The 57,671-nt window shown below is 35.0% G+C and carries 50 protein-coding genes, 1 pseudogene and 4 riboswitches (1 of these 55 running past the window's edge); of the genes and pseudogenes, 36 read left to right on the plus strand and 15 right to left on the minus strand.

All coding sequences use genetic code 11. The features are described from left to right. Positions 1 to 1,483, minus strand: a 1,483-nt coding sequence (ahpF, locus tag BAQ49_RS23260; protein WP_071747233.1) for an alkyl hydroperoxide reductase subunit F, incomplete at its 3' end; no start/stop codon positions are given. Positions 1,484 to 1,497: 14 nt separating this feature from the next. Beyond that, entirely contained in the window at positions 1,498 to 2,061 is a 564-nt protein-coding gene (gene ahpC / locus BAQ49_RS23265; protein WP_000924420.1) for an alkyl hydroperoxide reductase subunit C, read from the minus strand. Positions 2,062 to 2,652: 591 nt separating this feature from the next. Between ahpC and mtnK the strand changes: the two genes are divergently transcribed. The 3 genes from mtnK to BAQ49_RS23280 are packed head-to-tail and all read left to right on the plus strand — an operon-like array spanning position 2,653 to position 5,625. Further along, the gene (gene mtnK, locus BAQ49_RS23270) at positions 2,653 to 3,879 is read left to right on the plus strand and encodes an S-methyl-5-thioribose kinase (protein WP_071747234.1); all 1,227 of its coding nucleotides are present in this window, start codon (positions 2,653 to 2,655) and stop codon (positions 3,877 to 3,879) included. 12 nt (positions 3,880 to 3,891) lie between these two features. After that, positions 3,892 to 4,932 (plus strand): S-methyl-5-thioribose-1-phosphate isomerase, encoded by a 1,041-nt coding sequence (mtnA, locus tag BAQ49_RS23275; protein WP_071747235.1) that lies wholly within the window; start codon positions 3,892 to 3,894, stop codon positions 4,930 to 4,932. Positions 4,933 to 4,983: 51 nt separating this feature from the next. Further along, the gene (locus BAQ49_RS23280) at positions 4,984 to 5,625 is read left to right on the plus strand and encodes an L-fuculose-phosphate aldolase (RefSeq protein WP_071747236.1); all 642 of its coding nucleotides are present in this window, start codon (positions 4,984 to 4,986) and stop codon (positions 5,623 to 5,625) included. Positions 5,626 to 5,665: 40 nt separating this feature from the next. On the opposite strand, the gene BAQ49_RS23285 is transcribed toward BAQ49_RS23280, so the two are convergent. Genes BAQ49_RS23285 through BAQ49_RS23295 form a run of 3 tightly spaced genes read right to left on the minus strand, consistent with a single transcriptional unit; the run spans position 5,666 to position 8,676 of the window. Next, a complete protein-coding gene (locus tag BAQ49_RS23285) occupies positions 5,666 to 6,673 on the minus strand; it encodes a FecCD family ABC transporter permease (RefSeq protein ID WP_071747237.1) in 1,008 nt (335 codons plus the stop codon). Continuing rightward, a complete protein-coding gene (locus tag BAQ49_RS23290) occupies positions 6,670 to 7,710 on the minus strand; it encodes a FecCD family ABC transporter permease (RefSeq protein ID WP_071747238.1) in 1,041 nt (346 codons plus the stop codon). Before BAQ49_RS23290 ends, BAQ49_RS23285 begins: the two co-directional genes overlap by 4 nt. A gap of 48 nt (positions 7,711 to 7,758) precedes the next feature. Further along, the gene (locus BAQ49_RS23295; protein WP_071747239.1) at positions 7,759 to 8,676 is read right to left on the minus strand and encodes an iron-hydroxamate ABC transporter substrate-binding protein; all 918 of its coding nucleotides are present in this window, start codon (positions 8,674 to 8,676) and stop codon (positions 7,759 to 7,761) included. Between the two features lie 331 nt (positions 8,677 to 9,007). Between BAQ49_RS23295 and BAQ49_RS23300 the strand changes: the two genes are divergently transcribed. After that, on the plus strand, positions 9,008 to 10,057 hold the full coding sequence (locus tag BAQ49_RS23300) for an NAD(P)/FAD-dependent oxidoreductase (protein ID WP_071747240.1): 1,050 nt from the start codon (positions 9,008 to 9,010) through the stop codon (positions 10,055 to 10,057). 175 nt (positions 10,058 to 10,232) lie between these two features. On the opposite strand, the gene BAQ49_RS23310 is transcribed toward BAQ49_RS23300, so the two are convergent. After that, a complete protein-coding gene (locus tag BAQ49_RS23310; protein WP_071747242.1) occupies positions 10,233 to 10,601 on the minus strand; it encodes a hypothetical protein in 369 nt (122 codons plus the stop codon). 183 nt (positions 10,602 to 10,784) lie between these two features. On the opposite strand from BAQ49_RS23310, the gene BAQ49_RS23315 reads away from it, so the two are divergent. From BAQ49_RS23315 to BAQ49_RS23345, 7 genes are all read left to right on the plus strand, one after another. Beyond that, complete coding sequence (locus BAQ49_RS23315; RefSeq protein ID WP_080018159.1) at positions 10,785 to 11,024, plus strand: helix-turn-helix domain-containing protein; 240 nt, start codon at positions 10,785 to 10,787, stop codon at positions 11,022 to 11,024. Between the two features lie 249 nt (positions 11,025 to 11,273). Beyond that, positions 11,274 to 11,795: an LSm family protein gene (locus tag BAQ49_RS23320; protein WP_071747243.1), complete on the plus strand. Its 522-nt coding sequence runs from the start codon at positions 11,274 to 11,276 to the stop codon at positions 11,793 to 11,795. 15 nt (positions 11,796 to 11,810) lie between these two features. After that, a complete protein-coding gene (locus tag BAQ49_RS23325) occupies positions 11,811 to 12,260 on the plus strand; it encodes a spore coat protein (RefSeq protein ID WP_425266554.1) in 450 nt (149 codons plus the stop codon). Positions 12,261 to 12,439: 179 nt separating this feature from the next. Beyond that, positions 12,440 to 13,108 carry a YwrJ family protein gene (locus BAQ49_RS23330; protein WP_071747245.1) on the plus strand — a complete coding sequence of 223 codons (669 nt, stop codon included), beginning with the start codon at positions 12,440 to 12,442 and terminating at the stop codon, positions 13,106 to 13,108. A 243-nt stretch (positions 13,109 to 13,351) separates the two neighbouring features. Continuing rightward, positions 13,352 to 14,617: an S-adenosylmethionine decarboxylase related protein gene (locus BAQ49_RS23335; protein WP_071747246.1), complete on the plus strand. Its 1,266-nt coding sequence runs from the start codon at positions 13,352 to 13,354 to the stop codon at positions 14,615 to 14,617. 144 nt (positions 14,618 to 14,761) lie between these two features. After that, positions 14,762 to 15,988, plus strand: coding sequence for an ATP-binding protein (locus tag BAQ49_RS23340; protein WP_071747247.1), 1,227 nt, complete (start codon positions 14,762 to 14,764; stop codon positions 15,986 to 15,988). Between the two features lie 229 nt (positions 15,989 to 16,217). After that, positions 16,218 to 16,601 carry a hypothetical protein gene (locus BAQ49_RS23345; RefSeq protein WP_071747248.1) on the plus strand — a complete coding sequence of 128 codons (384 nt, stop codon included), beginning with the start codon at positions 16,218 to 16,220 and terminating at the stop codon, positions 16,599 to 16,601. Between the two features lie 24 nt (positions 16,602 to 16,625). Here BAQ49_RS23345 and BAQ49_RS23350 read toward each other — a convergent pair whose 3' ends face one another. Next, on the minus strand, positions 16,626 to 17,258 hold the full coding sequence (locus BAQ49_RS23350; RefSeq protein ID WP_071735259.1) for a cyclase family protein: 633 nt from the start codon (positions 17,256 to 17,258) through the stop codon (positions 16,626 to 16,628). A gap of 85 nt (positions 17,259 to 17,343) precedes the next feature. Continuing rightward, positions 17,344 to 17,456, minus strand: a riboswitch (SAM riboswitch). 149 nt (positions 17,457 to 17,605) lie between these two features. Here BAQ49_RS23350 and BAQ49_RS23355 point away from each other — a divergent pair. Then, entirely contained in the window at positions 17,606 to 18,715 is a 1,110-nt protein-coding gene (locus BAQ49_RS23355; RefSeq protein WP_071747249.1) for a PRK06851 family protein, read from the plus strand. A 111-nt stretch (positions 18,716 to 18,826) separates the two neighbouring features. Continuing rightward, positions 18,827 to 19,609 carry a nucleotidyltransferase domain-containing protein gene (locus BAQ49_RS23360; protein ID WP_071747250.1) on the plus strand — a complete coding sequence of 261 codons (783 nt, stop codon included), beginning with the start codon at positions 18,827 to 18,829 and terminating at the stop codon, positions 19,607 to 19,609. A gap of 113 nt (positions 19,610 to 19,722) precedes the next feature. Here BAQ49_RS23360 and BAQ49_RS23365 read toward each other — a convergent pair. Both BAQ49_RS23365 and BAQ49_RS23370 read right to left on the minus strand, forming a co-directional pair. Beyond that, positions 19,723 to 21,023: pseudogene (locus BAQ49_RS23365) on the minus strand (MFS transporter). 142 nt (positions 21,024 to 21,165) lie between these two features. Next, positions 21,166 to 22,692 (minus strand): FAD-dependent oxidoreductase, encoded by a 1,527-nt coding sequence (locus BAQ49_RS23370; RefSeq protein WP_071747251.1) that lies wholly within the window; start codon positions 22,690 to 22,692, stop codon positions 21,166 to 21,168. Between the two features lie 581 nt (positions 22,693 to 23,273). Here BAQ49_RS23370 and desB point away from each other — a divergent pair. After that, positions 23,274 to 24,359, plus strand: a complete 1,086-nt coding sequence (desB, locus tag BAQ49_RS23375) for a Delta(10) desaturase DesB (protein WP_071747252.1) — start codon at positions 23,274 to 23,276, stop codon at positions 24,357 to 24,359. Positions 24,360 to 24,411: 52 nt separating this feature from the next. Here desB and BAQ49_RS23380 read toward each other — a convergent pair whose 3' ends face one another. The 3 genes from BAQ49_RS23380 to BAQ49_RS23390 all read right to left on the minus strand — a co-directional run bounded on the left by BAQ49_RS23380 (position 24,412) and on the right by BAQ49_RS23390 (position 26,836). Continuing rightward, complete coding sequence (locus tag BAQ49_RS23380) at positions 24,412 to 25,104, minus strand: amino acid ABC transporter permease (protein WP_071747253.1); 693 nt, start codon at positions 25,102 to 25,104, stop codon at positions 24,412 to 24,414. A 93-nt stretch (positions 25,105 to 25,197) separates the two neighbouring features. After that, a complete protein-coding gene (locus BAQ49_RS23385; RefSeq protein WP_071747254.1) occupies positions 25,198 to 25,992 on the minus strand; it encodes an ABC transporter substrate-binding protein in 795 nt (264 codons plus the stop codon). Between the two features lie 121 nt (positions 25,993 to 26,113). Further along, positions 26,114 to 26,836: an amino acid ABC transporter ATP-binding protein gene (locus tag BAQ49_RS23390; RefSeq protein WP_000616929.1), complete on the minus strand. Its 723-nt coding sequence runs from the start codon at positions 26,834 to 26,836 to the stop codon at positions 26,114 to 26,116. A gap of 208 nt (positions 26,837 to 27,044) precedes the next feature. Between BAQ49_RS23390 and BAQ49_RS23395 the strand changes: the two genes are divergently transcribed. The 8 genes from BAQ49_RS23395 to BAQ49_RS23430 all read left to right on the plus strand — a co-directional run bounded on the left by BAQ49_RS23395 (position 27,045) and on the right by BAQ49_RS23430 (position 35,718). Beyond that, the gene (locus BAQ49_RS23395) at positions 27,045 to 28,337 is read left to right on the plus strand and encodes a methyl-accepting chemotaxis protein (protein ID WP_071747255.1); all 1,293 of its coding nucleotides are present in this window, start codon (positions 27,045 to 27,047) and stop codon (positions 28,335 to 28,337) included. A gap of 153 nt (positions 28,338 to 28,490) precedes the next feature. Next, positions 28,491 to 28,940: an arginine repressor gene (gene argR / locus BAQ49_RS23400; protein WP_071747256.1), complete on the plus strand. Its 450-nt coding sequence runs from the start codon at positions 28,491 to 28,493 to the stop codon at positions 28,938 to 28,940. A 269-nt stretch (positions 28,941 to 29,209) separates the two neighbouring features. Further along, positions 29,210 to 30,442: an arginine deiminase gene (gene arcA, locus BAQ49_RS23405; RefSeq protein ID WP_071747257.1), complete on the plus strand. Its 1,233-nt coding sequence runs from the start codon at positions 29,210 to 29,212 to the stop codon at positions 30,440 to 30,442. Between the two features lie 30 nt (positions 30,443 to 30,472). Further along, positions 30,473 to 31,471 carry an ornithine carbamoyltransferase gene (gene argF / locus BAQ49_RS23410; RefSeq protein WP_071747258.1) on the plus strand — a complete coding sequence of 333 codons (999 nt, stop codon included), beginning with the start codon at positions 30,473 to 30,475 and terminating at the stop codon, positions 31,469 to 31,471. A gap of 99 nt (positions 31,472 to 31,570) precedes the next feature. Next, on the plus strand, positions 31,571 to 32,986 hold the full coding sequence (gene arcD, locus BAQ49_RS23415; RefSeq protein WP_071747259.1) for an arginine-ornithine antiporter: 1,416 nt from the start codon (positions 31,571 to 31,573) through the stop codon (positions 32,984 to 32,986). A gap of 37 nt (positions 32,987 to 33,023) precedes the next feature. Beyond that, positions 33,024 to 33,986 (plus strand): carbamate kinase, encoded by a 963-nt coding sequence (gene arcC, locus BAQ49_RS23420; protein ID WP_071747260.1) that lies wholly within the window; start codon positions 33,024 to 33,026, stop codon positions 33,984 to 33,986. A gap of 201 nt (positions 33,987 to 34,187) precedes the next feature. Next, positions 34,188 to 34,877 (plus strand): Crp/Fnr family transcriptional regulator, encoded by a 690-nt coding sequence (locus BAQ49_RS23425; RefSeq protein WP_071747261.1) that lies wholly within the window; start codon positions 34,188 to 34,190, stop codon positions 34,875 to 34,877. A 157-nt stretch (positions 34,878 to 35,034) separates the two neighbouring features. Then, on the plus strand, positions 35,035 to 35,718 hold the full coding sequence (locus tag BAQ49_RS23430; protein ID WP_071747262.1) for an ABC transporter permease: 684 nt from the start codon (positions 35,035 to 35,037) through the stop codon (positions 35,716 to 35,718). 125 nt (positions 35,719 to 35,843) lie between these two features. Here the strand turns inward: BAQ49_RS23430 and BAQ49_RS23435 are convergent, their stop codons facing one another. After that, complete coding sequence (locus BAQ49_RS23435) at positions 35,844 to 37,178, minus strand: FAD-binding oxidoreductase (RefSeq protein ID WP_071747263.1); 1,335 nt, start codon at positions 37,176 to 37,178, stop codon at positions 35,844 to 35,846. A 243-nt stretch (positions 37,179 to 37,421) separates the two neighbouring features. Here BAQ49_RS23435 and BAQ49_RS23440 point away from each other — a divergent pair, with 243 nt between their 5' ends. The 4 genes from BAQ49_RS23440 (at position 37,422) to BAQ49_RS23455 (ending at position 44,853) form a co-directional block, all read left to right on the plus strand. Beyond that, positions 37,422 to 39,086, plus strand: coding sequence for a glycoside hydrolase family 13 protein (locus BAQ49_RS23440; RefSeq protein WP_071747264.1), 1,665 nt, complete (start codon positions 37,422 to 37,424; stop codon positions 39,084 to 39,086). Positions 39,087 to 39,287: 201 nt separating this feature from the next. Continuing rightward, positions 39,288 to 40,925, plus strand: a complete 1,638-nt coding sequence (locus BAQ49_RS23445) for a PTS transporter subunit IIBC (RefSeq protein WP_071747265.1) — start codon at positions 39,288 to 39,290, stop codon at positions 40,923 to 40,925. Positions 40,926 to 40,929: 4 nt separating this feature from the next. Beyond that, positions 40,930 to 41,721, plus strand: a complete 792-nt coding sequence (locus BAQ49_RS23450; RefSeq protein ID WP_071747266.1) for an endonuclease/exonuclease/phosphatase family protein — start codon at positions 40,930 to 40,932, stop codon at positions 41,719 to 41,721. Positions 41,722 to 42,027: 306 nt separating this feature from the next. After that, positions 42,028 to 44,853: a YhgE/Pip domain-containing protein gene (locus BAQ49_RS23455; protein WP_071747267.1), complete on the plus strand. Its 2,826-nt coding sequence runs from the start codon at positions 42,028 to 42,030 to the stop codon at positions 44,851 to 44,853. Between the two features lie 41 nt (positions 44,854 to 44,894). Here the strand turns inward: BAQ49_RS23455 and BAQ49_RS23460 are convergent, their stop codons facing one another. After that, positions 44,895 to 47,084, minus strand: coding sequence for a DNA topoisomerase III (locus tag BAQ49_RS23460; RefSeq protein WP_071747268.1), 2,190 nt, complete (start codon positions 47,082 to 47,084; stop codon positions 44,895 to 44,897). Positions 47,085 to 47,388: 304 nt separating this feature from the next. Then, a riboswitch (TPP riboswitch) is annotated at positions 47,389 to 47,498 on the plus strand. A 72-nt stretch (positions 47,499 to 47,570) separates the two neighbouring features. Here BAQ49_RS23460 and thiM point away from each other — a divergent pair. The 3 genes from thiM to BAQ49_RS23475 all read left to right on the plus strand — a co-directional run bounded on the left by thiM (position 47,571) and on the right by BAQ49_RS23475 (position 50,071). Next, positions 47,571 to 48,380 (plus strand): hydroxyethylthiazole kinase, encoded by an 810-nt coding sequence (gene thiM, locus BAQ49_RS23465; RefSeq protein ID WP_071747269.1) that lies wholly within the window; start codon positions 47,571 to 47,573, stop codon positions 48,378 to 48,380. 13 nt (positions 48,381 to 48,393) lie between these two features. Beyond that, on the plus strand, positions 48,394 to 49,053 hold the full coding sequence (thiE, locus tag BAQ49_RS23470) for a thiamine phosphate synthase (protein WP_071747270.1): 660 nt from the start codon (positions 48,394 to 48,396) through the stop codon (positions 49,051 to 49,053). A gap of 82 nt (positions 49,054 to 49,135) precedes the next feature. Continuing rightward, positions 49,136 to 50,071: an alpha/beta hydrolase gene (locus tag BAQ49_RS23475; RefSeq protein ID WP_071747271.1), complete on the plus strand. Its 936-nt coding sequence runs from the start codon at positions 49,136 to 49,138 to the stop codon at positions 50,069 to 50,071. A 57-nt stretch (positions 50,072 to 50,128) separates the two neighbouring features. Here BAQ49_RS23475 and BAQ49_RS23480 read toward each other — a convergent pair whose 3' ends face one another. Continuing rightward, positions 50,129 to 51,442 (minus strand): anaerobic C4-dicarboxylate transporter family protein, encoded by a 1,314-nt coding sequence (locus BAQ49_RS23480; protein ID WP_071747272.1) that lies wholly within the window; start codon positions 51,440 to 51,442, stop codon positions 50,129 to 50,131. Between the two features lie 273 nt (positions 51,443 to 51,715). Beyond that, positions 51,716 to 51,800: riboswitch (cyclic di-GMP riboswitch) on the plus strand. A 141-nt stretch (positions 51,801 to 51,941) separates the two neighbouring features. Here BAQ49_RS23480 and BAQ49_RS23485 point away from each other — a divergent pair. From BAQ49_RS23485 to BAQ49_RS23510, 7 genes are all read left to right on the plus strand, one after another. Next, positions 51,942 to 53,678 (plus strand): methyl-accepting chemotaxis protein, encoded by a 1,737-nt coding sequence (locus tag BAQ49_RS23485; RefSeq protein WP_071747273.1) that lies wholly within the window; start codon positions 51,942 to 51,944, stop codon positions 53,676 to 53,678. Positions 53,679 to 53,739: 61 nt separating this feature from the next. Next, positions 53,740 to 53,841: riboswitch (TPP riboswitch) on the plus strand. Between the two features lie 100 nt (positions 53,842 to 53,941). Beyond that, a complete protein-coding gene (locus BAQ49_RS23490; RefSeq protein WP_000082898.1) occupies positions 53,942 to 54,262 on the plus strand; it encodes an MTH1187 family thiamine-binding protein in 321 nt (106 codons plus the stop codon). Further along, positions 54,234 to 55,007 carry an ABC transporter permease gene (locus BAQ49_RS23495; RefSeq protein WP_071747274.1) on the plus strand — a complete coding sequence of 258 codons (774 nt, stop codon included), beginning with the start codon at positions 54,234 to 54,236 and terminating at the stop codon, positions 55,005 to 55,007. The genes BAQ49_RS23490 and BAQ49_RS23495 overlap by 29 nt, the downstream gene beginning before the upstream one ends. Beyond that, positions 55,004 to 56,002, plus strand: coding sequence for an ABC transporter substrate-binding protein (locus BAQ49_RS23500; protein WP_071747275.1), 999 nt, complete (start codon positions 55,004 to 55,006; stop codon positions 56,000 to 56,002). The genes BAQ49_RS23495 and BAQ49_RS23500 overlap by 4 nt, the downstream gene beginning before the upstream one ends. Next, entirely contained in the window at positions 55,999 to 56,748 is a 750-nt protein-coding gene (locus tag BAQ49_RS23505; protein ID WP_071747276.1) for an ABC transporter ATP-binding protein, read from the plus strand. Before BAQ49_RS23500 ends, BAQ49_RS23505 begins: the two co-directional genes overlap by 4 nt. 66 nt (positions 56,749 to 56,814) lie before the next feature. Next, positions 56,815 to 56,961: a hypothetical protein gene (locus tag BAQ49_RS33125; RefSeq protein WP_165616078.1), complete on the plus strand. Its 147-nt coding sequence runs from the start codon at positions 56,815 to 56,817 to the stop codon at positions 56,959 to 56,961. A gap of 401 nt (positions 56,962 to 57,362) precedes the next feature. After that, positions 57,363 to 57,671 carry the beginning of an ABC-F family ATP-binding cassette domain-containing protein gene (locus BAQ49_RS23510; RefSeq protein ID WP_071747277.1) on the plus strand. 1,224 nt of this gene lie beyond the right edge of the window, so 309 of the gene's 1,533 nt are visible here — the first part of the coding sequence; the start codon lies at positions 57,363 to 57,365; the stop codon falls past the right edge of the window.

Genomic DNA, 57,671 nt, shown 5'->3' on the forward strand with positions numbered 1-57,671 from the left:
CACCTGAACCCATAGAGATGATGATTTGTTTGTACGGATTATTTGTACAGTCACCTGCAGCAAACACTCCTGGTACGTTTGTAGCACCGTGCTTGTCTGTTACGATTTCACCGCGAACGCGTTCAACAGTTTCGCCTAACCAATCTGTGTTTGGCACAAGACCGATTTGAACGAATACACCTTGTAATTCAACGTGATGAACTTCTTCAGTTTCACGATCGATGTAAGAAATACCGTTTACTTTGTCAGTACCAGTAATTTCTTTCGTTTGAACGTTTTTCAGAACAGTTACGTTTGGTAAGCTGTTAAGACGTTCTTGTAATACAGCATCAGCTTTTAATTCTGGCATGAATTCAAGAACAGTTACATGCTTAACAATACCTGCTAAGTCGATAGCTGCTTCAATACCAGAGTTACCTCCGCCGATAACTGCTACATCTTTTCCGATGAATAATGGACCGTCACAGTGTGGGCAGTATGCTACACCTTTATTTTTGAACTCAGCTTCACCTGGTACGCCAACATTACGCCAGCGAGCACCTGTAGAAACGATTACGCTCTTACTTTTCAGAATAGCGCCGTTTTCAAGTTCCACTTCAATAAGTTCTTTTTTCTCTAAACGTTTCGCACGTTGTAGATTCATTACATCGATGTCGTATTCTTTTACGTGCTCTTCAAGGCTCGCTACTAGCTTAGGACCTTCAGTGCGTTTTACGCTGATGAAGTTCTCAATGCCCATAGTATCCATTACTTGACCACCGAAGCGCTCAGCAACGATACCAGTGCGGATGCCTTTACGTGCTGCATAAATTGCTGCACTTGCACCAGCAGGGCCGCCACCAACAACAAGAACATCGTATGGATCTTTATCAGAAAGCTCTGATGCATCTGGACCGTTACCCAATTTAGCTAAAATTTCTTCAAGTGTCATACGACCGCTTCCGAAAGATTCGCCGTTTAGGTAAACAGTTGGTACTGCCATGATGTCTTTGCTTTCTACTTCCTCTTTGAATGCAGCGCCATCAATCATAGTATGTGTAATACTAGAGTTAAGAACGCTCATTACGTTAAGAGCTTGTACAACATCAGGACAGTTATGACAACTTAGGCTGATATAAGATTCAAAATGATATTCGCTTTGAATGTTTTTGATTTGATCGATTAATTTTTGTTCAACTTTTGGAGCGCGTCCACTTACTTGTAGTAAAGCTAACACTAATGAAGTAAATTCGTGTCCTAATGGAATACCAGCGAATACGACACCAGTGTCTTCACCAGGGCGGTTTACGCTAAAGCTTGGTGTTCTCTCTAATTCAACTTTTTCTACTGTAATCTTAGATGACATAGTAGCTAATTCGTCTACTAGAGCTAACATATCTTTAGATACGTTATCGTCTCCTGCACTTACTTTAAGTAAAATATCGTTCTCCATTAACTGAAGGTATTGGGATAGTTGTGTTTTTATATCTGCATCTAGTATCATTTTGATCGAACTCCTTAGATTTTGCCTACAAGGTCAAGGCTTGGTTTAAGTGTTGCAGAACCCTCTTGCCATTTAGCTGGGCAAACTTCACCTGGGTTGTTACGTACGTATTGAGCAGCTTTAATTTTGTTAACAAGAATGCTTGCGTCACGGCCGATACCGTCAGCATTGATTTCCATAGATTGGATAACGCCGTCTGGATCGATGATGAATGTACCACGAGCAGCAAGACCTTCTTCTTCCATTAAAACGTTGAAGTTTGTAGTGATTGTGCGAGTTGGGTCACCAATCATAATGTATTCGATTTTGCCGATAGTTTCTGAGCTATCATGCCATGCTTTGTGAGTGAAGTGAGTGTCTGTAGATACAGAGTATACCTCAACGCCTAAGTCTTTTAGAGTTGCATATTGGTTTTGTAAGTCTTCAAGTTCAGTTGGACAAACGAATGTGAAGTCTGCTGGGTAGAAACAAACTACACTCCATTTTCCTTTTAAACTTTCGTCAGTAACTTGGATAAATTCTCCATTATGGTAAGCATTAGCTTTAAACGGTTTTACTTCTGTGCCGATTAATAACATATTAAAATTCCTCCTAAAGGTTGGTTTTGAGCATCGGAAATTAGTTTGCTCATAAAATATATTTTTTAATTAACTATAATAATTCTAATTCAATATTAATTATCATATAGAAGTGGTTATTTTGTCAAGAGAATAAACCAACTTTATACCAATTTAATTAATATTTATTCTCAATTAAGGCTGCTAGGGAATTAAAAGGTAATTTTCAAGTCATAAATTTTCAATGAGTGCTGGAAAGAGTAGTGTGTATGTTAGAGACATGGTGTAAGTATAAATTCTTAGGAAGGAAATATTTCTTAGAAGTTGTAGATTTGAAAAGGAACTGCTTACTTCTATTTTACAAAGAATTGTGAGATAAATAAAACAAAATGTATCGGAATCTTTGTGAACAATTATTGTCATCATAAATATATATAATAAGAAGTATATTGCAATGAGAAATAGAAACATTGACGCTCATTTCTAACAAGATATAATAAAAACGAGATATGTATTGCAACAAATAAGATATAGTATAGATTGAAAAAATTTCAGTCTATTATTTTTTTATGGCTTTTAGAAAACGTTTACATTTAGTGTGGAGGGGAAACCATGTCTAAGTTCACGAAGTATTTTTTAATGGAAGCTAAAGATGTGATTGCATATGTGCAAGAGAGATTACCTAAGTTCGAACATGCAAAGGGATTAAAGTGTAAAGAAATAGGTGATGGTAATTTAAATTATGTGTTCCGCGTTTGGGATGAACAGAAGAACATTTCTGTCATTGTAAAGCAAGCTGGGGATACAGCGCGTATTTCAGATGAGTTTAAGTTATCGACGAATCGAATTCGTATAGAATCGGATGTTTTGCGATTAGAGGGAGAGTTAGCACCTGGACTTGTACCAGATGTATATTTGTTCGATAGTGTGATGAATTGTTGTGTGATGGAAGATTTATCAAGTTATACAATATTGCGCACAGCACTCATAAATCATCAAATGTTTCCTAGGCTTGCTGATGATTTAACTACTTTTATGGTAAATACTCTTCTATTAACATCAGATGTTGTAATGAATCATAAAGAGAAGAAGGAACTTGTGAAAAATTATATAAATCCTGAGTTATGTGAGATTACAGAGGACCTCGTATATTCAGAGCCGTTTACAAATCATAATAAACGCAACGAATTGTTTCAATTAAATGAAGGATGGATTAGAGAGCATATTTATAGTGATAAAGAGCTTCGTATGGAAGTAGCAAAACTTAAGTTTTCTTTTATGACGAATGCACAAGCGCTGCTTCACGGTGATTTACATACTGGTTCTGTTTTTGTAAAAAGTGATTCTACAAAGGTTATTGATCCTGAGTTTGCTTTTTATGGACCTATGGGATATGACGTTGGGAATGTAATGGCGAATTTAATGTTTGCATGGGTGAATGCAGATGCAGTGATGCAATCTGGTATGGAGAAAAATACATATATGAACTGGTTAGAATCTACCATAATAGATGTAATTGATTTATTTAAGAAGAAGTTTTTAGATGCTTGGGATATTCATGTGACAGAGGTTATGGCGAAGGAAGAAGGCTTTAACCAAGTTTATTTACAATCTGTATTAGAGGATACAGCTGCAGTGACGGGTCTTGAGTTAATTCGCCGTATTGTTGGTCTAGCGAAGGTAAAGGATATTACTTGTATTGAGAATGATGCAGCGCGTGCTAGAATGGAGCGAATTTGTCTTCAGGCAGCGAAGAAGTTTATTTTACAAGCGAATCGATATAAAACAGGTACCAGCTTTGTAGAAACGTTAAGAAAACAAATGCATAGTGCGAAGTAAGGGGAGAAGATGATGGCAGAGCAATTAATACCAATTCAGTGGAAAGATGATGCTTTAGTGTTGTTGGATCAAACGGTATTGCCGAACGAAGTAGTCTATGAATCTTTTAAAACGGCTGAGGGTGTCTGGGATGCGATTCAAGTAATGAAAGTACGAGGAGCTCCGGCAATAGGAGTTTCAGCAGCCTATGGTGTGTATTTAGGGGTAAAGGAAGTTGCTGAAAGTTCGGCGGAAGAATTCATAGAGGAAGTAAAAAATGTATGTACATATTTAGCAACATCAAGGCCGACGGCAGTAAATTTATTTTGGGCGCTTGAAAGAATGGAAAGTGTAGCGAAAGAGAATGCTCACTTATCAATTGCGCAGTTGAAAGAGAGATTATTAGAAGAAGCAAAAGAGATTCATAGAGAAGATGAAGAAATTAACCGTCAAATTGGAGAACACGCATTAACATTATTCCGTGATGGCATGGGAGTATTAACGCATTGTAATGCAGGTGCGTTAGCAACGACTAAGTACGGTACCGCGACAGCTCCAATGTACTTAGCGAAAGAAAAAGGATGGGACCTTAAAATCTACTCTGACGAAACACGTCCAAGATTACAAGGTTCAACGTTAACAGCATTAGAACTGCAGCGAGCGGGAATTGATGTAACGGTCATTACAGATAATATGGCAGCAATGGTCATGTCACAAGGGAAAATTGATGCGGTAATCGTTGGATGTGACCGCGTAGCAGCAAATGGGGATGTAGCAAATAAAATTGGAACATTAGGCGTATCTATTTTAGCTAAATACTACAACATTCCATTTTATGTAGCAGCACCAACGCCGACAATTGATTTGAAAACACCGACAGGAAAAGAAATTCCAATTGAAGAAAGAGATGCTTCTGAAGTGATCAATCGTTTCGGACAATATTCTGCTCCGAAAGAAAGTAAAGTATATAATCCGGCATTTGATGTTACGCCATATGAAAATGTAACAGCGATTATTACGGAAAAAGGGATTGTGGAAGCACCGTTTACGGAGAACTTAAAAAAGCTATTTTAGTAAGTAGATATATAGTCAGTCATCATAAGCTTCATACTTAGGGGGATGTATATGTTATTACAAAACGAAAGAGAAGAAATTGTAGCGTATGGAAAGAAAATGATCTCCAGTGGTTTAACAAAGGGGACTGGGGGTAATATTAGTATTTTTAATCGTGAACAAGGGCTTGTTGCAATTAGCCCAAGCGGTTTAGATTATTATGAAACGAAGCCTGAAGACGTAGTTATATTGAATTTAGATGGTGAAGTGATAGAAGGAGAGAGAAAACCATCAAGTGAGCTCGATATGCACCTTATTTATTATAGAAATCGTGAAGATATAAATGCGCTTGTGCACACACATTCTCCTTATGCGAAGACAATTGCATCATTAGGATGGGAACTTCCTGCTGTGTCATATTTAATTGCTTTTGCAGGTCCAAATGTTCGCTGTGCACCGTATGAAACATTTGGTACGAAGCAATTAGCAGAGGCAGCTTTTGAAGGAATGATTGATCGTCGTGCAGTTTTACTTGCGAATCATGGTTTAATGGCTGGTGCAAATAATATAAAAATGGCGTTTACTATTGCAGAAGAGATTGAGTTTTGTGCTCAAATTTATTATCAAACGAAAAGTGTTGGGGAACCGAAATTATTGCCAGAAGACGAAATGGAGAATTTGGCGAAGAAGTTTGAAGGGTATGGGCAGCAGTAAAATGAAAACACCCTCAAGAAAAAATCTTGAGGGTGTTTCTTTACGCTTTCTTAAGCAACAAATACATAAAGTAAGGAGCACCAATTAAAGCAACGACAATACCTGCTGGGATGCCATTAGGATCAACGATATTTCGTCCAATTGTATCTGCTAGTAGTAATAGCCATCCGCCTATTAAAACGGCGATTGGCATGAATATTTGATGTCTTGGACCTACTAAAGATTTCGCGATATGAGGAGCCATTAGCCCGATAAAGCTAATTCCCCCTGTTACGGAAACAGCTGCAGCTGCAAGCGCAACGGCTGCAACTAATAAGTATCTGCGTTCTTTTTCAATTTCAATTCCAACACCGATTGCGACTGGTTCGTTTAATGCTAGAATGTTTAATCGATTTGCTTTATAGAAAACGAACGGAATTAATACGATTAACCATGGGAGCATTGCTAAAACGAAGATCCAGTCATCTCCCCAAATATTTCCGGCAATCCATTTTGAAATAAAGTCTACTTTCATGCGATCTGCGGATGAAATAAGGACAATCATCGCTCCAGATAGTGCAAATGAAAATCCGATACCGGTTAATGTTAATCGCACCGGCCGAAGTCCTGTTGATTTACTATATGAAAATACATAAATTAGAACAGCAGTAAGGAAAGCACCGATAAACCCAACGACTGGTAGTAAGTAAAGAAAAGAACCTACGTCAATTGGAAAGTATAAAAAGAAAATGGAAACTGCAACACCAGCTCCAGCATTGATTCCAAGAATGCCAGGTTCAGCTAAATCGTTACGTGTAATACCTTGCAGGATAGCACCAGATAAAGCGAGCGCCATACCGGCTAATAATGTAATGACAATTCTAGGTAGTCGTAAAGAATATAAAACAAATTCTTCTTTAAATGTACCTTGTCCCATTAGTGTTGGGAGTAATCGATCATAAGATAAAGATGCTGAACCGAGCCCCATTCCAACTACAATGGTTGTAATGGTCAGTATAAGTAAAGCGAGTATGATAATACGTTGTTTTCTTAGAATAGATTGCATCATGAGAAAGTTCTTCCTCCTTTACGAACGATAAATAGGAAGACTGGTAACCCTACAATAGCGACAATTGCAGCAACTGGTGTTTCGTACGGAGCGTTAATCGTACGTCCAATTGTATCTGCAAGTAGCATAAAGGATGCACCAGCAATTGCTGACATCGGTATAACAAATCGGTAATCTGGACCGACAATTGGGCGTACCATATGAGGTACCATTAAGCCAATAAATGCCATATTTCCGACAAGCGCTACAGACGCACCAGCAAGTAAGATAATAATGATAAATAAAATGGTTTTAATAACAATAATTTTTTGACCTAGTCCAACAGCAACTTCTTCACTGAAACTAAGGACTGTCAATTTCCTTGCAAATAAGATAGCGATAAAGATACTAATTGAAATGACTGGAATAATAATTTTTAATTGGCCCCAAGTTGTTCCAATTACGCCTCCAGCCGTCCACATTGATACATCTTGTGAAATTTTAAAGTAAATGCCAACACCTTCTGAGATTGCAAGTAGAAATGCTGAAACAGCAGCACCAGCTAATACAATTCGAAGAGGGGAAAGTCCGCCCTTTTTCACCATGCCAATTCCAAATACCATAATAGCGCCAATTGCAGCGCCGATAAAGCAAGCTAGTGTTAAGTAAAGGTAGCTTATAGAAGGGTTGAAAGCAAGTGTTAGTGCAAGTGCAGCATTTGCGCCGCCAGTTAGGCCAAGTAATCCTGGATCAGCAAGAGGGTTTCGCGTTAATCCTTGCATAATTGCACCAGAAACAGCGAGTCCAGCGCCTACAAAAATAGCAGCAACTTCACGTGGTAAACGTATTTCACGAAGGATGGATAGCTTATCCCCTTTAGCAGAGGAAGTAAGTGCTAACCATACATCTTTTATAGAAGTATCCGCAGCACCTAACACCATTGCGAACATAAAAATAAGAAAGAATGCAATGATACTCAAAATTAATTTGTATGTAAAAGCGTTGGAACGTAGGTTGTCTTTCTCTTTTGTCATCAGTTTCACATCTTTTCTTTTCATAGAATAAAGGAAGAGGAATTCTTAAATTAAGAATTCCTCATGTTTGTATTATTGACCAAGAAAGCTCTTCTTGAAGAAGTCTAGCTGGAAATCTAATGTAAGTGGATCATTGAAATAGAATTCCATCATGTTTGCTTCATATACACGATTATTTTTTACTGCTGGAATGTTTTTATATGATTCTGTCTCTTGGAATGAGTTATCAGTATCTTTGTTTTTACTTACGATTAAGTAATCACCGGCGAACTCAGGTAATACCTCAGTAGATAATGCGTAGTATCCTTCTTTTAAAGCTTTTTCTTTTACTTTTTCAGGCATTTTTAATTTCATTTCTTGGTAAAGAATTTCTGTTCCACGGCCCCAGTTTTCGCCGTATACATAAAGCTGTTTATTGAAGTTTTCAACAACAGAAACTGTTGCATCTTCACCGATCTTAGCTTTAATGTCTTTTCCAGCTGTTTGTGCGCGTTTCTTGAAATCATCAACCCAAGTTTTTGCTTCTTTTTCTTTATTTAATAATTTACCGATTTCTAAGTGTTGTGTTAAGTAATCAACTTTTCCGTAAGTGTATGTTACAGTAGGAGCGATTTTCTTTAACTTGTCAACATTTTTAATATTGGATAAACCAATGATTAAATCTGGATTTAATTCTGCAATCTTTTCAACATTCTCATCTGATACTTCAGCAACATTTTTAAGCTTGCTATCAAAACGTGGGTTTTGTTTAGACCATGAATCTACCCCAACAAGATTTACACCTAATGACATTACGTTACCAGCGAATGATGATAGGACAACAACACGTTGTGGATTTGCTGGAACTTCAACTTTACCATTTTCAGATTGGTATGTAATTGTTTCTGATTTCTTACCTTTTGCGTCGCTCTTCTTGTCTGTTGAACCATTGCTACAAGCACTCATAACAAGGACGAACAGAACTGTTAGTGAAATAAATAATTTTTTCATGGTCTTTCTCCTTTTGATAGATGATATGTAATATACAATAAATTGTTTAGCTTTGATCTTTTGAAAAGTTAGTGGTAATACAAAAGTCTTATTAACAATCTTGAACTTGAGATTTTACCACATAGTATTCACCATAGTAATAGAAGAAGATGTAATCTCACAGTTGCTAATAATTAACAAATTGATAATGATTATCACTATTGATTCTTTAAATACTATAATTTTATATAGGTGTATTGTCAATAGTGATTTTGATTGTAAATTTTGAGGAAACAGGTTATATTTTATTGAGAATGATAATCAATGATTAATAGCTGAGGAGTGAACACGAATGAATCAAGAAGAATTGTTTGATGTAACCGTGATAGGCGGAGGGCCTGCGGGGCTTTATTCAGCTTTTTATAGTGGACTAAGAGAGATGAAAACGAAAATAATAGAATTTCAACCACAGTTAGGTGGTAAAATACATGTTTATCCAGAAAAAATGATTTGGGATATTGGCGGATTATTACCGGTTACTGGCGAGAAATTAATTGAGCAACTTGTACAACAAGGATTAACATTTCAGCCTGAAGTTGCATTGAATACAAAAATAGAATCAATTATTCGTAATGAAGATGGTATTTTTACGTTGAAAACAAGCAATGGAGAAGAACATTTTTCAAAAACAGTGATCGTCGCAACTGGGAGTGGTATATTGAATCCACAAAAGTTGTCAATTGAAGGTGCAGAGAGATTCGAAGTCTCAAATTTAAATTATACAGTTAAATCGTTAAAACGTTTCAAAGATAAAACGGTAATTATTTCAGGTGGAGGGAACTCTGCAATTGATTGGGCGAATGAATTAGAACCAATCGCGAAAAAAGTGTATTTAACATATAGAAAAGAAGAATTGTCTGGTCACGAAGCACAAGTCAAACAACTTATGAACAGTTCAGCAGAATGTTTCTTTAATACATCGATTACAAAATTAATTGCTGGTGATAACCATGAAACGATTGAATATGTAGCATTAACAAATCATGAAACGGGAGAGGTTTCTCAGTTATCTATCGATGAAGTTATTATTAATCATGGATATGAACGTGACATTGCATTATTGGAAAATAGTGAGCTAGATGTCGCAATTGTAGATAATTACTTTATTGCAGGGAATGCAAATAGTGAGTCCTCGGTAGACGGATTATATGCTGCTGGAGATATTTTAAAGCATGACGGAAAATTACATTTAATTGCAGGGGCATTCCAAGATGCTGGAAATGCTGTAAATAAAGCGAAACAATTTATTCAACCAGATGCGAGTGAGTATGGTATGGTTTCTTCTCATAATGAGGTATTTAAGAAGAGAAATCGAGAATTGATTAAGCAGATGATGAAATAATAAAGGAACAAGTATACCCCCATTCACCTCTCTATTCGTATGGACGAGAGAGGTGAATGGGGGGTTTCCTGTTTATTATATCTGCAATCATTATCATGACACCGGTTTCATTAGTTCATGTGACATGAACGTTTTATTTGTAATCTCTCTAGAAAACAATGAATCTAGGTTTGGTTTATGCTGTCCCTTTCGCCTGTTCATTCGGAAATGGCATATTTAGTATAGAAGCAATGTATTGTTTTCCATGTTTTCGAGCTAATGATTCTAATATTTGGCGAACGCGTTTTGTAAGATGGCCTTGTTTTTTTATAGCCTCACAATATGCATCATAGAAAACGTATTTAGCCCAAAGGAAATCATCTTGTTGGAATAAGAAATGATTTTTGTACCATTCGCCAATTGTATGATAGCAATTGCTTTCATGTACTGCTGCACTTTGTGAAAGAATACGATCGGATAAAGACTTAGATAGATGAGAAATTGTGTTTTCTGTTTCAACTCGTAATGTTTTTTCTAACATTGTAATGATGTGACGAGTAGCCATATGTTAACTCTCCTTTGTGTAAATGGGTAATACCATTCTATATTTTAAAAAAATACTTACTATATTATTATACAATATATGGAATGCATCTACCTGCTTTTTAATTTGTATTTACAAAATCTTTTTTATTTGTTTACAAAAATAAAGTAAGATACAGTATATATATGAAAAAACTATAAAGGGATGAACACATTGTATATAACGATAGAAGAGGCTGCGGAATATTTGAATTTACCCAAATCGTATGTTGAAGATTTAATTCAGCAAAAGAAAGTTCGTGCACTGTTTGATGGAGAGCAATATTTATTAAACAAGGAACAGTTTAATACACATTTAGAACAAATGGAGAAATATAAGCAATTAGTGGAAGAAATATTAAATGAGCCAATTCCGGAAGATATGGATGTTAAAGACGAAGATTAAATTTATGAAAATCCCCCGTATTAAGATATGAAGAAATGTATCTTAATACGGGGGATTTTTGTATGAAGATATGAAAAAATCACCCGAAATCCTAGAGTTAATTTAAGGGAAAGAAGATTTTTATAGGGATTCGTACTATTAGTTAAAAGCATATTTTTTCATGGCGGGGACAAACATAGCGAACATAACCTGTACAGATACATATACTATCAGTGCAAAAGCTTATAAATTAATGGAAGGGGTTTTCTCGTGAGTTTATTCAATTGGGATTTTTTGGAAGGTTTAATTGGATCTAATGTAAGAGTAAACAGAGGTGGACCAGAATCTCAAAAAGGAACAATAGTGTCAATAGGTGCGGACTACTTCGTATTACAGAATGAAAAAGGAGAGCACCATTACTATCAGCTTCGTCATCTGAAAAGCATTACAAAAAATACGAAAGATGGTGGAATAGCTGATTCTGGATGGTCGGAAGAAGACAGTGCAGAAGACTTTGAAACGCTACTTCAAAACTTTAAATACCGCTGGGTGAAAATTAATCGTGGTGGTCCAGAGAAAATTGAAGGTATTTTACAAGATGTTTCTAATGATTATGTAACGTTAATTATAAAAGAAGAAATTGTACTAATTGCACTGTCTCATATTAAAAGTGTTAATTATAATGCACCAGTAAGTGGAGAGAGCGATGAGAGTAGCGATGAGAAAAGTAATGAAAACAGCAATAATTCAAGTCGAGCTCGCGCACAAAGACAATCAAGTAGAGGAAGATAATACAGAAAGGAGGGTATGAATTTGAAGAAGTTAGTATGCTGTGATCAAATCAAAGGTTTAGTAGGTGAGAATGTAAAAGTAAATCTTCGCGGACCGGAAAGTCGAGTAGGTGTACTGTCAGTGTTAGGGAAAGATTACCTTACACTACAATTACCTCATGGAGAAGTAGTGTATTATCAGTTGAAACATGTGAAGAGTCTAGTCAGAAAAGTGAAAGAAGCGCAAGGAGACTATGATTCATGTTTCTGCTCTGATGACGATACTTTTTTAGATGTATTAAATGATTTGAAGTATACGTGGATAAAGATTAATCGTGGTGGACCAGAGTGTGTGGAGGGTTTATTAAGTGATATACATGATGGAAATATTACACTAGTAAACGGTGATGAAGTCATTTATGTAATTAATTCTCATATTAAGAGTGTAAGTCAAATAGTTAAAAACAAAAAGAATGAAGAAGAATAATGTTTAATAAATAAGAGGGGCATTATGATTGAAATTGAAGAGCGATTTCATATATCGCTGCAATTATTTCGCGATATATGAAAAGGAATTTCTTACTATTAAAAAACAGAAAAGTGCCCCCGATTATTTTTGGGAAATAGAAGAGAGAAAAGTACAATTTCATAGAAAGGAGGATATAGATGAATGAGCTGAACAAAAATATTGGAGAAAATATATACGTTAAATTAATCGGTGAAAAAAGATTTAAAGGTGTATTAATTGATGTAGGAAATGATATTGTAGTTCTTTACAATGGACAAGACTATGTATATATATCTTTATACCATGTCCAATATTATAAATTTTTGAGAGGGCATGAAGAAGAAATATTAAAACCAGATGTGGACTCTGTAATTAAGAGAGAATCACCTTCAATTTCTTTGAGGAAAGTATTAAGCACATCTAAAGGGATTTTTACAGAAATTTATGTGGCAGGAAATGCTCCAATACACGGTTATGTTACAAGTGTAATGAACGATTATATTGTTTTTTATAGCCCAGTTTATAAAACGGTGTATATATCTTTAAAGCATTTGAAATGGTTAATTCCTTATAAAGAGAACCAAGTACCTTATTCCCTCAACAAAAATGAACTCCCCGTAAATCCACTAAATATTACTTTAGCTAGAACATTTGAAGAACAGCTTATTAAAATGGCTGGGAAAATTATGGTTTTTGATTTAGGTGAGGAATATAACAAAATCGGAAAGATGGAGAAAATTGATGAAGGACATATTGAAATATTAAAAGCACGTGACGCAAAAATGTATGTGAATATTCAACATGTGAAATCTGTCCATTGTCCGTAGGCTAGTTTAAAGGGCTGGCTTTTTCTTTTATATATGCGGAAGAAAAGGTCGAGCCTATTTTTTTACCGTTATTTGGATATGAGGGGGAAAGTGAATTGAATATATAAGTATGTTACTGTTTTTACTTATAAAGAGGTAATCTTGTACTACATTATAAAAAAGATGTACGAGCTACTTTTTGTTGTATTCAATTCACTTTTTGAGTAAGTGCTGCTCAACTAATTTATTAAAGGGGTTTTATTTGTGGAGCAGTTTCCAAATTCGCTTTCGATTACGTTGCTTGGCAGTGCTGGTGGAGCAGCAAAAGCAGTGTTAGCAATTTTGAATCAAGCGGTAGTAAATGAAAAAGATCCAATTTATGAAGTGATAAAGAATGTAGATTTCCATTTGGTGGATATAAAACAAAAAGATAAAAATTATTATGATGAGTTGTTTCCAAATTTGAAAGAGCAATTTTTTTTATATGAAATGAACCTTCAAGATGTAGTCAAATTTAAACAACATTTAAAAGAAAAAAGAACGAAGGTTGTTATTGATGTTTCAGGGGCGGATACGATTAGGGTACTGAGTTGTTGTAATGAACTTGGCATTTGTTACATTAATTCGGCTTTGGAAAATGAGGCAGTAGATCAGGACAATAGTTTACTCGGTTTTCAGCTTACGGAAAGGTATACGAGGTTTGAGAAGGAGAAAGCAACATTCACAAATACAAGAGCGATTATAGGCTCAGGTATGAATCCTGGTGTTGTTCAATGGATGGTTGTGGAGCTTATGAAAGAACGCCCAAATGAAAAGCCACGAGCATGCTATATTGTAGAACATGATACGTCATTTTTGAATGATACGGCACTTATAAAGCCACATACACTTTATGCTTCATGGGCAGTAGAGCGATTTCTAGATGAAGCGATATGGAGTTATCCGATGTATATGAGTCATCATCGTCCTCTTTATTTTTATGAGGATGTATATGCTTCAGAGTACAAAGTAAAGTTAGGAGAAGAAGAGTTTTATGGTTGTTTAATGCCACATGAGGAAGTTTTAATTTTAGGGAAAACCTTCAATATGGAAGTGGGTTTTCTTTACCGAATTAATGAGTATACAACTAATTTAATTAGACAGAACTTAGATAAGGTAGAAGATTTATGGAATTGGAATCGTAAAGTATTTAATCCAGCTGAAGAACAGGTTGCTGGAGAGGATTTGGTTGGTGTGCTACTCGTTTATGAAAATAGTGAAACATATATGTATAACGTGATGAATAGCAGCCAAGTTTTTCAAAAATATAAAACGAATGCGACATACTTCCAAGTAGGGTGCGGAATTTATGCAGGTTTGTGCAGTTTACTTTTAGATCCCTTTGGACAAGGTGCTTATTACGTTGAGGAGTTATTATTAAATACGGAAAGTAAGTACGGCGAATATCTAAATTTATATATGAAGGATTTTGTAATAGGGCATAATAATTTTACTGATGGATTGCTACACGATAGGGTAAGGTGGATATAAATTGTGATTGAAAAGGAAGGAGCTGTATCTCCTTCCTTTTAGTATTAGAAGGTTATATATTGCTCTGAAAGCAATTTCATACGTATAATTTAAGGGGATAACATGTGAAATGTCATTTTTGTATTGATCAAGGGGAGTTTTTATATGAACAAATACAAGAGCTTGATTTATGAAGAAAGAGAAGCTTTAAAAGTATTTATATTATTATTCTATATTATATTCTTTTTATATGACGTTATCTATTATTTTGTTTATCCTGCTATGAATATTAACGAAGCAAGGATAGGTTGGCCAGAAGGTGGTATGGGAATAGGCGTATATATATTAGTAATATCTTTGTTTCCTATTTCAATATATCTTCGAAAACAAGGGTATGTATATTTTGTAAAATATTTATTTTTAATTGGATATATGCTTATTGACATTATTAATAACTTAATGATTTATTTACACAGTGATCGTGTTTTTGAAAATGGAAATATGGTTGAAATATTTTTAATTTTATTTGCACCGATTTTCGTGAATAGAAAATATTTTTATTTCGTTTCCTGTAGTGTAATTGGTAAATATGTATTTTTCACGTTGATATTACAAGATATAAAAGTTGTGATTCCGCTTGTTTTATGTGTATTCTTTTTTATTATTTCACATTCTCTGTTAAAACGTTTCCAGTCTTATGTAAGAACAGTTGTTAAGATGATGAGCAATATGAAAGAGACCGAAAATTTAGCTCTTATTGGGACCATGTCTACAACAATTGCTCATGAAATTCGAAATCCATTAACAGCTTTAAAAGGATTTACACAAATTCAAAAGGAAAGAAATCTTGAGGATACGCTGAGCTATGAGATTATGCTGCAAGAAATTGAGAGAATTAATGAGTTTGTTAGTGAATTGATGTTATTAGGAAAACCGAAACCAACAAATTATGAATGGTGTAATATACGGGAAATCCTTTTATATGTTGTACAGTTAATGGAAAGTTATGCGACTCAATATAAAGTGAAATTTCATTTGCAAGTAGATGGAAATTTACCTGTTATAAATGGTGATGATAAACAATTAAAGCAAGTGTTATTAAACATTATCAAAAATGGAATAGAATCGATGCCAAAGGGTGGAGATATTCAGATTCGTGCATATAAAAAAGGTGGAGAGAATTTGTGTATTTCTATTGAAGATCAAGGTTTTGGGATAGAAAATGAGAAGATAGAAAAGATCGGAAAAGCTTTTTATACAACAAAAGAGAATGGTACAGGTCTTGGACTAATGATTACATATAAAATTATTGAAGAACATCAAGGGAGTATCGCGATTCAAAGTAGTATGGGTGTAGGAACGAAAGTGGAAATTTATTTACCAACAGTGTAGTGCAGTAGACGAAATTACTTTTCAGAAAAGTGTTCTTGTTGTGTAAATATAAACATTTTATAAAATGTTTCAAGAAGGGTTTTTTTTATAAAACACTTCGTTTATAATGGAGGAAAATATCGACATAGAGCTTTTAGCTCGTGTAACGGTTCGGTAGTGTGATGAAAAGAAAAGAAGGGGTGCACGCGCATCCTTTTTTCTATGCGGATATTATGAAAGAGGTGGTATGATGGAATTAACATTAAATTCGACTGTATGTTTACACACGATTCAATTTCGAAAAGAGAAATTGAATTATATTGTAAAAGATACAATTACAGGAGAAACATATGAAATGCCGCCACTTTGGATTGATGCACTAGCAATGATGCGAGACGGCTTTTTATTGGGAGAAATTGAGGAGAAATTAAAAGAAGAGTATCCGGCTGAAGAAGTAAATATGGTAGCATTTACGAGGCAATTGTTAGAGCTAGAACTTGTCGAAATGGTGGATGGAGAAGAGATAACTTGTACAAAGAAGAAAGATAAAGACTATTTAGCTTGGTTACGCCCAAGAGTGGAACAATTCTTTTTAAATTTAAATAAAAAATATAAAAGCAAAGGTCAAAAATGATCTTTGCTTTTTTTGTAGGCGTGTTTAAAAAATAACAGCGAATGCTCTTGCGAAAGCACCGTCACTATCTTTAATTTTTAAAGGTGCTGCTGAGAAAAAGAAACGTTTCGCTTTAATAGCATCTAGATTTGTTAAGTTTTCAATTAAGTAAATGTTATTCCCTAGTAATATGTGGTGAATCGGTGATGTTTCTGTCGTTACCTCATCAGGGGAAATAAAATCTAAACCGACTGATTTTACTTTTAATTGAACCAGTTCTTCAGCTAATTCTTCGGAAAGATAAAACGCTTCTTTCTCATAAGCTGCTGTATTCCACTTATTAGATAGATTGGAATGGAAAATGACAATATCATCTTCTTTTATATCGGTATTATGCAATACTTCCTTAGGTAACTTTCTCTCTTGGATATGAGTTACATCGATAAGAACGGCCTCACCTACAAATTGTTTTAAGGGTAATTGATCAATAGTGGTTGCACCTGAAATGAAATGCGCAGGGGCATCGCAATGTGTACCTACATGAACGACAGAATGAAAATCTGTAACTTGATAGCCCGTCTCTTCAACGTTTGTAATTGCTTCTAGTTGGATTTTTGGTGTTCCAGGAAATTGAGACATATTGTTTTCAAATGTTTGTGATAGGTCGATTACTTTCATTTTAAATACCTCCAATATATGTTTTAAAATATAAAAAACTCATCTTTCATAATCAAGAAAGATGAGTTTTGCACACAATGGTTAAGTTTTATCTTTCAAAATGCATTGCATTTTGCAGGAATTAGCACCTATTCAGTTTGTATAAACTGAGGTTGCTGGGCTTCAAAGGGCCGGTCCCTCTGCCTCTCTTGATAAAGATATATTCAGTTTTAATATTTCGATTTTTTTAATAATTAAATTGTAATTCATTTCCTTTTTTAGTGCAATACAAAATAGGTATTCACCCAAATAAGGTGGCTCGCATATTGTAGCTTATGTAAATAGAATGCTGCGAAGGAGTGAGTGCAGTGACAGGTAATGTATTGAATTATTATGCTGGTGGAAATACAGCTAGAGGATTTCATAATTTATACGAAGAGAATTTAAAAGGGCTAGACAGGTTGTTTATTTTAAAGGGTGGTCCAGGAACTGGGAAATCTTCTTTAATAAAGGCAATAGGTCGTGAATGGGTTGAAAAGGGATATGATATTGAACTTTTACATTGTTCTTCTGATAATAAGTCAGTTGATGGAGTGATTATCCCAAAATTAAAAGTAGGAATTGTTGATGGAACATCACCGCATGTTATTGAGCCTAAAATGCCAGGGGTTGTGGAAGAGTATATTAATTTAGGAGTTGCTTGGGACTCAGATAAATTAAGAAAGCAGAAGTTAGAAATTGAACGATTTGTATCAGAAACGAGCAAGGCTTTCAAATCTGCTTACGGATGTTTTCAAGAGGCATTAGTTATACACGATGAGTGGGAGAAAATATATTTTAATAATATTGATTTTAACAAAGCAAATGGACTAACAGATCAATTGATTCAGAAATTATTTACAGATAAAAAGGGGAAACAATCGATTGTGAAACATCGTTTTTTAGGAGCTGCTACACCGAAAGGAGCAGTTGATTTCGTTCCTAATTTAACAGAAGGATTACCACATCGTTATTTTATAAAAGGACGCCCTGGCTCTGGAAAATCAACAATGCTCAAAAAGTTAGCGCAGGCAGCAGAAGAAAAAGGGTTTGAAGTTGAAGTGTATCATTGCGGATTTGATCCGAATAGTCTTGATATGGTTATTGTAAGAGAATTAGGATTTGCAATTTTTGATAGTACCGCACCACATGAATATTTTCCAAGTCGCGTGGGTGATGAGATTATAGATATGTACGCTCTTATTGTTACACCGGGGACGGATGAAAAATATGCTAAAGAAATTCGTGACGTTTCCATTCAATATAAGGCAAAAATGAATGAGGCGATGTCTTTCTTGGCAAAAGCGAAATCAGTTCGTGATAAATTAGAACGAATTTATATTGCTGCTATGGATTTTTCAAAAGTGGATGCATATAAAGAGGAAATTCAAAAAGAGTTTGAACGAATTACCGCTACTGTAATTGAAAAGAGAAAGTAGGATTTATTGAACTGTCAGAAAATTTCTGGCAGTTATTTTAGTATGTAGTAAAATTGGTAATATATTTGTCGAATTTCCAAGGAAATAATCAAAAAATGGGGATGGTATGAAATGAGAGGGAAAATTGAATTAGTGCTAGAAAGAATTGAGCAAGAGAATGATGTAGAAATTTTATTTGCAGTGGAATCAGGGAGTCGTGCTTGGGGATTTCCATCGAAAGATAGTGATTATGATGTTAGGTTTGTTTATATACATCCAGTAGAATGGTATTTATCAATTCATGATAAACGAGATGTAATTGAATATCCGATTAGTGATGATTTAGATATAAGTGGCTGGGATATTAAAAAGGCATTGCAACTATTCGCGAAGTCAAATCCAGCTTTACTTGAGTGGATTCGATCACCAATTTTTTATTCGAAAAACTCTAATTTTCCAGAGCAGCTTCAGCAAATGAGTGAAAAGAATTTTGATCCAAAGGCAACGATATATCATTACTTACATATGGCTTCAAAAAATTATCGTGAATTTTTGCAAGGCGAGAATGTAAAGTTGAAAAAGTACTTTTATGTATTACGTCCTATTTTAGCTTGTCAATGGCTAGAAGAGAAAGGGACATTACCTCCAGTAGAATTTGACCGATTAATTACAGAAATATCTATAGAACGTAGTGTATTGAATGAGATTGAGAAATTGTTAGTAAAGAAAAAAGCAGGTACGGAATTAGATGTTGGATTGAAAATTCAGGTGTTAAATCAATTTTTAGAAGAACAAATTGATTATTATCAGCAATACGTGAAAGGGATTGAAAAGGGATTAGGGATTGATATTGAGAGTTTGAATACACTATTTAGAAACATGTTGTTTGAAGTATACCAAAAAGAGCACAAATAAATTTGTGCTCTTTTTTATCCCGCGATTTGTGGGAGCCTACTGCCCGTAAGCGCCTAATTGGTGTGGGCTAATAATCAGCTGGGATGCACCCCACCACTGATTAAAGTTTCACTTTATTTTGTAGGAATAAAGAAAACAGATATAGTGCGATAAGACCTGCAAAGGAGAATAAGTAAAAATTCCACGCCAAGTCATATTGCATTGTCATAATAATACCGACAAGAATAGGGCCAGCAATCGCCCCAACTCGGCCAAGTCCAAGTCCCCATCCTAAGGAGGTAGCTCGTATATGTGATGGGAAGTATTGTGTTACAAAAGCATTTAATATTTGAGTAATACCGACTGATCCAATTCCAGCAAGACCAATTAAAAGATAAATGATTGTAACAGATGGCTGAATTGTTAACAGTCCAATACATATGGCTGCCATAAGATAGGAGATGCTAATAACAATTTTTGCTCCTATACGGTCGGCAATCGCCCCAGCAAATAATGCGCCGATAGCTGCAGTAATATTTAGTATAAGTAGAAATGATAAACTAGATCCAAGAGGATATCCTGCTTGGCGCATCATCTGTGGTAACCAAGTATTTAAACCGTATATTAAAAACATTCCCATTATATAAGTGATCCAAAAAAGTAGCGTTGCTTTTATGTATTCTTTTGAGAATAACGTAAGAAATCCATTTTTCTTTTGTATATTAGATGGTGTTCCAGGAATTTCATCTTTTACATGGAATTCAATTTGAAAGCGATCAAGAATTTTGTTCACTTCTTCTTGTCGATTCCGCGATAATAAAAATTGAATGGACTCAGGTAAATAACGAATAATGAAAGGAATGAGGAGTAGTGGAATCATTCCGATGCCAAACATAATTCTCCATCCGAAATCTTCTAACATAAACATGGATAAAATAGCACCTAACACGACACCTAAAGGATAGCCGGTAAACATAAGAGCATAAATAAAAGATTGCCGTTTTTTTGGTGAATATTCAACAGTAAGTGCTGAAGCCGTTGGGATAACACCGCCTAATCCGATTCCTCCGATAAATCGAGATAGCCCAAAGAATTCAGGAGAAGGAGCAATTGCAGCTAAGCCCATTGTGATAGAAAAAAGAGCTAAACAGCATATAAGTGTCCACTTTCGTCCAATTAAATCTGTAATGGTTCCGACTAGAATAGCGCCAATAAACATCCCAAATAGAGCATAGCTAGCAATTGTTCCAGCTTGAGCTGGTGATAGTGCCCAGCTGTTGTCTTCTAGAAGCTTTGGCAGAACGACGCCGTAAATACCTAAATCATATCCGTCAGCTAGAATGGCTAGCCAACAAATAAAAACAACAAGTTTTGTAATAGAGCTTGAAAAGATAGTTTCTGTAGGTTCTAGATGAGGTGGAGCAGAAGGTTGCATAGTATTCACTCCTTTTATTTGTAGATGAATATATTATTTTATTTAATGTTAATATTTCCCTTCTTATGTCGAAATTTATATGAAAAGGTGTCATGAAAAACAAAGAAGTTCAACAGGTTTCTTGTTGAACTTCTTTGTTTTTTTACTCGTTATCAACTCGTTTTAATGGTTGATCTGCAGGACCTTCAATAACGTCGCCCTCAATTGAAAAACGGGAACCATGGCAAGGGCAATCCCACGTACAATCACCGTTATTCCATTCAACTTCACAGCCGAGGTGCGTACAAGTGGTGTCGACGATATGTAATTTTCCTTCTTTATCTTTATAAGCACCTGCGCGTTTCCCATTTACATGTACTACAGATCCTTCGCCAACTTCAAGATCTTCTGGTTTACGTAATGCGGTTTCAATTTTTCCTTCAATTAAATGTTTAGCAACATCAATGTTCTGTGAGAGAAATGTTTTTATATCCGGATTTGCATGAAATCGTGATGGTGCAAACAGCTCTTTATATGGGCTGTGGACTTTTAGAATGGAGTCCTTCAGTAAATGGGCTGCAGCAGTTCCAGTTGTCATTCCCCATTTGCGATATCCAGTTGCAACAAATATATTTGGATTCCTTTCGTTAATATGTCCGATATAAGGAAGCTTGTCTAGAGTAATCAAATCTTGTGCTGACCATCTATAGGAAACTTCATCTACTCCAAAAGTTGATTCAGCAAAAGAATAGAGTGCTTCATAATGAAGCATCGTATTTATTCCCTGTCCCGTTTTATGGCTCTCTCCGCCAATCAAAATCAACTTTTCTCCATCGTTTGTTATATAGCGTAAGGAGCGTTTTGGATCATCAATACTTAAATACATGCCACCTGGATAATCTGTTTTTGCTTTTATTGCAAGAGCATAGGAGCGTTCTGCGTACATTCGCGTAAAGAAAAAGCTATTAGCATCATAAAAAGGAAAATGAGAACAAGAGACGACGTATTCACAAGTGATGCGATGCCCCTCCTTTGTAATTACTTGTGGATAATCTCCTTTTTCTACATCCATAGCTGTTGTTTGTTCATAGACCTTTCCGCCCATTTCCACAAACTTTTCTAAAAGTGTTTTCAAATAACGGAGGGGATGGAATTGTGCTTGATTTTTCATTACAAGTGCAGATTGTATTGGAATAGGAATCGATAGAGATTGAACATAGTCACAAGGTATATTTAATTTTTGATAAGCTTCATATTCTTTCGATAAATTTCTTAAACCATTATCAGTAGTTGTATATAAGTATGAATCTTCATTTGAAAAATTACAGTCGATTTTATATGTTTGCACAGTGTCATTTATGAATTGTAGAGCATGATTATTTGATTCGTAGTAAAGCCTGGCTTTTTCCACACCGAAATGATTTATTAATTCGTCGTAAATAAGATCATGTTGTGCTGTTACTTTTGCTGTTGTATGCCCAGTTGTTCCATTTAAAATAAGACCAGAATCAATTAAAACAACGTCGATTCCTTCTTTTGCAAGTAAATAGGCAGTGGTAATACCTGTAATACCAGCACCGATAACAGCAACTTTCGTCTTTATATTTTCGGATAAACGAGGGAAAGTAGGAAACGGAGTAGATTCAATCCAATAAGATAACGGCAGTTGTGGAAATGTATCACTTGTCATTGTGGAAACCTCCTGATTTTAGAACAATTTTCCTTTTAATATTTCCATATTATATGAAATTCATGTGCGTTATTTTAGAAGGAGTCTACTTTTATTAAAAGAGGGATTAAATTATTTTAATATAATTAATTTGATAGGGCATTATGAAGAAGTAGGATTTATATAAAACTAAATTTAAGTGATTCCGTTTGCTGATTATATAGAGAGTTCTTGAATGAGATAGAGTACATTGTGTTTAAGTATATGTATATATATAGTGGATAAATCCTTATGAAATCTATACTTTTTCTTTAGTGAAATAAAGTATGATTATAAAAGTATAACCAACTTTTATTACTAGGTCATAAAAGTTGTTGACAATATAGAAATTCTATTGTTATGATTCATCATGTGGAAAGGTTGATAGAGAGTAAAAAGAGAAATGTTTTTCATTGATAATAAAAGCGAAAAGTAAGTGACGATAGAGTGAGTATATTTTCCTTATAATAGATGCTTTTTGGATCACCTAGTAAAATCAATCTGGAAGCGAGAATTAATATATGCAAGTTGCGCAGGGCGCGGCATAAGAAAGGGGCAAAAGGATGAAGGAGCTTCATACGTTTGGGTGGTATGCAGCGCGTGTATCACCACATTTGCCGAAAAAAGCATTTAAACCAGTTCCTACTCGTTTATTTGGTGGACTGGCTTATTTACTTGTGGCATTAGCGGGGTTAATAGCGATTGGTGTATTTGAATTGAATGTGTGGGCAAATCTAGGGATTGCGATTGTTCTCGGATTATGTTTTGCTTCACTTGGGTTTTTAGGTCATGAAATTTTACATGGAACAGTTGTAAGAAAGGCATGGCTTCGTGATTTCTTAGGTGCGATTGCATTTATGCCACTATCAACAGGACCAAAACTTTGGAGAAAATGGCATAATGCAACACATCATGTTCATACACAGCATGAAGAGAATGATCCAGATGCATGGCCGACACTTGAGAAGCTTAAAAAGAGTAAGTTTTTGAGTTGGGTATATCGTATGCCGCTTCATGTACGTTCTTTCTTTAGTTTTCTGTCACTAACAATTCAATTTACATTGCATTCAACTCGAATGTTCTTTCATTTTATAAAGGAATTTAAGTCATCCAACCAAAAATCTGTATGGCTTCAACTCCTTTTGCCTTGGACTGTTTGGATTAGTCTATTGTTTATTATGGGACCAGCAAAATGGTTATTTGCATATGTGATTCCGTTGTTAATTGCTAACTTCATTGTAATGGCATATATCGCAACAAATCATCGCTTAAATCCAATTGTTCCAGTAAATGATCCGTTAGCAAACTGTTTATCAGTAACAGTGCCGCGCTGGGTAGACGTTTTACATTTCAATTTCTCATATCATACGGAACATCATCTGTTTCCTGCTATGAGCTCTAAATACTATCCTTTAGTAAAAGAGAAAATTAAAGAAATGTGGCCGGAACGCTATCATGAGATGCCGATGACAAAAGCGTTGGCAGCGCTATGGAATACACCACGCGTGTACTATCAAGGAAGTGAATTAGTGGATCCGCATAGAGAGCATTTCTATGGTTCTTTAGGAAATGGACTAGACCCTCATAATATTTCATATCGTGAGGATCATATAGAGGAAAAAGAGAGTATTAAAAAAGTAAATCAGTAAAAGTTGATATATTTTGCAGTGAAAAAGCAAGCCATCTCAGGCTTGCTTTTTTTTATAAAGAAACTTCTTTTTTATTCTTTGTATGGACTTGGATAGAATTTGTCTCTTTGCGCTGTAATCGTTTTTCTAAAAGGTTAACAAAGTAAGTAAATAGGAGAACAAGTACGAGATAATATAAACCAACGATTACATAAGTATCTAATTGTTGAAAGTTACCTGCAGCAATGGATAAACCAGATCCCCATAATTCGGACATTCCTACGTAAGCAACAAGTGAGGAATCTTTCAATCCAATAATAAATTGATTACCTAGAGGAGGAAGAGATAGACGAAATGCTTGTGGTAATATAATTCGGCGCATTGCTAAAGGGTAAGGCATGCCTAAAGAGCGAGCAGCTTCTAATTGTCCACGGTCAACGGATTGAATGGATCCACGGAAAATTTCGGTAATATATGCACCGTTATGAATTGCTAAAGCAATTGCTCCTGCCCAAAAAGGGGTGAACACAACAACAGATGTAATACCAAAATAGAGAATTGCGATTTGAACAATTAAAGGTGTACCACGAATAATGGCGATGTATACATGAGCAATACTATTTAAAACTTTATTGTTAGAGATTCGAAAGAAAGCAAATAGTAATCCAATTAATGAACCGAGTACTAGGGAAGTTAATGTTAATTGTAATGTGACAATAGTAGCTTTTAAGAGTGTGGGGTAGGTAGAGATAAAAATTTCAAACATGCGTTTCACCTCATAGTGTATAGATTTTAGTAGGGAATGAAATACCCCACATGGGAAGTGGGGCATCATTTATGAAATCTTTGAATAGCTAACTTACTTCGTTTTTGCCTCTTCTCCAAGAATATTACGACCAAACCATTTTTTACTAATCTTTTCGTACGTACCATCTTTAATGATTTCATCTAAAGCTTTATTTACTTTCTCAACCATTTCTTTATCATCTTTGCGAATAGCAATTCCCATTTCATCAAGATTTAATGGTTTTCCAGCTTCTTTTATACTTGATTTACCTTCTTTAATCATTCGAAGACCAACCATTTGATCAGTGATTACTGCGTCAACACGCCCAGGCTCTAAGTCCATAAGAGCGGTAATATCACTATCGTATTCTGTAATTTGATCTGTATATTTTGCAACAAGGGTTTTAAAGGTACTAGCTTTTACAACACCAATTTTCTTTCCTTTCAAATCTTCTGGAGAAGAGATAGATGTATTCTTTTTAGCTACGAAAATCTGGGCACCAGAGCGATAATATGGGTTTGAGAAACTAACAGCTTTTAATCGTTCTTCTGTAATGGCCATACTTCCTAATATCGCATCATATTTTTTTGATTGTAGACCTTGAATTAGCGTTTCCCATGGATTTGTAATAGGAGCGGGTTTCATTCCCATCTTTTTCGCGAGCGCCTCACCTATTTCTACATCAAATCCAGCAAGTTTTCCGTCATTTTCTTTATAGTTAAAAGGTTTGTATAATCCACTCATCGCATAACGAAATTCCTTTTCACCATTTGATGAAGTAGTCGAGCTTTCCTTACTACAGGCTCCTAGTATGAAGGATGTACATAGTGTAATACTCGCAACAATGGTTAATAGTTTTCTTTTCATAAAACCCCTCCTATATATTGATCATACGGATGGTTTTAAGTATGTTATCGAGATATTTTATTTGGATAATTAGTTGTGCACCGTATGAATGTATTTCTTTACGTTTGAAATAGAAGTTACATTATAAAACGTTACGTAAAAATTGCTTTGCTCGTTCATGTGATGGAGCTGAAAAGAATTGCGCTGGCGGAGCATCCTCTACAATTTTCCCGTCATCCATAAAGATGACGCGATCAGCTACATCTCTTGCGAAATTCATTTCATGAGTAACAATAACCATTGTCATTCCTTCTTCAGCAAGTTCTTTCATAACTTGCAATACTTCTCCAACGAGTTCAGGGTCTAAGGCTGAGGTAGGTTCATCAAATAGCATAATTTTAGGATTCATAGCAAGAGCTCGTGCAATCGCAACGCGTTGTTTTTGACCACCTGAAAGTAGGTGAGGAGTTACATCCGCCTTATCTTGTAGGCCGACTTTTTGTAGGAGTTGATTACCAACATCCTTCGCGTCTGCTGTCTCCAATTTTTTTACGTGAATAGGTGCTTCTATGATGTTTTCTAGTGAGGTCATATGAGGAAAGAGGTTAAAGTGCTGAAAAACCATACCGACATTTTCACGGACTTTGTTTAAATTTGAATGCTTTGGATCAATTCGTTCACCTTGTAAATGAATTTCACCTTCATCGTACATTTCTAAAAAGTTAAGACAGCGAAGTAATGTACTTTTGCCGGAACCACTGGCACCGATTAAAACAACAACTTCTTTTTCTTTTACTTCTAAATCAATTCCTTTTAAAACATCAAGTGAACCAAATGATTTTACTAGATTTCGAACTTGAATCATACAAAACCCCCAGTCAAAAATATATTTACAAATGTTGCCCCTTATTTCTGTTATTAGTCACGAATTGTCAGAATCCTTTATTTTTTTGGCGAGATTTGATATTCAAGGAAATTATGATTTTTAAAATTTTATATCTTTCTATAGCGAAAATATGGATAACAATATATAGGTATTACTTATATTGCTTAAAATAAGGGGGAAAGAAGAGATGGAAAAAGAAAGGAAAACATTTTCCTATGGTTTACGTATACAGCTTATGCTATTTACGACAGTTTTAGCTTTCATTACATATTCAACAAGCATATTTTTTATTTACGTTATATATGATTATTTTCAAATTTATGTAAGTCTAACTGTTTATAATATTATCTTTATGTTATTAGGTGTAGTATGGTCTGGAATTTTAGCATATGGAGCAGCAATTTTTTTAATTAAACCACTTCGGAAGTTGGAAGAATCTGCACGGAAAGCGGCTGAGGGTGATATTCGGGAAGATGTCCCATTGCCAAAGACGGATGATGAAATTAAGCCTTTAAGTGTTGCATTTAATAGGATGCTAGGAAATTTAAGAGGTATGGTAAAAAATATTGATACTACATTTTCGTATACAAATAATCAAGTTCAGCAAATTAGAAAACAAACAGGTGAAGCGACAAAGCAAGCGCAAGGTGTGTCTGAAACTCTTGCGGAGATTTCTTCCGGTGCCGAGCAATCAGCAGCATCGATTCAAGCGATCGTTTCTACTGTTGATACAACGACTTCTATTGCAAATGAAGTAGAAGGAAAAGCAAAACAGTCTGACGAGTTGTCTTCAGAAATGGTTCAAGCTTTAGGACAAAGTACACGTGTCTTTACGTCTTTAATTCAAGGTATTCAAACATTGGCGAGAGAAGATGAAGATTCGATGGAAAATGTACAGAAATTAGAAGAGCGAATGAAACAAGTTGAACACATCGTTTCTGTTGTGAGTGAGATTGCTAGCCAAACAAATTTATTAGCACTCAACGCTTCTATTGAGGCAGCTCGTGCAGGAGAGCATGGAAGGGGCTTTGCGGTTGTAGCAGAAGAAGTACGTAAACTTGCTGATGAGAGTGATCATTCCGCAAGAAACATATCGCAGTTATTACGGAATATGCAAGATGAAGTACAGCAAGTCGCATTGAAAATGACAAAGCAGGTGAAGACAGCTAAAGAAGAGGCAAAACGCGGAGAAGCTACAGAATTAATTTTAAAAGAAATGTCATCAAGTGTTATGGAAGTAGCCGATGCAACTAAGCAAATTAGTAGTTATATGAATGAACAAGTGAATCACATTCATCAAACAGGAGCACAAACAAAGGCTGTAGCAGCAATTGGGGAAGAAACGTCAGCTGGTTCACAAGAAGTGGCACGTGTGACGTTGCAACAGTCTAAAAATATGATAGCAATCGATCAATTATTAAAAGACTTAGAGAAGCAATCAGCGGATTTAAAACAAACAATTGAACGGTTTTCAATGTAAAAGAGAAGAACAGAATGCTGTTCTTCTCTTTTTTTAGCTAGATTTAATATCTACAGTTAAAAAGTATAAACTATGAACGTTTCCGCAACATTCTTTTCTGTCCCTTTCGGATGAAAATTATAGCGAGCTATAATATTAAAAGGGGTGTCTTTTATGAAAAAAGAAAAAAGACAACGATTAATTAAACAATTTGTAAAGGAGTATGAAATAGAGAAGCAAGAAAGATTAGTAGAATTGTTAGCAAAAAAAGATGTATTAGTAACACAAGCTACAGTTTCTCGAGATATTCGTGAGTTGAATTTAACGAAGGTACCTTCTCAAGAAGGATTAATGATATATAAATTTTTCTCAGAAGAGCATTTACAAACTGATATAAAGTTAAAGAAAAAATTACGAGAGGTTGTTGTAAAAATTGATTGTGTAGATCAATTAATGGTTATTAAAACATTACCCGGTAATGCACATGTTATTGGTGTTTTGTTTGATGAGCTAGATTGGAAAGAAAAAATAGGATGTATATGTGGAAATGATACATGCCTTATAATTTCTCAGTCAAAATCAGATAGGGAAATTTTAGAAGAAAGGTTAAATTTAATTATGTAGATGCAAAATCCTGTTTTTAATAAAAATTAAAAACAGGATTTTTGTTTAAATACGGAAGTTAAATATTCAACATATATGCGTAATATATGTATTTTTTTATTGAAAAAGCGGGATGAAGTGTTATAAAAATACAAATTCATATGATTTTAAAAAAATAACTTGTTTAATATTTCACAATGATAATGTGGATGCTTTCACAAAGATAAAAGCGTGTAGCATTTATTATGTACTTGTAAGACATCAAACATATTTAAAAGGAGGTACAACAAATGAAGCATCCGATACATGTTACTTCAGAAATTGGGGAATTACAAACGGTTTTATTAAAACGACCTGGTAAAGAAGTGGAAAACTTAACGCCAGATTATTTGCAACAATTATTATTTGACGATATTCCATACTTACCAATTATTCAAAAAGAGCATGATTATTTTGCACAAACATTAAGCAATCGGGGTGTTGAAGTTCTTTATTTAGAAAAACTAGCTGCTGAGGCGTTAGTAGATAAAAAACTTCGAGAAGAATTTGTTGATCGTATTTTACAAGAAGGACAGGCTGACGTAAATGTTGCACATCAAACTTTAAAAGAATATTTACTTTCCTTTTCAAATGAAGAATTAATTCAAAAAATTATGGGTGGTGTACGGAAAAACGAAATTGAAACAAGTAAGAAAACACATTTATACGAGTTAATGGAAGATCACTATCCATTTTACTTAGACCCAATGCCTAATTTATATTTTACTCGTGATCCAGCAGCTGCCATGAGTGATGGCTTAACGATAAATAAGATGAGAGAACCGGCACGTAGACGTGAATCATTGTTCATGGAGTACATTATTAAATATCATCCAAGATTTGCAAATCACAATGTGCCAATTTGGCTAGATCGTGATTATAAGTTTCCAATTGAAGGTGGCGACGAGCTAATTTTAAATGAGGAAACAATTGCAATTGGAGTATCTGCCCGCACTTCAGCTAAAGCAATTGAACGTTTAGCTAAAAATCTCTTTAGTCGACAAAATAAAATTAAGAAAGTGTTAGCAATAGAAATTCCAAAATGCCGAGCATTTATGCATTTAGATACAGTATTTACAATGGTCGATTATGATAAATTTACAATTCATCCGGCCATTCAAGGACCGAAAGGAAATATGAATATTTATATTTTAGAAAAAGGCTCAGATGAAGAAACTCTTAAAATTACACATCGTACTTCTTTAATGGAAGCATTAAAAGAGGTATTAGGCTTAAGTGAATTAGTTCTTATCCCTTGTGGAGGAGGAGATGTAATTGCTTCTGCTCGTGAACAATGGAATGATGGCTCGAATACATTAGCGATTGCGCCGGGAGTAGTTGTTACATATGATCGCAACTATGTATCCAATGCTTTATTACGGGAACATGGTATAGAAGTTATTGAGGTGCTAAGTTCGGAATTATCTCGTGGTCGTGGGGGTCCACGTTGCATGAGTATGCCGATTGTTCGTAAAGATATTTAGTATAAATAACGGAGAAAGCAGGGATGAATTATGTTAATGACTAGACCTAATTTAAAAGGAAGAAGTTTTCTAGCTGAAAAAGATTTTACACAAGAAGAATTATTATATTTTCTAGATTTAGCAGCAGAATTAAAAGAGAAAAAGAAAAATGGTATCCCACATCGTTATTTAGAAGGAAAAAATGTAGCGCTCTTATTTGAAAAAACTTCAACTCGTACACGATGTGCATTTACAGTAGCATGTACAGATTTAGGTGCAAACCCTGAATATTTAGGGAAAGGTGATATTCAGCTTGGGAAGAAAGAATCTGTAGAAGATACAGCAAAAGTGTTAGGGCGCATGTTTGACGGAATTGAGTTCCGTGGATTTACTCATGAAACTGTAGAATCTTTAGCAGAAAATTCTGGTGTGCCAGTGTGGAATGGTTTAACAGATATGTGGCATCCAACACAAACGCTCGCAGATTTATTAACTATTAGAGAACATGTAGGAAAGTTAAAAAATGTGAAGCTTGTTTATGTTGGAGATGGACGAAATAATGTCGCTAATAGCTTACTAGTTGGTGGAGCGATCGTTGGAATGGATGTACGTATTTGTACACCGGAATCTTTATGGCCAGAACAGGAAGTAATTGATTTAGCAAAAAAATATAACGAACGGGTAATGGTAACAAGTAATGTTAAAGAAGCTGTTGAGGGTGCGGATGTAATCTATACAGATGTATGGGTATCTATGGGGGAAGAAGAAAAATTTGCTGAACGTGTCGAGTTATTGAAACCTTATCAAGTAAATATGCAAATGATTAAAGAAACAGGAAATGAAAATATGATTTTCTTACATTGTTTACCTGCATTCCATGATGTTGAAACGATGTATGGTGAGGAAGTTTATGAAAAGTATGGGTTGAAAGAAATGGAGGTAACTGACGAAGTATTCCGCAGTAAACATTCAAAAGTATTTGATCAGGCTGAAAATAGAATGCATACAATTAAAGCTGTTATGGCAGCTACTTTAGGAAACATGGAGTAGAGAAGAAAGGGGATTTTCCTTTCTTCTTTCCCCTCCTTTAGGCACTATCATTCACTATTGCGTTAGTATTGTTATTGCAATTAAAGAGAGGTGAGTGGAATGGGTGAAGATAAGAAATTAGGATTGTTTACTTTAACGGCTCTTGTAGTTGGTTCTATGATTGGCGGTGGAGCATTTAATTTAGCAAGTGATATGGCAAAAGGTGCTGGTGCTGGAGCCATTATTATTGGTTGGGTTATAACAGGAATTGGGATGATTGCGCTTGGATTATCTTTTCAAAATCTAACTGTAAAGCGGCCAGATTTAGATGGTGGTATTTTTAGTTATGCAAAAGCAGGATTTGGTAATTTTATGGGGTTTAATAGTGCGTGGGGATATTGGCTATCTGCCTGGCTTGGTAATGTAGCTTACGGCACATTATTGTTTTCTTCATTAGGTTATTTCTTCCCAATCTTTGAAGGCGGTCAAAATGTAGCATCCATTATTGGTGCAAGCGTATTATTATGGTGTGTTCACATGTTAATTTTACGTGGAGTTCAATCAGCAGCACTTGTGAATTTAGTAACTACAATCGCAAAATTAGTACCTGTATTTGTATTTATTGTTATAGGAATCTTCGCGTTTCATATTGATACGTTCCTAGATGGATTTTGGGGACAAACTGGTTCTTTTTCATGGGGAGCGGTTGGCAGCCAAGTTAAAAGTACAATGCTTGTAACTTTATGGGTGTTCATTGGGGTAGAAGGGGCTGTTGTTTTATCTAGTCGAGCAAAAAATAGAAGTGATGTAGGGAAAGCGACGGTTATTGGCTTAATTGGTACACTCATCATTTACATTTTAATTACATTACTGTCTCTTGGACTTATGCAACAAGCAGATATTGCTAATTTGAAAAGTCCAGCTATGGCTTATTTATTTGAAAGCGTTGTTGGAAAATGGGGTGCTATCTTTATTAATTTAGGTTTAGTCATATCTGTATTAGGTGCTTGGTTAGGATGGACTTTACTTGCTTCTGAAATTCCGTATTTAGCTGCTAAAGACGGAGTATTTCCAAAATGGTTTGCAAAAGAAAATAAAAATAAGGCTCCAATAAATTCATTATGGATAACAAATGGCTTAATTCAAATGTTCTTATTAACATTCGTCGTTTCCGATCAGGCGTATAACTTTGCATTCTCGTTAGCATCTTCAGCTATTTTAATCCCATATGCTTTTTCAGCATTTTATCAACTGAAGCATAGCTTAAAGTCTGAAGAAGCGGATCGAAATAAAAATATAATAATTGGTTTGATAGCAAGTATTTATGGCGTGTGGTTAGTTTATGCAGCTGGTTTAGATTATTTATTACTAACAATGACTTTATATGCACCAGGTATTTTTATTTTCTACAATGTTCAAAAGCAAAAGAGTTCGAAGCAAATATTTACTCGAGTGGAATTAGCATCGTCGGTAGCGATTGGTGCTTTAGCATTCTTTGCCATTTATGGATTGATTACAGGAAGTATTACTTTATAAAGCGCTGTGAAAATGAAATCAATTGGAGGGTTGAAATATGGCACGAAGAAAAATTGTAGTTGCACTAGGGGGAAATGCGATACAGTCTGGAAAAGCTACTGCGGGAGCACAGCAAGAAGCGTTAGAAAAAACAGCGGAACAACTTGTGAAAATAATGGAAAATGATGTAGATATAGTAATTGCGCACGGAAATGGCCCACAAGTGGGGAATATTTTATTACAGCAAAAAGCTGCAGAAACGGAAAAGACACCTGCAATGCCATTAGATACTTGTGGTGCAATGAGTCAAGGGATGATTGGATATTGGATGGAAAATGCGATTGAAAAGGCATTGAAAAAACGGAATATAAAAAAAGACGTAGCAACGGTTATAACACGCGTTGTCGTGGATGAAAAAGATGAGGCATTTAAAAATCCAACTAAACCAATTGGTCCTTTTTATACAGAAGAAGAAGCCAGAAGATTAATGGAAGAAACAAAAGCAGTGTTTAAAGAGGATGCTGGCAGAGGGTGGAGACGTGTTGTTCCATCACCGAAGCCTGTAAGTATTCATGAGCATAAAGTGATTAATTCTTTGGTCGAGGATGGAAATATAGTAATAGCTGTTGGCGGTGGTGGAATTCCAGTGATTGATTCCGAAGAAGGGCTAAAAGGAACTGAAGCGGTTATCGATAAAGATTTCGCTGCGCAGAAACTAGCTGAATTAGTAGATGCCGATACGCTAGTAATTTTAACTGCAGTTGATCATGTGTATGTAAATTATAATCAACTGAATCAAAAGAAATTAGAGCATGTCACAGTGAATCAATTAGAAGAATACATGGAAGAACAACAATTTGCTGCGGGAAGTATGCTTCCAAAAATTGAAGCTGCTATTAATTTTGTTAATACAAATCCAAAAAGAAAAACAATTATTACGTCTTTAGAAAAAGTATATGAAGCACTAGAAGAAAAAGCTGGTACTATTATTTCTAAACAGGATGTATGCATGTATGTTTAAATAATTATGTACTCTACTTATTGGTAAAAAAAGAATGAAGTTAGTAACTTCATTCTTTTTGTTTATTAATATTTTTTGTACTCATTGTTCATAAAGTTTTCATGATGAAATCTGAATATGTAAGTTAATTATGATAAAATTTAATTTGAATACGCTTTCTTGATTTTTCGCTCCAACATACAGCAAGAGAGAGGGAATTTTATGAATAGACGGAACGTAGTTAAAGATTTAAAGCAGTTTGAATTATTTGCTCATTTAACAGAAAAGAAATTGAAAGGTTTGACGGAGTTTGTCTATTGGCGAACTTATAAAAAGGGTCAATTTTTATTTTTAGAAGGGGATTCAAGAGAAAGAATTTACTTCATGTTAGATGGTTTTGTAAAGTTAGAGCGGGTAAATCAAAGTGGGAATTTATTATATGAGGACTATGTAAAGCGGTATTCTATTTTTCCTTATGGTGGTATGTTTACAGACAGAGGATATAACTATACGGCAGAGGCGATGACAGATGTAGAAGTATACTATATTCCGACAGTAATTTTCGAAGATATGGTGAAATCTAGTAGGACGCAATTAATGTACGTTGTTCAGCAATTATCATCAATATTAAAACTAAACGAAAATCGAGTGCAAAATATTACAATTCCTAATGCACAAGATCGGGTCATTCAAACATTAAATTATTTAATGCAAGATTTAGGAGAACAGAGTGGCGAAACGATTGTAATTTCATGCCCACTTACAACAATTGAAATATCAAAAATATCTGGTACGTCCCGAGAGACGGTTAGCGGCGTATTAAAACAATTAAAAAACGATAGTATTGTTACAATTCTTGATAAAAAAATTACAATACATAATCCAACATATTTTGAGGAAATCTCTATGTGAAAATTTCATATGGATTTTCTAATTCATATTGTATATTAATAAAGTTCTTTATATATTTATAAGGAGCTTTTTTACGTTATCCTCTATAAAAAGATTGTATAGTATGGTAATAATAGCTAAAATCGATAATAAAAAAGTAAGGGGAAGGAGAGAAAGAATGGTCCGAATTGAGTATGATCGATTAGTAGCTATTTGTTACAGTATAGGGGTTTTGTTATTATTAAAAATTCCAAACGATAATGAATTAATTGGGGAAAAACTATTCAATTTCTATAAGGTTCCGGTACATACATATATTTATATGGATTATAAAGTCTCAAATATATTGATTGTTTCTTTCGTACTACATGTAATTGCATTTATATTATTCGTAAAATGGATAGGAAAACAGGAATCTAGTACATTTAGAACAATGAATAAGGTAAAAGTAGTAGGCATTAGTATTTTGATTTTAATGATGCCGTTTATTTTAAATAACATCCTCCAGACATTGAATAAAACATGGTATTATGCAGGGAAAACAGGGGTAGAAGCAATAGAATATAAAAAAGAAGATAGCCAGTGTAGAATGGAGAAAAATGGAGAGGATATCGAACAAAAGTGCATTGTTACTTTAAAAAATTATCGTAATCATTCACAAGCATTAAAAGTTGTTTTATATGATAATGCAAACGAGAATTCAAAAAGTTATCAAGTACCGAAACCAGTCTATTTACAAAAACATGAGACAAAGCAATTCGAATTTCAAATTCCTGTTGTTTATAATAGCGGTATTGAAAAAAATAAAGTACCAAATATTAAATTACATTCATTGCATGAAAATGATAGGAAATACAATTAATCCGTAATTGAAAGTTTATGAGTAGGAGTAATAATTTGAATCGATATAGAACATTAACTTGAATCATCCAACATGCTATAAGGCAGCGAACATGTTGGATGATTTTTTATTTTATTCCTCCTTTTTTACGTATGAAAAGGGGGAATACTTTGTTGAAAGTGAAAAACGTTGCAAGGGTCATATGCAGTCTTCACTTTACGTAGTCTTTGAAAATTAGAGCCATAATAACTAGTTTGCCAATTTTTTATGTCGATATCGGGCCAATTGACATAGTCGCCTAGTGTATAAGGATCTAAACTTTCTCGTAAGTCTTTAACCCAGCGTATATTTCGATTTTCTTCATCGTCGCATTTCCAAGAGGTAATATATTCTTGAACAATAATTGCCTTGCGATGGAAATAAGCGGTTTCATTAGGGGAAATATTTTCTACAGCACCTACGAGTGATTGGTGCCAAATGCTTGCCTCTTTATTTGGTGCATGAGAAAGAAAATATTTCATGATTTGAATGCCTTTAAGGGGAATAGGTTTATATACATAGGAACCAGAACGCTTGAATTTTTCAGGAATATTACCACTGTTAAAGAATTGGACGGCCTTTATATAAGGAACTTCATCTATAAAGAGAGAAGGATTACCAGTTTCAAGAAGAGGGGATAATAGGGGATAGAGTTCAGAAGGAGAGCCAACAAATTCACCTTTTACCTCAATTTTATTTCTTTGTTTGGAGAATAATTCGATAGATGAAGTGAGACGTTCATCTATATAAGGGGCCCAGTTTTGCCAAGCTTGAAATGCAGAAATAAAGTCTTTCCACTCCCATGTAAGTGAGAAAATGGATACGTTTTTTATAGGGTGGACTCGAAAGGTTAAGGAAGTAACAATGCCGAAATTTCCACCGCCACCGCCGCGGCATGCCCAAAACAAGTTAGGGTTTTCTTGTTCGTTTGCGCGAATGATTTTTGCGCCCAATTTACCGCATGCTTGTACCATTTCAACTTCTACTAATTGGTCACATGTTAATCCGAATAAGCGTGAAAGCATACCGATGCCACCGCCAAGCGTTAACCCAACAACCCCAACACTTGCACTTGTGCCAGCTGGTATTGTAACACCATATTTCCAAAGCTCTTTATAAACAGTACCAAGATTTGCACCAGCTTCAATTGTTGCTGTTAACTTCTCTGTATTAACAGTAATTCGATGCATTTCACTCACATCAATAATAAGTCCGCCATTTAAAAGAGAGAAATTTTCATAACTATGCCGCCCACTTCTTAAGCGAAAAGGTATATGACGTTCGCGTGCCCATTTTAAGGCGTTACACACATCATTTTTATTTTGACAAAAAACAATAATACAAGGGAGTTTTGGAATACTTAAATTTAAATTTATTCGGGCCACGTCATAGTCAGGATCTGAAGGTACGACGACACGACCGGTTAATTTTGTATGTTTCAATTTATAGCTCCTTCCTAAAATAATTCAGGCTTTTTATTAATATATGAAAAAGGTCTGTAATACGCGTGGACAAGGAGAGGAGAAGAATGAGATTTGCCTTGGCGAGAAATAAATAAAGCATAAGAAGAAGGAATCTACATAGAGTTCAATGAAAACAGTTGCAAACTATTCATATTTTGTTATGATAGTGTTACGAAAACGTTTGCATAAAATTCCGATGGGATGCAAAAGGAGAGAATTAGTATGAATAAGACATGGTGGAAAGAAGCTGTCGCTTATCAAATTTATCCACGAAGCTTTATGGATTCAAATGGTGATGGTATTGGAGATTTACAAGGTATTATTGCAAAGCTGGATTATTTAAAAGATTTAGGTATAGATGTAATTTGGATTTGTCCAATGTATAAGTCACCTAATGATGATAATGGCTATGACATTAGTGATTATCAAGATATCATGGATGAGTTTGGTACGATGGAAGACTTTGATGCTTTACTAGATGAAGTTCATAAGCGTGATATGAAGCTTATTATTGATTTAGTTATTAATCATACGAGTGATGAACATCCGTGGTTTATTGAATCTCGTTCATCTAAAGACAATCCGAAGCGTGATTGGTACATTTGGCATGATGGTAAAGACGGCGTAGAACCAAACAACTGGGAAAGTATTTTTAATGGTTCGGCATGGGAATATGATGAAGTAACAGAACAATATTATTTACATTTATTCTCACGTAAACAACCAGATTTAAACTGGGAGAATAAAGAAGTTCGTGAAGTGTTATACGATACAGTTAATTGGTGGCTTGATAAAGGGATTGATGGTTTCCGTGTTGATGCAATTAGCCATATTAAAAAAGAAGATGGCTTCAAGGATATGCCAAATCCAAAAGAATTAAAATATGTACCATCTTTTGATAAACATATGAATGTGGACGGTATTCAACCTTTATTAGAAGAGTTAAAAGAAAATACATTTTCTAAGTACGATATTATGACTGTTGGTGAAGCTAATGGCGTTAAGATTGAAGATGCTGAGCTTTGGGTTGGAGAAGAGCAAGGTAAATTCAATATGGTATTCCAGTTTGAACATTTAAGCTTATGGGATGCAGAAAAGAAGAAAGACCTTGATGTTGTAGGATTGAAAAAGGTATTAACGAAATGGCAAAAAGGATTAGAAAATAAGGGATGGAATGCTTTATATATCGAGAATCACGATAAGCCACGTATCGTTTCAACGTGGGGAGATGATAAACAATATTGGCGTGAAAGTGCAACAGCTCTAGGAGCGATGTATTTCTTTATGCACGGTACACCGTTTATTTATCAAGGACAAGAAATTGGTATGACAAATGTTCAGTTACCAAATATTGAAGATTACGATGATGTAGCAATTAAAAATTTATATCGAGAGAAAATTGCAGAGGGCGTATCACATCAAGATATGATGGAAATTATATGGGCTTCTTGCCGTGATAATTCACGTACACCTATGCAGTGGAACGATGAGATGAATGCTGGTTTCACAACAAGTGCACCTTGGTTTGGCATGAATCCAAATTACAAAGAAATTAATGTTGAAAAGCAAAAAAATGACGAAAAGTCTATTTTCAATTTCTATAAGAAAATGATTGCCTTGAAAAAAGAGCATGATGTATTGAATTATGGTACGTACGATTTACTTTTAGAGGACGATCCACAAATTTATGCGTATACACGTACATTACAGGATGAAAAAGTCATTGTAATTAGTAATATCTCAAAAGAGGAAGCTGTGTATAATGAGCCTTTATTCGCACTAGAACGCAAACGTTTGCTTTTAAATAACTATGAAGTTGCAGAACATGAACAAGTAACTACAATCACGTTAAAACCTTATGAAACAAGGGTTTATCGCATTTTATAATAAAAAAGGATGCTCTTTGAGCATCTTTTTTTATGAAAAAAAATAAATTTCTATTGCAATGTGAAAACGCTTTTATTAAAATAGATTTATGAAAACGGTTGCGCAATAAAAAATAGGGATATAAGGAATCGTTTTCATAAGAGAGACAGAAATTATAATTTAAATCATTATGTTGTTATAAATAAAGGGGAGGAAGAACAGATGAAAATTACGTCTTTTGATTTTTGGCAAAAGTTCGGGAAGGCATTATTAGTTGTTGTAGCTGTAATGCCAGCAGCGGGCTTAATGATTTCCATCGGGAAGTTAATTGGGATGTCTGCTGGGGATATTAACGCAGTTCATACAATTGCTCGCGTAATGGAAGACATCGGTTGGGCAATTATTACAAATTTACACATTTTATTCGCAGTAGCAATTGGGGGATCTTGGGCGAAGGATCGCGCAGGTGGTGCATTTGCAGCACTATTAGCATTCGTCTTAACAAATAGAATTACAGGAGCTATATTTGGCGTAAACGCTCAAATGTTAGCGGATTCAAAAGCAACAGTTTCTTCATTATTAGCAGGAGATTTAGTTGTAAAAGATTACTTTACTTCTGTACTTGGTGCACCAGCATTAAACATGGGAGTTTTCGTAGGGATTATCACAGGTTTCCTAGGAGCTACTTTATATAACAAGTATTATAACTATAATAAACTGCCACAGGCATTAGCATTCTTTAATGGAAAACGATTCGTACCATTCGTTGTAATTGTTTGGTCTACAGTCACTGCGATTGTATTATCACTTTTATGGCCGTTTATCCAAAGTGGATTAAATGAATTTGGTCGTTGGATTGCAGCATCTAAAGATAGTGCGCCAGTTGTTGCGCCATTTGTATATGGAACTTTAGAACGTTTATTATTACCATTTGGATTACATCATATGTTAACGATTCCGATGAACTACACAGAGCTAGGCGGAACATACACGATGTTAACTGGCTCAAAAGCTGGACAAATCGTAGCGGGACAAGATCCATTATGGCTTGCATGGATTACAGATTTAAATAACTTATTAGCAAATGGAGATACGAAAGCATATAACGATTTATTAAATAACGTTGTGCCAGCTCGTTTCAAAGCAGGACAAGTTATCGGCTCAACAGCAGCACTAATGGGGATCGCGTTTGCGATGTTCCGTAATGTTGATAAAGAAAAACGTGCAAAATATAAACCAATGTTCTTATCAGCAGCATTAGCAGTATTCTTAACAGGTGTAACAGAGCCAATCGAATTCATGTTCATGTTTATTGCTCCAGTATTATATGTTGTATATGCAATTACAACAGGGCTTGCATTCGCATTAGCAGATTTAATTGATTTACGTGTTCACGCATTCGGATTTATTGAGTTAATTACACGTACACCAATGATGGTTAACGCAGGTCTAACAAGAGATTTAATCAATTTCGTTATCGTTTCATTAGTGTTCTTCGGTCTTAACTTTACATTATTCAACTTCTTAATTAAAAAGTTCAATTTACCAACACCAGGTCGTGCGGGTAACTATATTGATAATGAAGATGAGTCATCAGAAGGAACAGGAAACGTACAAGATGGTTCATTAGCAACAAAAGTTATCGATTTATTAGGTGGAAAAGAAAATATTGCTGACGTAGATGCTTGTATGACACGTTTACGTGTAACAGTAAAAGATTTAGATGTTGTTGCACCAGAAGCACAATGGAAACAAAATGGTGCTTTAGGACTTATCGTAAAAGATAAAGGTGTACAAGCAGTATATGGCCCGAAAGCTGACGTATTAAAGTCAGACATTCAAGATATGTTAGGTGCGTAATAATATGAAATTGCTAACTTTAAATTGTCACTCTTGGCAAGAAGAGAATCAAATTGAAAAAATAAAGTATCTTGCTAAAGTAATTCAAGAAGAAGATTATGATGTGATCGCATTGCAAGAAGTAAGTCAGTCTATACAAGCTGAAAATGTATGCGGTAACAAGAAAAAAGATAATTTTGGACTTTTACTGCTAGAAGAGTTAAGAGCATTAAATGTAAAAGAATACAATATTATTTGGGATTTCTCTCATATTGGATATGATGTGTACGAGGAAGGATTAGCAATTATAACAAAGCACAACATTGTAAAGGAAGATACGTTCTTTATCTCAGAAAATAAGGATACAACGTATTGGAAAACACGCAAAATTGTAAGTGCAACAATTGCTTATAATGATAAGAATATAACGTTTTATTCTTGCCATCTTGGCTGGTGGAATGATGAAGAAGAATCATTCAAAGACCAAGTTGATCGTTTAATGGAGCGTGTAAATAGCAATGAACTTTCCTTCTTAATGGGTGATTTTAATAACAATGCTCGTTTGGAAGGAGAGGGTTATGAGTATATGATGCAAAAAGGTTTATATGACACATATGAACTAGCGATAGAGAAGGATGAAGGAACAACTGTCCAAGGTGAGATTGCTGGTTGGGATGAAAATAAACATAATTTGCGAATCGATTTAATATTGTGTAACCAAAGTAAAACAGTTTATTCTTCAAAAGTTATTTTTAATGGCACAAACCGAAATGTAATTTCAGATCATTTCGGTGTAGAGATGCAATTAGACATATAATAGAAGAAATCCTCACAGATTATAAAAAGCTGTGAGGATTTTTTAATGAATACAAGTATTTCCAAGAGAAAATACTTGTATTTTTTATGACATTTCCTATATATTTGTTATTACTGAATGTAAAACCAATTTGGTCATTTTGTATTCATGTTTTCACTTACTTCGTTATATAATGAAGTAAGTGAAATATTTAATAGGGAAAATAATGCATTTTCGTTTAATCCACGATGTAGAAAGTGATATAATTGCAAAATGTATGTATCATTTTCTAAAGAAGGAAAAATATATAATTAGGTGATAACTTTTATGAAACAAATTTGGCGTATTTATAAGACAGATTTACGGAATGTAGCCAAACATTGGGCTGCAATTGTTATTGTTTTAGGGTTAATGATTTTACCATCGTTATATGCATGGTTTAACATCAAAGCTTCTTGGGATCCTTACGGAAATACGAAAGGAATCCAGATTGCAGTTTCTAACCAAGATGTTGGATCAAATTTAAGAGGGAAAGATATTAATATCGGGAAAGAAATTGTAGATTCACTTAAGAAGGACAAAAATTTCGGGTGGAAGTTTGTTGATGAAAAGCAAGCAATTTATGGAGTAGAGCGTGGAGATTATTCCGCAAGTATTACTATTCCAAAAGATTTTTCTGAAAAGATTGCAACAGTCTTGAATGAAAATCCACAGAAGCCGGAAATTGATTACTATGTAAATGAAAAGGTGAATGCCATTGCACCGAAGATTACAGCTAAAGGTGCATCGGGTCTTACAGAAGAGGTTAGTAAAAACTTTGTTAAAACAGCAAACGGTGAGATTTTTAAAATCTTCAATGACCTTGGAATCGATTTAGAAACAAACTTACCGAGTATCGAGAAAGTAAAAGATCTTGTATTTAAGTTAGAAGCGCAGTTCCCAGAAATGAATACACTTATGGATAAGGCGTTAGATGATGCAACTCGAGCAGAAGATGTTGTGAAAGTAGCGCAAAAAGAGCTGCCAGTTGTAGAAAGTGTTATGAATGATGGTCAAGAAGCGTTAGGGAATTTAGATAAGTTCTTTGCAAACAACGATCAAACATTGCAAAATGCTCCTGGGACAATGAGAAATAATTTAACTGTAGCAAAAGATGTAATGGATAAAGCAAATGCTGTTACGAACTTTTTAATGAACCCAGGGGTAGACCTTTCTGGTATGAAGGGATTACCTGAGTTTCCAGCGCGTCCGGATCTTTCAAAGTTGAATGATGAAGGTTATAAAAATATTGCAAGAAATCTTAATCAAACAGTGAATAATGTTTTAAACTCGGCGCGTGCAGGAACATCATACGGGAAAAGTGTTGTAAACGGATTACAAAATGGCCAGTTTGATCCGGAAAAGGCAAAGCAAGATCTTAATGCGGTTTCTGAGAATCTTCAAGGTCGTACAGATAGTGTTGCGTACCTTATCAATGTATTTACTGAACTTCAAAAATCGGCTACGACTGATTTTGGTCAAAGCTTTTTCCAAGGGCGAGTGGATCGCTTAACTAAGCTGAAAAGCGGTATGGAAAATGCAAATAACGGTATTAAAGATATTGTAAATGTTATTGGCACAGGACAAGAAGTAAAGAAAGATGTAACAGATGCAGCAAATCAAAAATTAGATGCAGCAAATGGATTAATTGATCAAGCTGAAAAAGATTATAATGAAACATTTGTAGCAGATTATAAAAAAGCAGTTAGCACAGTTGATCAAGCGAAAGCTGATGCAAATGAAGCATACGACACTGTGAAAAATGAATATGATAAGGCAAAAAATACTTTTGAAGGTGTTATAGCAGACGTAAATAATAGAGGTGTTAATGGATTAGATAGCACAAAAGTAGCTTTAAACGATTTAAATGGTCAATTACAAGCTACTAAGAATCTAATTGGTGATGCGATTCCGGTTCTAGAAAGCACAAATAAGGTATTAGCAGATGTAAATAGTGACAAAAACCTTAATAATGGAATTGCAAAATTGAATAAAGCACAAAATACTGTTCAAAAAGGTATAGATGCAACGAATAAGGCAACTACACTAATTAACAATGGACAGAAGCCTACAAAAGAGGTTGTAGAAAGTATTAATGAAGCAACTAAAAATGCTTCAGCTCAATTAGGAGATTTCTTAGCAACATATGATTCAGAAATCGTTCCAAACTTTAACACAGCAATTGAGCGTACGAAACGTATGTCTAAAAACACAACTCAAATTTTAAGCGAAGCAGACAAAAAGCTTCCAGATGTTAAAAAATTACTAGAAGATTCATCAAAAGGCTTAGTAGACGGTAGAAAGAAATTAGCAGACATTAAAGCTGAAATGCCGGAGACTGAGAAAAAGATTAAAGAATTAGCAGATAAAATTCGTGATTTTGAATCTGAAGAGGATATAAAAGACATCATACGCTTATTGAAAAACGATGTTGAAAAGCAAAGTGACTACTTTGCAAATCCAGTAAATTTAAAAGAGAATAAATTATTTGCGATGCCGAACTACGGTTCAGCAATGTCACCATTCTATACAGTGCTTGCATTATGGGTAGGTGCATTATTAATGGTTTCATTATTAACGGTAGAAGTACACGAAGAGGGCGCGAATTATAAGAGCCATGAAGTTTACTTCGGACGTTTATTAACATTCTTAACGATAGGTCTTTCACAAGCGTTTATCGTATCGATGGGGGATATATTCTTACTCGGTACGTACGTAGTCGATAAATTCTGGTTCGTGTTATTTAGTTTATTTATTGGGGGAGTATTTGTTTGTATCGTGTACTCACTCGTTTCTATTTTCGGAAACGTTGGGAAATCGATGGCGATTATTTTACTTGTACTACAAGTAGCAGGATCGGGTGGTACGTTCCCAATTCAAATGACACCACCATTCTTCCAAGCGATTTATCCGTTCTTGCCATTCACATATGCAATTAGTGCAATTCGTGAAACAGTAGGTGGGATGCTTTGGGATATAGTAACTAGAGATTTACTTGTGTTAAGTGCTTTCGTAGTAATCATGGTTGTGGCTGCATTATTACTGAAAACACCAATTAACAAATCAAGTGAAAAGTTTGTTGAGAACGCAAAAGGAAGTAAAATTATTCATTAAAAATAAAAGGTTCCTACCGATAGTGGTAGGAACCTTTTTGTTTAATTAAATTTTAATTTCTTTAATGCTTCTGCGAATGGATTATTTAATGGTTCTTCTTCTTTGTTCTGTTGTTTCATATATTTTTGGACGTCACGTTTATCAGCTTTGCTGCCGGATTCTTTTTTACGTCTCTCTTGGAATGTAGAAAGTTTCTCACGATAGCCACATTTACATGCGAAAATTTGGCCCGCTCCTTCACCACGTAGTTCTAGTTTCTTCTTACATTGCGGACAACGAGCGTTTGTTGTACGAGATACATTTTTACGATGACCACACTCACGGTCTTGGCAAACGAGCATTTTACCTTTTTTGCCGTTTACTTCTAACATCGGTTTACCGCAGTCTGGACAAGACTTCGTTGAAATGTTGTCATGTTTATATTTTTTATCACTCGATTTAATTTCAGCAACAATTTCTTTCGTATAGTTCTTCATTTCTGAAATGAATACTTCTTTCTTTAATTTTCCTTTAGCGATAGCTTCTAACTTTTGCTCCCATTCACCAGTTAGTGTAGGAGATTTCAGTTCTTCTGGCACTAAATCAAGTAACTGACGGCCTTTTGAAGTAATATGAATATCTTTACCACGTTTTTCAAGTAAGAACGAATTGAATAACTTGTCGATAATATCAGCACGCGTTGCTACAGTACCTAATCCACCAGTTGACTTTAACGTGTCAGCAAGTTGTTTGTTTTGCGTATCCATGTATTTTGTTGGGTTTTCCATCGCTGAAAGTAATGTTGCTTCATTAAAGCGTGCAGGTGCTTTCGTTTGACCTGATGTTTGGACAATTAGTTTTATGTTTAATGTATCGCCTTTTTCGATTCGAGGTAAGATTTGTTCTCTTACATCATCGATTGCATCATCATCTTCAAATCGATTTTCATAAACCTCTTTCCAACCAGCATGTAAAATCGTTTTTCCGCGTGCGATGAACGTTTCGTCACCAATTTTCGTGCGCAATGTTAGTTGTTCATATTCAAAGGCCGGGAATAAAACAGCTAAGAAACGTTTTACAACTAAGTCATAAATTTTACGCTCTTTATCTGTGAAAGCTGAGAAGTTTACATAGCTCTCTGTTGGAATAATTGCGTGATGATCACTTACTTTACTATCATCAACAAATGATTTATTAGATTTTACAGGTTTCTGCAATACTTTATGTGCTAAAGGACGGTATTCTCCAACTCCGCAAGCCTTCAGACGCTCTGGAAGTGTTCCGACAATATCAGATGAAATATAGCGTGAATCTGTACGAGGGTACGTTAAAACTTTATGCTGTTCATATAATTTTTGCATAATGTTTAATGTTTCTTTCGCAGAGTAACCAAATATTTTATTCGCATCACGTTGTAGCTCAGTTAAATCGTAAAGACCAGGAGCGAACGATTTCTTTTGTTTTTTATCAATGTCTACAACAGTAGCATTTTGCTTACTAATTTTGTTCACGATTGCATCAGTTTTTTCTTTATTAAAGCTACGGCTATTTCCTTTTGTATCTTGCCAAGTTAGCTTTAATCTCTCAGCTGTTTGAGCTTCGATACCATAGAAAGTTTGAGCTTTGAAATGTTTGATTTCATCTTCACGGCTTGCAATCATGGCTACAGTAGGTGTTTGAACACGACCACAATTTAGTTGGGCATTAAAGCGAGTAGTTAATGCTCGAGTCGCATTAAGCCCGATATACCAGTCAGCCTCTGAACGTGCGACAGCCGAAGCATATAGATTTTCATATGCTTTTCCTGGTTTTAAATTTGCGAAGCCATCTTTAATTGCTTTATCGGTAACAGATGAAATCCATAGACGTTTAATCGGTTTCTGCATTTTAACTTTATCGATAATCCAGCGTGCGACCAACTCTCCCTCACGACCGGCGTCAGTAGCTATAATGATTTCATTTACATCTTTTCTAATAAGCTGACTTTTCACAGCGTTAAACTGTTTCCCTGTTTGTTTAATAACTGTTAGTTTTAAACGCTCCGGTAGCATTGGTAAATCTTCTAAATTCCACTGTTTGTATTTTACATCATAGCTTTCTGGATCAGCTAATGTAACGAGATGACCTAAAGCCCAAGTAACAATATATTTACTACCTTCAAGATAGCCGTTCCCTTTTTTATCACATTTCAGTACACGTGCGATATCACGTGCAACAGAAGGTTTTTCAGCAATTACAATACTTTTTGCCATATTTAAAAACATCCTTTCAAATTTCCATACGTTAAATATAGCATACATCTTTGTTCTATTCAGTCTCGCGGAAGGTTTGAGTTATTTGTGATGAAATATACCGGGGAGAGTTTTACTTATGTAAATAAAAGATTTATATAAATATCAGATTTTAAAGGGTATCCATTGACATTGTAAATGAATTTTATTTTTATTATATAAAGGCGAAAAATGGTTGAACCAGGAGAGTTAAGATCTCTATCATTCTTAAAAGGAAAGAACTTGTTATTTTATTAGAATAAGAGTAGACTTTGAAGTAGATGAATAAGTAACACATGGGAGTTTGTGGATGCAAACTGAGAGTATGACTAATCCGTCATTGACCATTTGAACCTGTTGGATAATGCCAGCGTAGGGAGAGTGTAAAAGCACATGTTCAGGCACTTTGCGTACGCGCAAAGTGCCTTTTTGTGTATCTCCCATCATTATAGTTAGGGGATGAGAAGGATGAATATGAAAGAAATTAGTAAAGTAGTGGATTTGGTGAGAGAGTCTAATCCGCTCGTTCATAATATTACAAATGTTGTTGTAACAAATTTTACAGCTAACGGTTTGTTAGCGTTAGGGGCATCGCCTGTAATGGCGTATGCAAAAGAAGAAGTAGCGGAAATGGCTAGCATTGCTGGAGCGTTAGTATTAAATATGGGGACACTTCGTCCTGAAGAAGTAGAAGCAATGTTGCTTGCTGGTAAATCAGCAAACACGAATGATGTACCAGTATTATTTGATCCAGTTGGTGCAGGCGCAACTTCTTATCGGACAGAAGTTGCGAGACATATTCCGGCTGAAATCGATTTAGCGATTATCCGCGGAAATGCAGCTGAAATAGCGAACGTTATTAATGAAAGATGGGAAATTAAAGGGGTAGACGCCGGTGCTGGAAATGGCAATGTAGTAAGTATTGCAAGGCAGGCAGCAGACGAATTGAATACAGTTGCGGTGATTACTGGAAAAGAAGATGTTGTTACAGACGGAGAGCGAACTATTCTTATTCGAAATGGTCATCCCATTTTAACGAAAGTTACGGGAACTGGTTGTTTACTAACTTCTGTAATAGGAGCATTTGTAGCAGTAGAAAAGGATTATGTAAATGCAGCAGTAGCGGCATTAACTTTTTATGGTGTAGCTGCGGAACTGGCAGCTGCTAAGACAGTGGAAAAGGGACCTGGTAGTTTCCAAATTGAATTTTTAAATCAGTTAGCGAATACAACTTCAGATGATATTGAGAAGTATGGGAAGATTGAGGTTATACAGTAAGGAGGGGAACTAGATGTCGCGTATTACAATGGATAAAATGTCTAGGTTATTACCAGTATATTTTATTATGGGAAGTAACAATTGTACGAAGGAGCCAATACAAGTATTGAGAGATGCACTTGAAGGCGGTATAACAATTTTTCAATTTCGTGAAAAGGGGGAAGGCGCTTTAACGGGAGAGAAACGTATTTGTTTCGCAAAAGAACTACAAGAAATTTGTAAGGAGTATGGTGTACCATTCATCGTAAATGATGATGTGGAACTAGCTCTTGAGTTAGATGCAGATGGCGTGCATGTTGGACAAGATGATGAAGGAATTACTTCTGTTCGTGAAAAAATGGGAGATAAAATTGTTGGTGTATCTACCCATACAATTGAAGAAGCATGCTGGGCAATTGAAAACGGAGCTGATTATTTAGGTGTTGGCCCTATTTTCCCAACGAGTACGAAAAAAGATACGAAAGCAGTTCAAGGAACGAAAGGTTTAACCCACTTTAGAGAACAAGGAATTATGATACCGATTGTTGGTATCGGTGGGATTACGATTGAAAATACCGCTTCGGTTATAGAAGCCGGTGCGGATGGTGTCTCTGTTATTTCTGCGATTAGTTTAGCGGAATCTGCGTATGAGAGTACGAAGAAGCTAGTAGAGGAAGTAAGTAAGAGTTTGTAGAAAAAAGCTATGTAGTATTAAAACGCTACATAGCTTTTTGTTTGTTTTTGATATTAAAAATTAGAAATAGGGAGGAGATTGTTTGAAACGGAATAGGTTTGTAGAGTTGCAAAATGAGTTGTTTCGTTTATTTGAAAAAGGGGAATTTGATGCCGTTTATAGATGCATAGATGAAACGAAAAGGGAGTTTCCTGAAAGAATGGATAAAACGAGTTTTTGGCAAGCTTGTGCATATTCAGTGGAAGGTAAGCATGAAGAGGCAATTGCTATTCTTAATGAAGCCATACAAAGGGGAATTTGGTGGAACCCATATACACTCATGCATGATGAAGATTTAAAAGGATTACAGGATAAAATAGATTTTAAGCCAATAGTCAAAAAGTGCGAAGAGATTTTGAAGGGGCATCAGATGATGAGTCAGTCAAAATTATTTACTTATGGAAATGAAAAAGCGCAGGCAGGTATATTTTCTTTACATTGGAGAGGATCAAACATAAATGATTTTGCACCATATTGGTGTGAAGAAGAAATACTACGTGAGTATATGTTAGGTTTTTCTCAATCCTCACAAATATATGGAATGAATTCTTATAGCTGGGATAATCATGAGATAGCTATAAAAGATGTTATGAAAAGTTTTAATGATTTTACAAATAAATATAACTTGGAAGATATCATCATCGCGGGAGCTTCTCAAGGGGGGAATATAGCAATAGAGTTAGCGTTAAAGAATATGTTAGCGACTCAAAAGTTTATTGCGGTTATACCTGCTATTCGAGATGTAGAGGCAATTGAAAGTATCGTTATATCGAATGATATAACGAATGTGAAAGGATATATTGTCACGGGAGATAAAGATCAATTTTATGAAAACACACTTCAAGTAATGTCTATGTTCGAGAAATATAATGTGAACTGTAAATTAATTGTGAGAAAAGGATTAGGTCATCTTTTCCCAGAGGACTTTACACAAATAGTAAAGAACATAATGGAAGAATGGACGGTTAAAAATATTTAAACAAACGTTTGATTAAAAAAGCACAAACCCTTTAAAATTGTAGGTTTGTGCTTTTATTTAAAACATAATTGAAATTAAGAGCATTCCAATTCCAATAGAAGTGAATGTTGCAATTAGGCCCGGAATCATAAAGCTATGATTTAATACATATTTACCGATGCCTGTTGTACCAGTGCGGTCAAAGTTAATTGCAGCAACGATTGTCCCGTAGTTTGGAATGAAGAAGTATCCATTTACTGCAGGGAACATTGCAATTAGTAAAGCTGGTGGAATACCAAGTGATAGTCCAAGTGGCATTAAAGCACGAACTGTTGCTGCTTGGCTATACAGTAAAATAGATAGAATGAATAATGCGATAGCAAATAGCCATGGTGCACTAGTCACTAAGTGCTGAATTGATCCTTGAATCATATTTAAGTTTCCGTTAAAGAAAGTATCTCCCATCCAAGCGATACCGAAAATAGCAACAACTGCTGTTGCCCCCGCTTTAAAGACGTTACCAGACACAATGCTTTCTACATTTGGTTTACAGAAAATAATAATAAGAGCTGCAATAGTTAACATAACCATTTCAATTGTGTTTGGCATGGAAAGACGAGCTAACTTCCCGTCAACCATCCATCCCGGACGAAGTGCTTCAAATGAACCAAGAAGTACGACAAGGAAAGTTCCTACTAGGAAAAGGATAACTGATAATTTAGCACCTTTTACACCCACAAATTCTTTTTTCTCTTCAAGTTTAGGGATCATTCCCTCTTTTAATCGCTTCAAGTATTCAGGATCTTCATTTAATTCTTTTCCCATTTTACTAGCAACGAATGCAGCTACCATACAAGCGATGAAAGTAGAAGGGATGCTGACTTTTAAAATATCTAACAAGGTGATTTTATAGTCGGCTAACATTGCTAAAAGTGCAACTGTTGCAGCCGATATTGGACTAGCTGTAATTGCCTGTTGGGAAGCGATAACGGCAATTGACATTGGTCGTTCAGGTCTAATTCCTGATTCGCGAGATACTTCGGCGATAACGGGAAGTACAGAATAAGCGACATGACCAGTTCCCGCGCATAGCGTGAATAAATAAGTAACAATAGGAGCAAAAAATGTAATGCGCTTTGGATTTTTTCGTAATGCTTTCTCAGCGAGATGGACAAGGTAATCCATTCCTCCAGCAGCTTGCAAAGCACCGGCAGCTGTAATTACTGCTAAAATCATAAGCATTACATCAATAGGAGGAGCTGTAGGTTGTAAGTGGAAGACGAAAACAAGTATTGCCATACCAACGCCACCCATTACTCCTAGACCAACTCCGCCTAAGCGTGCGCCAATAAAAATGCAGAGTAGTAACGTAAGAAATTGTAGCCAAAACATGATAAACTACCTCCGAAATTAGTAAGTTAAGATATATTCGAATAGTTTAATTTGAATGAAAATTAAATGAATATCCAGAATAATCCTTGTGTTGTATACGTTTTTTATTATATAACACAAGAAATGTAACATTCACGAACTTTGTTAAATTATTTCGAAAAAATAATACATTAAAACTTTATATTTACATCTTTAAATGGGTGGACATTTTAATTTTTATGTTGTAATATTTGGAAGAGAATATTTTAATTCTCATAGAACTCCCATATCGTTCAGCGAGAAAGGCAAACTTATGGAAACATGAGGACGCAAAACTACAGGGGCTAAGGTCAAACGACTATGCTAGCCAGTTACCGGACGGATAGGGTTGGTCTTGACCAATGCTTTTTCATTGGTCTTTTTTTATTTATAAACAAATGAGAACTGTTATCATTTATTAATAAGGTTTATATTTTAATAGTTTTACTTTATATTAAGTTAATTAAGAAAGGTGATGTTAATGAAAAAATATTGGCACAAGCTATCATTTCTTCAAAAAAATGTATTGTTAACTGTGTCAGTTATTTTGACGCTTGTTGGTACTATGGGAGCGTTAAGTTTTAACATGTTTCAAAATAGTGTGATGTCTATATTTGAAAGGCATTCTTTTGAAACAGGAGATACGGTGTTACATAAATTAGACGCAGAAATATTGAGAGATGTTGCAAAAGACCCAACGGCAGAAAGAGAAAAAAGAGAGAAATTAACAGAGAAATTAGATGAATCAACGAAAGAATTGAACAGTGTTGGACAAACGTATGTTGTTGGAGCGAAAAAAAATAAAAAAGGTGAGTTACAAATCGTCGGTTTGTCTACAGGTTTAGCAAATGTTGTTGAAGTAAAGCCGGGAGACTATTATAAACAACCAGATCGTTGGATGAAAGCATATGATAAAGTAATGAGCACGAAAAAAGCAAATATGACAGAAGTATATGAAGACGAATTAGGATCATGGGTAACGATATTAGAGCCAATTAAAGATGGAGAAGATAATATTGTGGCAATTGTTGCAGCCGATGTAGATGCCTCTATTGTTCCTATTACAAAGGAAAAATTCATTGTACAAGGTTTAATGTTTATTTGTATTTCTGTTTTAATTGCAACTGTTATTCAATTCTTAATTGTACGTAACGCACTTGCTCCATTGCGAGATTTACGTGAAGGATTACGCAAAGTCGGTGAAGGTGATTTAAGTATTAAATTAGAGGAAAGACCAGATGATATTGGTATTATTAATGCGTATTTTAATAATACCATCGAGAAGTTTAAAGGAATTATAGATAAAGTGAAGCAGACAGCAGAACAGGTTTCTTCATCTTCACAAGAATTGTCAGTGAGTACGAAAGAGAATAGCATGGCAGTCCAAGGAATCGTAAGTTCTATGGTTGAGTTAAGAGCTGGCGCTCAGTCACAAGAAACTTCAGTACCACAGTATTTAGGTATTGTATGTGAAATGGAAGATAAGATGGAAGAGATAACGAATGCTGCAAAACAAATGGCGAAAGAGTCTGAAGGTATGGAGCATCATTCAGTAAAAGGAAATGGTGTTATTGAACAGACGATTAATCAAATGAACATAATACAAAATACAGTACAAGATTTATCTTCTATCATTTATTCTTTGGAAACAAGATCAAAAGAAATTAGTGATATTGTAACAGTAATTACAGGTATTTCAAATCAAACTAATTCGCTAGCTTTAAATGCTTCTATTAAAGCTTCGCGTGCTGAGGAAACCGGAAGGGGATTTGCGGTTGTTGCTGATGAAGTGCGTAAATTAGCAGAGCAGACGGAAGCATCAGCAAAAGATATAGCAAAATTAATAGGGGAAACACAAGCTGAAACGGAAGAAGCTGTTGTTTCAATGCAGAAAGCTTCAAAAGAAGTAGAATCTGGAATTAAACTTGTTCAAAGTAGTGGTGCTTTCTTTGAAAAAATTTCAAAGTCAGCACAATCTGTTACAAATCAAGTTAGAGTTGTTTCTAGCAATTCAAGTGATATATTGCATAATAGCCAAAATATTGTTCGTGTTGTAAATGAACTATCACTTATCGCAAATACGTATGCGAATAGTAGTAATATTGAAGAAAGCATGAAAGAACAGGAAATGTCTGTACAAGATATTGCTGAATTAGCTAGTTCTTTAAGCTGGCTTTCACAGGAGTTACAAGAGTTAATTGGGGAATTCAAAAGTTAAATGAAATGATTATACATGCTTTTGTTTGTTCAATAAAATAAATCATGCTACAATGAAAACGAATTAAGAACCGGGGAGCCAATTGGCTGAGAGGATGTAAGTATACATCGACCCTCAACCTGATCTGGATAATGCCAGCGTAGGGAGTTACTTTAAAGTGATGTAGCATAAGTTATTATAGAATAACTTGTATACAAGGCTTTCCTACATGGTAGGAAAGCCTTTTCTTTTTTTGAAACATATTTTGTAAGGGGGATTTTATTATGTCACAACAAGTTACAATTTCATTTTCAGTAGTACCACAAGCGAAGAACAAAGATGTGTATTCCGTTGTTGATAAAGCAATTGAAGTTGTACAACAATCGGGAGTTCGTTATGAAGTAGGAGCAATGGAAACAACGTTGGAAGGAGAATTAGATGTACTTCTTGACGTCATTAAACGCGCGCAACAAGCTTGCGTCGATGCTGGAGCAGAAGAAGTAATCACTTCTATTAAAATTCACTATCGTCCAAGTACGGGCGTAACGATTGACGAAAAAGTTTGGAAGTACCGTGATGAATATGCAAAACCAGAAGCGATCTAAAATAATTACAACAATTTGGCTGATCCTTCTCATTGCTATATGGGAAGGATCTGTTTCATTATTTAAAATTGAGCCGTGGATTTTACCAAAGCCGTCAGCAATTGTGCAAGAGTTAATTGGAATGAAAGATTTACTATTACCGAATACGGTGCAAACGTTACAGGAAGTAATAATTGGGTTGCTTTTTGCAATTATACTTGGGACGAGTATTGCTATCATTATGGATGTTATCCCTTTATTTCGGATTTTAATGAATCCGTTGCTCGTTATTTCGCAAACAATTCCAATCGTTGTGCTCGCACCATTATTTATTATTTGGTTTGGGTACGGAATGTTGCCAAAAGTAATGGTTGTTATTCTTGTTTGTTTCTTCCCAATTGCGCTTAGCATTTTAGAAGGTTTCCAAACGGTAGATAAAAATATGCTGAAGTTGCTACAAACGATGAAGGCGACAAAGTGGCAAATTTATCAGAAAGTAAAATTTCCAGCGGTGCTCCCGTACTTTTTCTCAGGTTTAAAAATAGCTGTTACATATAGTGTGATGGGAGCGATTATTGGAGAATGGCTTGGAGCGAGTGAAGGATTAGGGGTTATGCTCACGAGAGCGACAAAATCCTTTTTAACAGCTCGTGTATTTGGTGTTGCAGCGATTATCGTTATGGTGACATTATGCCTGTACTTTATTGTTGAATTTATGGCAAGAATAACAGCACCATGGATATACAGAAAGGGTGGCAGAAAATGAAAAAAGGTTTAAAAATTATGTTAGCTGCATTATTAGCAGTTGGTGTTGCCGGGTGTAATCCGGCGAAGAAAGAAGAAAGTTCAAGTAAAGATAAAAAAGTAAAAGTCGTTTTAGATTGGTTTCCAAATACGAATCATACTGGCTTATATGTAGCGCAAACGAAAGATTATTACAAAAAGCAAGGGCTTGATGTAGAAATTATCCAGCCTGGTGATAATGTAACGGCAGAGCAGATGATTGCTTCTGGGAAAGCGGACTTTGCGATAAGCGCACAAGAAAATGTAACGTTAGCTCGTGTTGAAGGAATCCCAGTTGTTTCTGTTGGTGCAATTATTCAGCATAATACCTCTGCTTTTGCATCGCTAAAAAAAGATAATATGACGTCACCGAAAGATTTTGAAGGTAAACGTTATGGAGGCTGGGGAGGACCAGCAGAAGAAGCGACGTTAAAAACGATTATGGAGAAACATCAAGCTGATTTTAATAAAGTCGAAAAAATTATTCTTGGACAAACAGACTTCTTCAAATCAATCGGTCGTGATGCAGATTTCGAATGGATTTATTACGGATGGGATGGAATTGAAGCGAAGCGTCAAGGAAAAGAGTTAAATACGATTATGGTGAAAGACTTAGATCCAGCGCTTGATTTCTATAGTCCTGTTATTATTACAAGTGAAAAACATACGAAGCAAGATAAAGATTTTGTGAAAAAGTTTATGACTGCAACGACAGAAGGTTATGATTTTGCAATTAAAGAACCGAAAGAAGCTGCGGATATTTTAATTAAAGCTGTTCCAGATGTGAATAAAGAATTAGTGAAAGAAAGTCAAAAGTGGTTAAGTACAAAGTATCAAGATGATGCAAAAGCGTGGGGAGTACAGAAGGAAGAAGTTTGGACGAATTACATGAATTTCTTATATGACAACAAAGTTATTAAGAAGAAAATTGATGTGAAAGATGCCTTTACAAATGAATTCCTTCCAAGTGAAAAATGAGTGGATTACTAATAAAAGAGGTTGTAAAAGCTTTCGATGGAAAGAATGTATTAAAAAATATTAGTGCTTCTATACAAGAGGGGGAATTCGTCTCTTTTGTAGGTCCAAGTGGTTGTGGAAAAAGCACTTTGTTAAATATGATCGCGAGTGTTGAAGAGCCAACGAGTGGAGAGGTATTTTATAACGAGGAACATGTGAAAAAACAAGATGTTGTAAGTTATATGCCGCAACAAGATTTATTACTACCGTGGCGATCAGCTTTGCAAAATATAGTACTTCCATTGGAAATCGAAGGGAAGTCTAAAAAGAAAAGGCTAGCAGAAGGAATGGAAGCATTAAAGCAGTTTGAGCTAGATGAATATGCGAATCATTATCCAGATGAGTTATCAGGTGGCATGCGTCAAAGAATTAGTTTCCTTCGCACATATTTATGTGAAAAGCCAATTATGCTGCTGGATGAGCCTTTTGGAAAATTAGATGCATTTACAAAAATGGAAGTACATAGTTGGCTTTTAAATTCTTGGCATCAAGAAAAGCAGACAATTGTTATGGTTACACATGACTTAGATGAGGCAATTTTACTTTCTGATCGCATATTTATTTTATCTCAAAGACCAGCATCAATTGTTGGAGAGGTACAAGTGAAGTTACTTAGGCCACGAATGATGGATATGTTAACATCACTTGAGTTAAAGAAGGATAAGGAAGAAATTTTAAGAGTATTAGCTCCTTACATGAAAAAATAGAAAAAAGTCTTTTAACAGCTTTTGGTATGATGACTGTTAAGAGGCTTTTTTTTTAGGAGGAGGAAAATGAAATCTATAGAAAAAATGGTCGATTCATTAACAGCTGATAATCTTGAAGAAGGAAAGGTTGTATTAAAAAATCATATTTTATTAATGAAGTATGGTATGGAGCATTACGAATTAAAAGAAGAATTTATATTTGGAAATCATTAACGCTAACCTTTACAAGGCCATACGCATTAGAAAAGATGTATAAATAAATTTACGCAGAATATGAAAAAACTGAGAAGGAACAAAAGAAAAAATAGAGAATAGAATATAAGAGAGTAGTTTATACTCTTAATATAACAAATTTTAAAGGAGTGAAAGGATAAAATGACTTTATCAACTGTTCTTCAAATGGTTTTAGCTTGATATGGGAGAAGTCTGCCCATTTTTAACAAATAAGCTAAATTGAAGACAGCAGGTAAAGAACCTTAATCCTTTCTTACGATAATATGTAATGGGTAAGGTGTATTCACCTTACCCATTTTTTATATGTATAACTAAATAAGGCTTTATACTGTTGTTCTCTCTATTTAGCTTATGGATCATAAGAAAAGGAGAGAGAAAAAATGAGTATATTAACAGTAGAAAATGTAAGTCATTCATATGGTGAGAAAACCATTTTATATAATACATGCTTTCGATTATTAAAGGGTGAACATGTTGGGCTAGTAGGGAAAAATGGAATTGGAAAATCAACATTATTACGCTTGTTAACAGGAGAACTTATACATGATGATGGGAAAATTGAATGGTTTCCACATGTGAAGATTGGCTTTTTACAACAACATATCGATTTGCAAGAAGGTATAACAATTGAAGAATACTTGCAGAGTGCGTTTTCTAATCTGTATGAGTTTGAACGTGAAATGTTAAAA

Source organism: Bacillus proteolyticus (assembly GCF_001884065.1).
Taxonomy (GTDB): domain Bacteria; phylum Bacillota; class Bacilli; order Bacillales; family Bacillaceae_G; genus Bacillus_A; species Bacillus_A proteolyticus.

Excerpts from the sequence above, each read along its gene's own strand:
- ahpC (WP_000924420.1), bottom strand. The coding sequence starts at position 2,061 with ATGTTATTAATCGGCACAGAAGTAAAACCGTTTAAAGCTAATGCTTAC.
- mtnK (WP_071747234.1), top strand. The coding sequence starts at position 2,653 with ATGTCTAAGTTCACGAAGTATTTTTTAATGGAAGCTAAAGATGTGATT.
- mtnA (WP_071747235.1), top strand. The coding sequence starts at position 3,892 with ATGGCAGAGCAATTAATACCAATTCAGTGGAAAGATGATGCTTTAGTG.
- BAQ49_RS23280 (WP_071747236.1), top strand. The coding sequence starts at position 4,984 with ATGTTATTACAAAACGAAAGAGAAGAAATTGTAGCGTATGGAAAGAAA.
- BAQ49_RS23285 (WP_071747237.1), bottom strand. The coding sequence starts at position 6,673 with ATGATGCAATCTATTCTAAGAAAACAACGTATTATCATACTCGCTTTA.
- BAQ49_RS23290 (WP_071747238.1), bottom strand. The coding sequence starts at position 7,710 with ATGAAAAGAAAAGATGTGAAACTGATGACAAAAGAGAAAGACAACCTA.
- BAQ49_RS23295 (WP_071747239.1), bottom strand. The coding sequence starts at position 8,676 with ATGAAAAAATTATTTATTTCACTAACAGTTCTGTTCGTCCTTGTTATG.
- BAQ49_RS23300 (WP_071747240.1), top strand. The coding sequence starts at position 9,008 with ATGAATCAAGAAGAATTGTTTGATGTAACCGTGATAGGCGGAGGGCCT.
- BAQ49_RS23310 (WP_071747242.1), bottom strand. The coding sequence starts at position 10,601 with ATGGCTACTCGTCACATCATTACAATGTTAGAAAAAACATTACGAGTT.
- BAQ49_RS23315 (WP_080018159.1), top strand. The coding sequence starts at position 10,785 with ATGAACACATTGTATATAACGATAGAAGAGGCTGCGGAATATTTGAAT.
- BAQ49_RS23325 (WP_425266554.1), top strand. The coding sequence starts at position 11,811 with ATGAATTTGAAGAAGTTAGTATGCTGTGATCAAATCAAAGGTTTAGTA.
- BAQ49_RS23330 (WP_071747245.1), top strand. The coding sequence starts at position 12,440 with ATGAATGAGCTGAACAAAAATATTGGAGAAAATATATACGTTAAATTA.
- BAQ49_RS23340 (WP_071747247.1), top strand. The coding sequence starts at position 14,762 with ATGAACAAATACAAGAGCTTGATTTATGAAGAAAGAGAAGCTTTAAAA.
- BAQ49_RS23345 (WP_071747248.1), top strand. The coding sequence starts at position 16,218 with ATGGAATTAACATTAAATTCGACTGTATGTTTACACACGATTCAATTT.
- BAQ49_RS23350 (WP_071735259.1), bottom strand. The coding sequence starts at position 17,258 with ATGAAAGTAATCGACCTATCACAAACATTTGAAAACAATATGTCTCAA.
- BAQ49_RS23360 (WP_071747250.1), top strand. The coding sequence starts at position 18,827 with ATGAGAGGGAAAATTGAATTAGTGCTAGAAAGAATTGAGCAAGAGAAT.
- BAQ49_RS23370 (WP_071747251.1), bottom strand. The coding sequence starts at position 22,692 with ATGACAAGTGATACATTTCCACAACTGCCGTTATCTTATTGGATTGAA.
- desB (WP_071747252.1), top strand. The coding sequence starts at position 23,274 with ATGAAGGAGCTTCATACGTTTGGGTGGTATGCAGCGCGTGTATCACCA.
- BAQ49_RS23380 (WP_071747253.1), bottom strand. The coding sequence starts at position 25,104 with ATGTTTGAAATTTTTATCTCTACCTACCCCACACTCTTAAAAGCTACT.
- BAQ49_RS23385 (WP_071747254.1), bottom strand. The coding sequence starts at position 25,992 with ATGAAAAGAAAACTATTAACCATTGTTGCGAGTATTACACTATGTACA.
- BAQ49_RS23390 (WP_000616929.1), bottom strand. The coding sequence starts at position 26,836 with ATGATTCAAGTTCGAAATCTAGTAAAATCATTTGGTTCACTTGATGTT.
- BAQ49_RS23395 (WP_071747255.1), top strand. The coding sequence starts at position 27,045 with ATGGAAAAAGAAAGGAAAACATTTTCCTATGGTTTACGTATACAGCTT.
- argR (WP_071747256.1), top strand. The coding sequence starts at position 28,491 with ATGAAAAAAGAAAAAAGACAACGATTAATTAAACAATTTGTAAAGGAG.
- arcA (WP_071747257.1), top strand. The coding sequence starts at position 29,210 with ATGAAGCATCCGATACATGTTACTTCAGAAATTGGGGAATTACAAACG.
- argF (WP_071747258.1), top strand. The coding sequence starts at position 30,473 with ATGTTAATGACTAGACCTAATTTAAAAGGAAGAAGTTTTCTAGCTGAA.
- arcD (WP_071747259.1), top strand. The coding sequence starts at position 31,571 with ATGGGTGAAGATAAGAAATTAGGATTGTTTACTTTAACGGCTCTTGTA.
- arcC (WP_071747260.1), top strand. The coding sequence starts at position 33,024 with ATGGCACGAAGAAAAATTGTAGTTGCACTAGGGGGAAATGCGATACAG.
- BAQ49_RS23425 (WP_071747261.1), top strand. The coding sequence starts at position 34,188 with ATGAATAGACGGAACGTAGTTAAAGATTTAAAGCAGTTTGAATTATTT.
- BAQ49_RS23430 (WP_071747262.1), top strand. The coding sequence starts at position 35,035 with ATGGTCCGAATTGAGTATGATCGATTAGTAGCTATTTGTTACAGTATA.
- BAQ49_RS23440 (WP_071747264.1), top strand. The coding sequence starts at position 37,422 with ATGAATAAGACATGGTGGAAAGAAGCTGTCGCTTATCAAATTTATCCA.
- BAQ49_RS23445 (WP_071747265.1), top strand. The coding sequence starts at position 39,288 with ATGAAAATTACGTCTTTTGATTTTTGGCAAAAGTTCGGGAAGGCATTA.
- BAQ49_RS23450 (WP_071747266.1), top strand. The coding sequence starts at position 40,930 with ATGAAATTGCTAACTTTAAATTGTCACTCTTGGCAAGAAGAGAATCAA.
- BAQ49_RS23455 (WP_071747267.1), top strand. The coding sequence starts at position 42,028 with ATGAAACAAATTTGGCGTATTTATAAGACAGATTTACGGAATGTAGCC.
- BAQ49_RS23460 (WP_071747268.1), bottom strand. The coding sequence starts at position 47,084 with ATGGCAAAAAGTATTGTAATTGCTGAAAAACCTTCTGTTGCACGTGAT.
- thiM (WP_071747269.1), top strand. The coding sequence starts at position 47,571 with ATGAATATGAAAGAAATTAGTAAAGTAGTGGATTTGGTGAGAGAGTCT.
- thiE (WP_071747270.1), top strand. The coding sequence starts at position 48,394 with ATGTCGCGTATTACAATGGATAAAATGTCTAGGTTATTACCAGTATAT.
- BAQ49_RS23480 (WP_071747272.1), bottom strand. The coding sequence starts at position 51,442 with ATGTTTTGGCTACAATTTCTTACGTTACTACTCTGCATTTTTATTGGC.
- BAQ49_RS23485 (WP_071747273.1), top strand. The coding sequence starts at position 51,942 with ATGAAAAAATATTGGCACAAGCTATCATTTCTTCAAAAAAATGTATTG.
- BAQ49_RS23490 (WP_000082898.1), top strand. The coding sequence starts at position 53,942 with ATGTCACAACAAGTTACAATTTCATTTTCAGTAGTACCACAAGCGAAG.
- BAQ49_RS23495 (WP_071747274.1), top strand. The coding sequence starts at position 54,234 with ATGAATATGCAAAACCAGAAGCGATCTAAAATAATTACAACAATTTGG.
- BAQ49_RS23500 (WP_071747275.1), top strand. The coding sequence starts at position 55,004 with ATGAAAAAAGGTTTAAAAATTATGTTAGCTGCATTATTAGCAGTTGGT.
- BAQ49_RS23505 (WP_071747276.1), top strand. The coding sequence starts at position 55,999 with ATGAGTGGATTACTAATAAAAGAGGTTGTAAAAGCTTTCGATGGAAAG.
- BAQ49_RS33125 (WP_165616078.1), top strand. The coding sequence starts at position 56,815 with ATGAAATCTATAGAAAAAATGGTCGATTCATTAACAGCTGATAATCTT.